At 61.4% G+C, this 54,796-nt stretch carries 58 protein-coding genes and 10 pseudogenes (2 of these 68 running past the window's edge); 51 read left to right on the top strand and 17 right to left on the bottom strand.

The window, feature by feature from the left end; genetic code table 11:
- A protein-coding gene (locus V3W40_RS35005; protein WP_442962879.1) for a Rieske 2Fe-2S domain-containing protein crosses the window boundary here: on the top strand, positions 1-58 show its 3' portion. Its footprint begins 344 nt before the window's first position; only the last 58 of its 402 coding nucleotides appear in the window; its start codon lies off the left edge, out of view; the stop codon is at positions 56-58.
- Positions 1-177, top strand: partial view of a hypothetical protein gene (locus tag V3W40_RS35000; RefSeq protein WP_442962886.1) — the 3' portion only. The gene continues 30 nt to the left of window position 1, outside the view; only the last 177 of its 207 coding nucleotides appear in the window; its start codon lies off the left edge, out of view; its stop codon occupies positions 175-177. The genes V3W40_RS35005 and V3W40_RS35000 overlap by 88 nt, the downstream gene beginning before the upstream one ends.
- Positions 178-743 (top strand): annotated as a pseudogene (locus tag V3W40_RS34995) (hypothetical protein).
- Positions 740-1,690, top strand: a complete 951-nt coding sequence (locus tag V3W40_RS31175; protein WP_330216308.1) for a PDR/VanB family oxidoreductase — start codon at positions 740-742, stop codon at positions 1,688-1,690. Before V3W40_RS34995 ends, V3W40_RS31175 begins: the two are co-directional and overlap by 4 nt.
- Before the next feature lie 10 nt (positions 1,691-1,700).
- Here V3W40_RS31175 and V3W40_RS31170 read toward each other — a convergent pair whose 3' ends face one another.
- The 5 genes and pseudogenes from V3W40_RS31170 to V3W40_RS31150 all read right to left on the bottom strand — a co-directional run bounded on the left by V3W40_RS31170 (position 1,701) and on the right by V3W40_RS31150 (position 5,687).
- A complete protein-coding gene (locus V3W40_RS31170; RefSeq protein ID WP_330216307.1) occupies positions 1,701-2,414 on the bottom strand; it encodes a GntR family transcriptional regulator in 714 nt (237 codons plus the stop codon).
- A gap of 94 nt (positions 2,415-2,508) precedes the next feature.
- A pseudogene (locus tag V3W40_RS31165) lies at positions 2,509-3,380 on the bottom strand (thiolase family protein); the annotation flags it as partial.
- Positions 3,372-3,775 (bottom strand): annotated as a pseudogene (locus tag V3W40_RS31160) (transporter); the annotation flags it as partial. The pseudogenes V3W40_RS31160 and V3W40_RS31165, both read right to left, overlap by 9 nt.
- A 73-nt stretch (positions 3,776-3,848) precedes the next feature.
- Positions 3,849-4,804: pseudogene (locus V3W40_RS31155) on the bottom strand (helix-turn-helix domain-containing protein).
- A 442-nt stretch (positions 4,805-5,246) separates the two neighbouring features.
- Entirely contained in the window at positions 5,247-5,687 is a 441-nt protein-coding gene (locus V3W40_RS31150; RefSeq protein ID WP_330216306.1) for a hypothetical protein, read from the bottom strand.
- A 1,003-nt stretch (positions 5,688-6,690) separates the two neighbouring features.
- Here V3W40_RS31150 and V3W40_RS31145 point away from each other — a divergent pair.
- The 10 genes from V3W40_RS31145 (at position 6,691) to V3W40_RS31100 (ending at position 16,092) form a co-directional block, all read left to right on the top strand.
- On the top strand, positions 6,691-6,903 hold the full coding sequence (locus V3W40_RS31145) for an AlpA family transcriptional regulator (RefSeq protein ID WP_330208494.1): 213 nt from the start codon (positions 6,691-6,693) through the stop codon (positions 6,901-6,903).
- A gap of 46 nt (positions 6,904-6,949) precedes the next feature.
- Entirely contained in the window at positions 6,950-7,825 is an 876-nt protein-coding gene (locus V3W40_RS31140) for a ParA family protein (protein WP_330208493.1), read from the top strand.
- Positions 7,809-8,069, top strand: coding sequence for a hypothetical protein (locus V3W40_RS31135; RefSeq protein ID WP_330208492.1), 261 nt, complete (start codon positions 7,809-7,811; stop codon positions 8,067-8,069). Before V3W40_RS31140 ends, V3W40_RS31135 begins: the two co-directional genes overlap by 17 nt.
- Positions 8,062-9,711, top strand: a complete 1,650-nt coding sequence (locus V3W40_RS31130; protein ID WP_330216305.1) for a ParB family protein — start codon at positions 8,062-8,064, stop codon at positions 9,709-9,711. Before V3W40_RS31135 ends, V3W40_RS31130 begins: the two co-directional genes overlap by 8 nt.
- A gap of 15 nt (positions 9,712-9,726) precedes the next feature.
- Positions 9,727-10,287, top strand: coding sequence for a DUF2857 domain-containing protein (locus V3W40_RS31125; RefSeq protein ID WP_159933946.1), 561 nt, complete (start codon positions 9,727-9,729; stop codon positions 10,285-10,287).
- 3 nt (positions 10,288-10,290) lie between these two features.
- Positions 10,291-11,526: an STY4528 family pathogenicity island replication protein gene (locus tag V3W40_RS31120; RefSeq protein WP_330216304.1), complete on the top strand. Its 1,236-nt coding sequence runs from the start codon at positions 10,291-10,293 to the stop codon at positions 11,524-11,526.
- 456 nt (positions 11,527-11,982) lie between these two features.
- Entirely contained in the window at positions 11,983-12,762 is a 780-nt protein-coding gene (locus V3W40_RS31115) for a PFL_4669 family integrating conjugative element protein (RefSeq protein WP_330208489.1), read from the top strand.
- Positions 12,759-13,286, top strand: coding sequence for a DUF3158 family protein (locus V3W40_RS31110; protein ID WP_330208488.1), 528 nt, complete (start codon positions 12,759-12,761; stop codon positions 13,284-13,286). Before V3W40_RS31115 ends, V3W40_RS31110 begins: the two co-directional genes overlap by 4 nt.
- A gap of 73 nt (positions 13,287-13,359) precedes the next feature.
- Positions 13,360-13,800 (top strand): single-stranded DNA-binding protein, encoded by a 441-nt coding sequence (locus V3W40_RS31105; RefSeq protein WP_058396080.1) that lies wholly within the window; start codon positions 13,360-13,362, stop codon positions 13,798-13,800.
- 279 nt (positions 13,801-14,079) lie between these two features.
- Complete coding sequence (locus V3W40_RS31100) at positions 14,080-16,092, top strand: DNA topoisomerase III (RefSeq protein WP_330208487.1); 2,013 nt, start codon at positions 14,080-14,082, stop codon at positions 16,090-16,092.
- A 785-nt stretch (positions 16,093-16,877) separates the two neighbouring features.
- Here the strand turns inward: V3W40_RS31100 and V3W40_RS31095 are convergent.
- Positions 16,878-17,789: a hypothetical protein gene (locus tag V3W40_RS31095; protein ID WP_330216303.1), complete on the bottom strand. Its 912-nt coding sequence runs from the start codon at positions 17,787-17,789 to the stop codon at positions 16,878-16,880.
- Between the two features lie 49 nt (positions 17,790-17,838).
- Positions 17,839-18,300, bottom strand: coding sequence for a hypothetical protein (locus tag V3W40_RS31090; RefSeq protein ID WP_330208485.1), 462 nt, complete (start codon positions 18,298-18,300; stop codon positions 17,839-17,841).
- A gap of 461 nt (positions 18,301-18,761) precedes the next feature.
- Between V3W40_RS31090 and V3W40_RS31085 the strand changes: the two genes are divergently transcribed.
- The 6 genes from V3W40_RS31085 (at position 18,762) to V3W40_RS31060 (ending at position 22,315) form a co-directional block, all read left to right on the top strand.
- On the top strand, positions 18,762-18,974 hold the full coding sequence (locus V3W40_RS31085) for a hypothetical protein (RefSeq protein WP_330208484.1): 213 nt from the start codon (positions 18,762-18,764) through the stop codon (positions 18,972-18,974).
- 21 nt (positions 18,975-18,995) lie between these two features.
- Entirely contained in the window at positions 18,996-19,388 is a 393-nt protein-coding gene (locus V3W40_RS31080) for a hypothetical protein (protein WP_330208483.1), read from the top strand.
- Between the two features lie 211 nt (positions 19,389-19,599).
- Positions 19,600-20,337 (top strand): DUF5983 family protein, encoded by a 738-nt coding sequence (locus V3W40_RS31075; protein ID WP_330208482.1) that lies wholly within the window; start codon positions 19,600-19,602, stop codon positions 20,335-20,337.
- 96 nt (positions 20,338-20,433) lie between these two features.
- On the top strand, positions 20,434-20,715 hold the full coding sequence (locus V3W40_RS31070; RefSeq protein ID WP_330208481.1) for a uridylate kinase: 282 nt from the start codon (positions 20,434-20,436) through the stop codon (positions 20,713-20,715).
- 290 nt (positions 20,716-21,005) lie between these two features.
- Entirely contained in the window at positions 21,006-21,818 is an 813-nt protein-coding gene (locus V3W40_RS31065) for a GTPase (RefSeq protein ID WP_330216302.1), read from the top strand.
- Between the two features lie 143 nt (positions 21,819-21,961).
- The gene (locus V3W40_RS31060) at positions 21,962-22,315 is read left to right on the top strand and encodes a DUF3085 domain-containing protein (RefSeq protein ID WP_330216301.1); all 354 of its coding nucleotides are present in this window, start codon (positions 21,962-21,964) and stop codon (positions 22,313-22,315) included.
- A 154-nt stretch (positions 22,316-22,469) separates the two neighbouring features.
- Here V3W40_RS31060 and V3W40_RS31055 read toward each other — a convergent pair whose 3' ends face one another.
- Entirely contained in the window at positions 22,470-23,096 is a 627-nt protein-coding gene (locus V3W40_RS31055) for a hypothetical protein (protein ID WP_330208478.1), read from the bottom strand.
- Positions 23,097-23,240: 144 nt separating this feature from the next.
- Here V3W40_RS31055 and V3W40_RS31050 point away from each other — a divergent pair.
- Positions 23,241-23,451: pseudogene (locus V3W40_RS31050) on the top strand (DUF3577 domain-containing protein); the annotation flags it as partial.
- The gene (locus tag V3W40_RS31045) at positions 23,434-23,607 is read left to right on the top strand and encodes a uridylate kinase (protein WP_442962884.1); all 174 of its coding nucleotides are present in this window, start codon (positions 23,434-23,436) and stop codon (positions 23,605-23,607) included. The pseudogene V3W40_RS31050 and the gene V3W40_RS31045, both read left to right, overlap by 18 nt.
- Before the next feature lie 163 nt (positions 23,608-23,770).
- Here the strand turns inward: V3W40_RS31045 and V3W40_RS31040 are convergent, their stop codons facing one another.
- Positions 23,771-24,100, bottom strand: coding sequence for a hypothetical protein (locus V3W40_RS31040; protein WP_330208476.1), 330 nt, complete (start codon positions 24,098-24,100; stop codon positions 23,771-23,773).
- A gap of 739 nt (positions 24,101-24,839) precedes the next feature.
- Here V3W40_RS31040 and V3W40_RS31035 point away from each other — a divergent pair.
- The 19 genes and pseudogenes from V3W40_RS31035 (at position 24,840) to V3W40_RS30945 (ending at position 37,835) form a co-directional block, all read left to right on the top strand.
- Entirely contained in the window at positions 24,840-25,775 is a 936-nt protein-coding gene (locus tag V3W40_RS31035) for a DUF3577 domain-containing protein (protein ID WP_330208475.1), read from the top strand.
- Positions 25,776-25,829: 54 nt separating this feature from the next.
- Complete coding sequence (locus tag V3W40_RS31030; protein ID WP_330208474.1) at positions 25,830-26,510, top strand: DUF3275 family protein; 681 nt, start codon at positions 25,830-25,832, stop codon at positions 26,508-26,510.
- 84 nt (positions 26,511-26,594) lie between these two features.
- Positions 26,595-26,939: a hypothetical protein gene (locus tag V3W40_RS31025; RefSeq protein WP_330208473.1), complete on the top strand. Its 345-nt coding sequence runs from the start codon at positions 26,595-26,597 to the stop codon at positions 26,937-26,939.
- 82 nt (positions 26,940-27,021) lie between these two features.
- A pseudogene (locus V3W40_RS31020) lies at positions 27,022-27,426 on the top strand (hypothetical protein); the annotation flags it as partial.
- A gap of 19 nt (positions 27,427-27,445) precedes the next feature.
- Positions 27,446-27,706, top strand: a complete 261-nt coding sequence (locus tag V3W40_RS31015) for a hypothetical protein (RefSeq protein WP_142742253.1) — start codon at positions 27,446-27,448, stop codon at positions 27,704-27,706.
- A 75-nt stretch (positions 27,707-27,781) separates the two neighbouring features.
- Complete coding sequence (locus V3W40_RS31010) at positions 27,782-28,432, top strand: hypothetical protein (RefSeq protein WP_330208472.1); 651 nt, start codon at positions 27,782-27,784, stop codon at positions 28,430-28,432.
- Positions 28,433-28,472: 40 nt separating this feature from the next.
- Positions 28,473-29,606 (top strand): DUF6094 domain-containing protein, encoded by a 1,134-nt coding sequence (locus tag V3W40_RS31005; RefSeq protein ID WP_442962883.1) that lies wholly within the window; start codon positions 28,473-28,475, stop codon positions 29,604-29,606.
- Between the two features lie 48 nt (positions 29,607-29,654).
- Positions 29,655-29,783, top strand: coding sequence for a hypothetical protein (locus V3W40_RS34990; protein ID WP_442962878.1), 129 nt, complete (start codon positions 29,655-29,657; stop codon positions 29,781-29,783).
- A gap of 93 nt (positions 29,784-29,876) precedes the next feature.
- Positions 29,877-30,182 (top strand): hypothetical protein, encoded by a 306-nt coding sequence (locus V3W40_RS30995; protein ID WP_330208471.1) that lies wholly within the window; start codon positions 29,877-29,879, stop codon positions 30,180-30,182.
- Positions 30,183-30,318: 136 nt separating this feature from the next.
- Positions 30,319-30,636: pseudogene (locus tag V3W40_RS30990) on the top strand (DEAD/DEAH box helicase); the annotation flags it as partial.
- Positions 30,637-30,731: 95 nt separating this feature from the next.
- Entirely contained in the window at positions 30,732-31,337 is a 606-nt protein-coding gene (locus V3W40_RS30985) for a group II intron maturase-specific domain-containing protein (protein ID WP_330208470.1), read from the top strand.
- A gap of 82 nt (positions 31,338-31,419) precedes the next feature.
- A pseudogene (locus V3W40_RS30980) lies at positions 31,420-31,653 on the top strand (DEAD/DEAH box helicase); the annotation flags it as partial.
- 140 nt (positions 31,654-31,793) lie between these two features.
- Positions 31,794-32,378 carry a PFGI-1 class ICE element type IV pilus protein PilL2 gene (gene pilL2 / locus V3W40_RS30975; RefSeq protein ID WP_330208469.1) on the top strand — a complete coding sequence of 195 codons (585 nt, stop codon included), beginning with the start codon at positions 31,794-31,796 and terminating at the stop codon, positions 32,376-32,378.
- Complete coding sequence (locus tag V3W40_RS30970; protein WP_330208468.1) at positions 32,375-33,022, top strand: hypothetical protein; 648 nt, start codon at positions 32,375-32,377, stop codon at positions 33,020-33,022. Before pilL2 ends, V3W40_RS30970 begins: the two co-directional genes overlap by 4 nt.
- A 15-nt stretch (positions 33,023-33,037) precedes the next feature.
- Entirely contained in the window at positions 33,038-33,763 is a 726-nt protein-coding gene (locus V3W40_RS30965) for a TIGR03759 family integrating conjugative element protein (RefSeq protein WP_330216300.1), read from the top strand.
- Positions 33,745-34,350: a transglycosylase SLT domain-containing protein gene (locus tag V3W40_RS30960; protein WP_442962877.1), complete on the top strand. Its 606-nt coding sequence runs from the start codon at positions 33,745-33,747 to the stop codon at positions 34,348-34,350. Before V3W40_RS30965 ends, V3W40_RS30960 begins: the two co-directional genes overlap by 19 nt.
- Entirely contained in the window at positions 34,347-34,895 is a 549-nt protein-coding gene (locus V3W40_RS30955) for an integrating conjugative element protein (protein ID WP_330216299.1), read from the top strand. Before V3W40_RS30960 ends, V3W40_RS30955 begins: the two co-directional genes overlap by 4 nt.
- Before the next feature lie 4 nt (positions 34,896-34,899).
- Positions 34,900-37,089 (top strand): type IV conjugative transfer system coupling protein TraD, encoded by a 2,190-nt coding sequence (gene traD / locus V3W40_RS30950; RefSeq protein WP_330208465.1) that lies wholly within the window; start codon positions 34,900-34,902, stop codon positions 37,087-37,089.
- Complete coding sequence (locus V3W40_RS30945; protein WP_330208464.1) at positions 37,086-37,835, top strand: TIGR03747 family integrating conjugative element membrane protein; 750 nt, start codon at positions 37,086-37,088, stop codon at positions 37,833-37,835. The genes traD and V3W40_RS30945 overlap by 4 nt, the downstream gene beginning before the upstream one ends.
- Positions 37,836-37,885: 50 nt before the next feature.
- Here V3W40_RS30945 and V3W40_RS30940 read toward each other — a convergent pair whose 3' ends face one another.
- From V3W40_RS30940 to V3W40_RS30925, 4 genes are all read right to left on the bottom strand, one after another.
- Positions 37,886-40,510: an AAA family ATPase gene (locus tag V3W40_RS30940; RefSeq protein ID WP_330216298.1), complete on the bottom strand. Its 2,625-nt coding sequence runs from the start codon at positions 40,508-40,510 to the stop codon at positions 37,886-37,888.
- A 102-nt stretch (positions 40,511-40,612) separates the two neighbouring features.
- Positions 40,613-41,665: a DUF3800 domain-containing protein gene (locus tag V3W40_RS30935; RefSeq protein WP_330208462.1), complete on the bottom strand. Its 1,053-nt coding sequence runs from the start codon at positions 41,663-41,665 to the stop codon at positions 40,613-40,615.
- The gene (locus tag V3W40_RS30930; RefSeq protein ID WP_330208461.1) at positions 41,666-42,367 is read right to left on the bottom strand and encodes an RES family NAD+ phosphorylase; all 702 of its coding nucleotides are present in this window, start codon (positions 42,365-42,367) and stop codon (positions 41,666-41,668) included.
- Positions 42,360-43,034 (bottom strand): hypothetical protein, encoded by a 675-nt coding sequence (locus V3W40_RS30925; RefSeq protein ID WP_330208460.1) that lies wholly within the window; start codon positions 43,032-43,034, stop codon positions 42,360-42,362. The genes V3W40_RS30930 and V3W40_RS30925 overlap by 8 nt, the downstream gene beginning before the upstream one ends.
- A 190-nt stretch (positions 43,035-43,224) precedes the next feature.
- On the opposite strand from V3W40_RS30925, the gene V3W40_RS30920 reads away from it, so the two are divergent.
- Genes V3W40_RS30920 through V3W40_RS30875 form a run of 10 tightly spaced genes read left to right on the top strand, consistent with a single transcriptional unit; the run spans position 43,225 to position 51,745 of the window.
- Positions 43,225-43,605 carry an integrative conjugative element protein, RAQPRD family gene (locus V3W40_RS30920; protein WP_330208459.1) on the top strand — a complete coding sequence of 127 codons (381 nt, stop codon included), beginning with the start codon at positions 43,225-43,227 and terminating at the stop codon, positions 43,603-43,605.
- Positions 43,602-43,835: a TIGR03758 family integrating conjugative element protein gene (locus tag V3W40_RS30915; protein WP_003050225.1), complete on the top strand. Its 234-nt coding sequence runs from the start codon at positions 43,602-43,604 to the stop codon at positions 43,833-43,835. Before V3W40_RS30920 ends, V3W40_RS30915 begins: the two co-directional genes overlap by 4 nt.
- Before the next feature lie 16 nt (positions 43,836-43,851).
- Entirely contained in the window at positions 43,852-44,211 is a 360-nt protein-coding gene (locus V3W40_RS30910; protein WP_003474267.1) for a TIGR03745 family integrating conjugative element membrane protein, read from the top strand.
- An 11-nt stretch (positions 44,212-44,222) separates the two neighbouring features.
- Positions 44,223-44,633, top strand: coding sequence for a TIGR03750 family conjugal transfer protein (locus V3W40_RS30905; RefSeq protein ID WP_330208458.1), 411 nt, complete (start codon positions 44,223-44,225; stop codon positions 44,631-44,633).
- A complete protein-coding gene (locus V3W40_RS30900; RefSeq protein ID WP_330208457.1) occupies positions 44,630-45,319 on the top strand; it encodes a PFL_4703 family integrating conjugative element protein in 690 nt (229 codons plus the stop codon). The genes V3W40_RS30905 and V3W40_RS30900 overlap by 4 nt, the downstream gene beginning before the upstream one ends.
- Positions 45,316-46,242: a TIGR03749 family integrating conjugative element protein gene (locus tag V3W40_RS30895; RefSeq protein WP_330216297.1), complete on the top strand. Its 927-nt coding sequence runs from the start codon at positions 45,316-45,318 to the stop codon at positions 46,240-46,242. The genes V3W40_RS30900 and V3W40_RS30895 overlap by 4 nt, the downstream gene beginning before the upstream one ends.
- Complete coding sequence (locus V3W40_RS30890; protein ID WP_330208455.1) at positions 46,232-47,662, top strand: TIGR03752 family integrating conjugative element protein; 1,431 nt, start codon at positions 46,232-46,234, stop codon at positions 47,660-47,662. Before V3W40_RS30895 ends, V3W40_RS30890 begins: the two co-directional genes overlap by 11 nt.
- Positions 47,643-48,086 carry a TIGR03751 family conjugal transfer lipoprotein gene (locus tag V3W40_RS30885; RefSeq protein WP_330208454.1) on the top strand — a complete coding sequence of 148 codons (444 nt, stop codon included), beginning with the start codon at positions 47,643-47,645 and terminating at the stop codon, positions 48,084-48,086. Before V3W40_RS30890 ends, V3W40_RS30885 begins: the two co-directional genes overlap by 20 nt.
- Complete coding sequence (locus V3W40_RS30880) at positions 48,086-50,950, top strand: conjugative transfer ATPase (protein WP_330208453.1); 2,865 nt, start codon at positions 48,086-48,088, stop codon at positions 50,948-50,950. Before V3W40_RS30885 ends, V3W40_RS30880 begins: the two co-directional genes overlap by 1 nt.
- Positions 50,951-50,965: 15 nt before the next feature.
- On the top strand, positions 50,966-51,745 hold the full coding sequence (locus tag V3W40_RS30875) for a DsbA family protein (protein ID WP_330208452.1): 780 nt from the start codon (positions 50,966-50,968) through the stop codon (positions 51,743-51,745).
- A 152-nt stretch (positions 51,746-51,897) separates the two neighbouring features.
- Here V3W40_RS30875 and V3W40_RS30870 read toward each other — a convergent pair whose 3' ends face one another.
- From V3W40_RS30870 to V3W40_RS30855, 4 genes and pseudogenes are all read right to left on the bottom strand, one after another.
- Positions 51,898-52,254 carry a hypothetical protein gene (locus V3W40_RS30870; RefSeq protein ID WP_330216296.1) on the bottom strand — a complete coding sequence of 119 codons (357 nt, stop codon included), beginning with the start codon at positions 52,252-52,254 and terminating at the stop codon, positions 51,898-51,900.
- Positions 52,255-52,281: 27 nt separating this feature from the next.
- Positions 52,282-53,373, bottom strand: a pseudogene (locus V3W40_RS30865) (IS630 family transposase).
- Positions 53,374-53,570: 197 nt separating this feature from the next.
- Entirely contained in the window at positions 53,571-54,038 is a 468-nt protein-coding gene (locus tag V3W40_RS30860) for a hypothetical protein (RefSeq protein WP_330208450.1), read from the bottom strand.
- Between the two features lie 457 nt (positions 54,039-54,495).
- Positions 54,496-54,796 (bottom strand): annotated as a pseudogene (locus V3W40_RS30855) (hypothetical protein); the annotation flags it as partial.

The following is a 54,796-nucleotide window of genomic DNA, read 5'->3' as shown; positions in this document are numbered from 1 at the left end:
GTATGGATTTGTGTCTGGGTCTGGCCGGGTGATCAGGCACAGGCGGATCCGACCCTGATCCCCCACCTGGATTGGGCTGTCAGCGACAACTGGGCCTACGGCGGTGGTCTGTTTAATATCCAGTGCGACTACCGATTGATGATCGACAACCTCATGGACCTGACCCACGAAACCTAGGTGCACGCTTCGAGCATCGGCCAGAAGGAAATCGACGAAGCACCGCCGATTACCACTGTCGAAAATGACGAGGTGATTACCGCCAGACACATGCAAAACGTCATGGCTCCGCCTTTCTGGCGCATGGCCCTGCGCGGCAACAACCTGGCCGACGATGTGCCGGTGGACCGCTGGCAAATCTGCCGCTTTACGCCACCGAGCCATGTATTGATCGAAGTGGGTGTGGCGCACGCCGGCCACGGCGGTTATCACGCCGATCCGTGCGTCAAGGCTTCAAGCATCGTTGTGGATTTCATTACGCCGCAAACCGAGACTTCAATCTGGTATTTCTGGGGCATGGCGCGCAACTTCAACCCGCAGGAGCCCTCACCGCAAATATCCGCGAAGGCCAGGGCAAGATATTCAGGGAAGATCTGGAAATGCTTGAGCGTCAGCAACAGAATCTGCTCGCGCACCCAACGCGTCATTTGCTCAAACTCAATATCGATGCAGGCGGTGTTCAGTCACGCAAGATCATCGAGCGCCTGATTGCCCAAGAGCGCGCTACACAGGAGTTCGTGGCATGATCGAAGTCACGGTGGTCTCGCGGCGCCTTGAAGCTCAGGACATCTGCATCTATGAACTGGCCAGTGCCGACGGCGCTCCCCTGCCCCCGTTCAGCGCAGGCGCGCATATCGACGTGCACCTGCCCGACGGAGTGGTTCGGCAATACTCCTTGTGCAATCACCCGGAGGAACGCTACCGCTACCAGATTGGAGTGCTCAAAGACCCGGCATCCCGTGGAGGCTCAAAAGCCATGCACGAGCTCATCGGGACCGGCACGCAACTGGTAATCAGCGAGCCGCGCAACCTGTTCCCCCTGGCCCACGCAGCTAAACGCAGCCTGCTCTTCGCTGGCGGTATCGGTATTACGCCAATTCTGTGCATGGCTGAACGCCTGGCTCACAGCGGCGCACCATTCGAACTGCACTATTGCGCGCGGGCTCTGGAGCGTGCGGCGTTTGTCGAACGCCTGCAACAGTCACCGTTTGCCGATCGAGTATTTCTGCATCTGGATCAGCAGCCCGAAACGGCAATGGATATCGACACGGTCCTGGGCGCACCCGATGACGGCGTGCATCTCTATGTGTGTGGTCCCACTGGATTTATGCAGCATGTACTGGACAGCGCCCGCAGGCACGGCTGGCAAGACGACCATGTGCATCGCGAATATTTCGCGGCTGCGCCCGTGGACACGGTAGGTGATGGCGAATTCTCGGTCAAGGTTGGCAGCACCGGCGAGGTCTTTGACATACCGGCCGACAGGAGTGTGCTGCAGGTCCTGGAAAGCCACGGTATCGAGATTCCCATGTCCTGCGAACAGGGGATCTGCGGCACCTGCCTGACCCGTGTGCTGGAAGGCGTGCCGGAGCACCGTGACCTGTTCCTCACTGAGGAGGAGCATGCGCTCAACGACCAATTCACCCCTTGCTGCTCGCGCTCGAAGACGCCGCTGCTGGTGCTGGATATCTAGCACGTCACGCCTATTCCGAGCGGAGAATGACCTTTATCCGCTCATCTGCCGCCGCCGAGCCGAAGATCTCGGCGTAGCGCAACGTGGCGTTGGCGTGCTCGCGCATGATGGCTTCGGCACGCGCGCCCTGGCGATTGACCAGAGCATCGAAGACCGAATGGTGTTGCATGTGGGCGTAGTTGAAGCGTCGATATTCCCGCACCATATCGTTGCGGTCCACGGCCAGGGCGGTCACCGAAGCAAAGGGCAAGTGATCGTTGCGCGCCAGTGCGTCGGCAATTGCCGGGTTATGGCTGCCTTCGACGATCACCTCATGAAACCGCATGTTGAGGTCGTGATAGACCTCAAGATCCTTGATGGTCACAAAACCCTTGTCGAACAGCTGATCACCCTGCGCCAGGCACAACTCGAGGGTCGCCCGGGCTTCGTCCGACAACCCTCGCTCGGCGGTCTGGCGCGCCGCGAGGCCTTCGAGCACTCCCCGCACTTCAACCGCGCCGGCAATGTCATTGGGACTGACCGAACGCACCTGACATCCGCGACCGCCAAAACGCTCCAGCAAGCCTTCCTGCTCCAGCGTGCGGAACGCCATGCGCACCGGCATCCGCGAAACCCCGAACAACTCCGCAGTGGGAATTTCCATCAACCGCTCGCCAGCCGCCAGTTCGCCCGAGGCGATCATCTTGCGCAACGCGACCAGCACCGTTTGACCGGGCTTACTCATCCAGGCAACTTCCAGAAAGGTGGGCCTGCATAGTAACGCAAGACAGTGACGCTAGGATTGGGCTGACGGCGGCAAAACCCTCGGTTTTTTTGCGTCAGCCTTGATACGCAGGGTTCTCGATCAGCAGTGCCATGCCTGCCCCCGACACACGCGGCGGCGATGCCATAACGCAGATTACCCTCACGAAGTTGCCTGGCCAGGGTCAGCACCAGGCGCAAACCCGTGGCCGCCAAAGGATGTCCCAGGGCGATGGAGCCGCCCCGCCGGTTTAGCCGGTCGCCGTCCAGTTCCAGCACCTGCGCCACGGCCAGCACTTGAGCCGCCTGGACCCTCGTTGATTTCCAGCAGACCGATGTCGCCAAGGGCCAGCCCGCTGCGTTGCAGTAACAGCTGAATGGCCGGCGCCGGCCCTATACCCATGAATTCCGGTGCCACGCCCACCACGGCACTGACCAGCAAATGAGCCAACACCGGACAGCGGGCCGCAGAAGCTCGCCCGACCAGCGCGGCGGCTGCACCATCGACCACCGCGCAAGTGTTTCCGGCCGTTTGCACCCCACCGGCATGCACCGCCCGCAACCGGCGCAAGCTGTCCAGATCGGTGGGCCGCGGGTGGCTATCACATGTCACGCTGTCCACACCACGTTGTAACTGAATATTCCGTGGCTGATAACCGGCCAGTTCAAAGCGCTCATTGCCGAGCGCCACGAGTTCCGGTTCAAACCAGCCGTCAATCTGGGCCTGCAGCGCCCGTTGATGGCTGTCGAGGGCGAAGCGATCCACCGCTTCGCGACTCAGACCATGCCGCCGGGCCAGGTTGTCGGCGGTGGTGATCATGTCTACACCCGGGGCCGGGTCGTAGAGGGCTTCCCAGAGAAAGTCCTTGAACGCCACTTCTGCACCGAGCCGGAATCCGCCGCGGTGGGTGTAGGCGGCAATCGGATTGCGCGACATAGACGGATCGGCCGACAGCTTCAAAGGACCGCCCGGCGTCGGCACCTGAAGGGAGGCGTCCATCTGGAAGAACGGCACAACAGCACCGAAGCCGTATTTGGCGCCCAGCACAGTCTGGTCGGTCATGCGCAGGTAAGCGACACCGATCGACAGCACATCCAGGGAAAAATGATTATCCAGGGAGCGCCTTGTCGGTCCTTCTGCACATTGCTCGAAAAATAAAATGTACGCAGGCCTAGAGTGCCGAAAGGTGTGGCGGGCGGCATCATTCCGGCGCCGAAGTCATAAACCCCAACCGCAGTGGTAGGCGCCCCGTTTTCAGTGGCCTGCACAGCAGCACACACACCGAACAAACCCAACGTTAAAGCAGTCACGCGACTGATATTCGAATAGTTATTGTGAATCATCGGATGCCCCTCCCAATCAAGTGGGTCATCCTAGTAACCGTATCGGTCGGCGGGTTAGCCGATTTCAGCACAGTTAACGACGATGCAAGGTCTGCGAAGGCGACTCACCGAAAAGATTGCGATAATCACTGGAAAATCGACTCAAATGCCAGAAACCCCAGCGTGCCGCTTCCTGTACACCGTGCAAATCAACACTATCGCGCAGCTCTAGGCGCAACGCCCTCAAATAAGCAACCGAATTGATACCCAGGGTTTCCTGAAAACAGTATTGAAGTTTACGCCGGCTGGCGCCGATGTGGTTGCACAGATCGAGAATCGACAACGGCTCGTCCAGATGACCCAGCGCGTATTCCCGGGCGCGATCAACCATGCGTTTGCGCGCGGTCGGATTGAGCGGCGGCGCCTGATCCGGTGCAACCAGCTCCAACAGTTGCACCATCACGGCATCACGGATGCCATGTCGGATCGCCTCGTACTCCAACAGGCTGTCATCGCTGGCGGCCAGCTCATCGAACAGGGCTGCAAGCTCAGCCTGCACCGAAGACATACCCAAACGGTAACACTTGGGAAGATCGGTAATTCGAAACTGGGCACCCTAGCACTCAAGCACATGCTCAAGTGCTTTGGTTTCAAACGCCACAGTGAGCAAATCCAAAGCTGTGGGGTCCGCAGATCGGGCAGGTGTTCACCATGAGCGACCAGCAGGCTCTGCTCCTGAATCGGATGCCCGGCACAGAACACCGACCCTCGAGAAGTGAGCGGTACGCTGAAGGTTATCGCACCACTCCAGGCCGAACCGCTCTTGAGCATGGACTGATTAGAGCGGTCGCGCACAAGTTGCATCCAGCCAGCGCGAAACTCGATCAACTCCCCGTCGAAGCGACCCGACGTCAACTGATCATATCTTAGCTGCCAACCACCCAAATTCTGTGCGTGCTGATCGATGTCGTGGGTGTAATAGCGGCGAATCGAGGAAGTCAGGTCCGATGCCAGCATGGCATTGTCCACGCTTGAATTATTGTTGTTCATCCGCTTGTCCTGTTTCCTGTTGTGCACATGGCTCTGTCAAAATGGAACGCACGCAATATCTATTCCGCTATCGAGACCATCTGGCATTTGTGCCGAAAACGGATAATTGCGCTCAGGCATTTTTCAGCGCTGCGCTCGTTCAATCTTTGCTGAAGAAGCCGGAACAGGCATTTACTTGCGGTGGAGCCGTTACGGCACGACGATTGGCAGTTCGATCAAATCGCCGGATGGGAAAAAAGGAGCCTAAGCTCCTCTTTTCAACGACCTACAGATGCCAGTGGAAGTCTGTAGATCAATATTTGGAGCGGGAAGCCACCTCCACGACTTGGTCTGGCGACAAACCGACAGGCTCCAGCAGGCCGCGTAGCCTTGGGGGAAGTACGTGAGCCGGGATGGGAAATGCTGCTAGATAATCAAACCGCATAATTCTTCTTGGGAGGCCTCAATAGTGGTCAAGTACTAGACGCTTTGCTGTCGTGGTTCCTCGCCCGCCGGGAACGTCGGCATCGTCGCGCAACATACAGGAGTTCATACTTCTACTTTTTTTCAGCATCAGCTGAATCATGGCGAACAGGCGGTGAAACAGGTAGTCAACCTGGTCCTCATCGATCACCGGCACCTGGCCGATCTCCGAATGCCGAATGAGGTGACTGTTTCCAATGGAGTTCAGTTCTGTCGCTTCTGTCTCCAGTCTATTGCGTAACAACGGAACAGAAGTGACGGCATCGAGGATGATCTTGACCGAGCGCTTTTTGTCGCTCGGGTCAGCGAGTGATTTAAGGCGTTCCCACGCGTCCCACAGCCTCTCCAGAGCTTCGCGACGCACCAATGGATTGCGGTCGGAAAATTTAGCCCGGCACTCCCCAAGCATGTTGTCAAGCATGCGATCCCCCGTATTGAAGAGTGTTCGCTTCAACTCCTCACCAAGCACAGGCGGGAGCACTCGTTCAATTAGACCATCTGGCAACATCTCGAATGCAACCCCGTTGCGCGCGAATATGCGTCGACCTGCCCCCTGAAATTAGCGCCGATGACGCGCCCATTTTCTCTCCATACATCTGCCTGGAAAGGGATTTCATCCTCAGGCATGGGGCGTCCTGGCCCATTCGGATTTTTGGCATTGGGGGAAGCGCCTAGGTCAGTTCTATTGCGATCATTATTCGAAGAAGACATAACAGCCTCCATATTTTTACATGAATAAAAAGTGTAGTACGCAGTCGGTCGAGCGCAAGCAAGGCGGCTAAGCAGTCGCCAGGAGCACTCAATTCGCAGAGCAGGTAGAAGATGATATCTGGGCCGCTCGTCCGCATCGCCCGGTCGGATGGCGTCTGATTGGGTGCAACACGCAGTTGCCTGAAGCAGGCCATAGCGCATTCCCGCTGGATGCTATGTTGATATATCAAGATGCCGAATCAAGCATGACATGCTTGAATTTCTCTATGGTTAACAGAGCCGTGAGCAAGCCAGCGCGCCCTGTAAAACCGTGGCGATATCAGACCATATCGAATCGGTCTTGATGGACTTGCCGCCCCTCATGACGCTGGCACCGTGAGCACCGATATCGAGCGGGCTTTTTACTCGTAGGTCGACGGGCCGGCAACTGTTCAAGTCTCGCACACCGAGCAGGAAAGGACTACCTGTTGCAGTTGCCAGGGCTTGTCCGTCCACGTTTTAGGCACATGCATAACGACACAACGGCCCTTGGTGGGGCAACCAAGGCGACGAGTTCGCCAATGTCCAGAAGGATGTCCGTAGCGCAGTCGCGTGGCGATTTCCAACATGTATGCGCAATCGCGGAGATTGCATTTGCGATGTCTTTCCGCAGCCACGTCTATTGAATAGGGCTCACGCCAACAAACGCCACTTAGCGTTCAGGAGTGACCACCATGTTGCAAACACCGCTACTGCAACCGAACGAGCGCCGCATCCTGCGGCTCAGTGAAGTCGAAGCGAAGTCTGGTTTCAAGCGCGCTCACATCTACAACCTGATGAAGAAGCATCAGTTCCCGCAGGCGCTGCGCCTCGGCGTACGGGCGGTGGGCTGGGACTCGGTCGAGATCGACCAGTGGATCGCCGAACGCCTCAATAACCGGACCTGATCCGCTCCCCTCTTCGGATTTTCCTATCCGTTAGACGGAGAGCGCCATGCAGGTTGTATCCATCATCTCGACCAAGGGCGGCGTTGGCAAAACGACCACAGCCGCCAACCTCGGCGGGCTCGCCGCGGATGCGGGGCTGCGCGTCCTGCTGCTCGACCTGGACGTGCAGCCAACGCTGTCCTCTTACTACGAATTGGTCCACCGCGCCCCCAGCGGCATCTACGAGTTGTTGGCATTCAACGAGCGCGACCTGGGCCGGCTCATTTCGCGCACGATCATCGCGGGCCTCGACCTGGTGCTCTCTAACGACCCTCGGGGCGAACTGAACACCTTGCTTTTACATGCACCAGATGGGCGCCTGCGGCTGCGGCACCTGCTGCCGATGCTGGCGCCGTTCTACGACCTGGCGTTGATCGACACCCAGGGCGCACGCTCCGTGCTGCTGGAGATGGCGGTGCTGGCCTCCAATTTGGCGCTGTCTCCGGTCACGCCCGAAATACTTGCAGCCCGCGAGCTACGGCGCGGCACCATGCAGTTGCTGGAGGACATCGCGCCGTACCGACACCTCGGCATCGAACCACCGCCGCTGAACCTGCTGATCAACCGCGTCCACCCCGTGTCCGCTAACGCGCGGCTAATCCAGCAGGCCTTGCGTGATCTGTTCCAAGACCATGCGGACATCCGCGTGCTTGGCACCGACGTGCCGGCCATTGAAGCCTATCCGCGCGCCGCGACCCGTGGTCTGCCGGTGCATCGTGTCGAGCATCGCCAGCCACCGGGCAGAGTTGCGCCCGCTGCGCTCGACACCATGCGCGCGCTCGCCGGCGAACTGTTTCCTGAGTGGCAAGACAGATTTGTCCACGTATCCGGTCGTCCATCATATCCTCTTAAAGCTGGGAGGCCTCATGGCGAACGCACATGAACTGGCTCGCGGCCACAAGCGACTGCGCACCCTGATCGAATTTGCGATCGGCGAAGGCTGGCACGTCAAGCGCACACCGGGCGGACACCTCAAGTTCACCAAGGCCGGCTGCTCCGCTATCTACACCAGCTCAACCGCAAGCGATTACCGGGCGACTCTCAACGCCCGGGCGCAGATCCGCCGTGCCGAGCGCGAGGCCCGCATGGCCCGGGCCGCCAACGCCGAGGGATGCGACCATGGCTGAGATGACCTCCCAGGACATGGCCGGCAAGCTGCTTGCAGCCGGGTTCGAGCGCAGCGGTCCATCGGTCACGACCTTGAGCGACCCGATCACCGACACACCGATGGTTGTGACGTTGGACCAGTTGCGGCCTTACGATCACGACCCCCGCAAAAAGCGCAACTCGGCCTACGATGAAATCAAGGCGTCCATCCGCGAACGCGGCCTGGATGCGGCACCGGCCATCACGCGCCGTCCGGGCGACGGGCACTACATCATTCGTAACGGTGGCAACACGCGCCTCGCGATCCTGCGTGAACTCTGGACAGAGACGAAGGACGAGCGCTTCTTCCGCATATCGTGCCTGTTCCGGCCCTGGCCTGCACGCGGAGAAATCGTCGCACTGACCGGCCACCTCGCCGAGAACGAGCTGCGCGGTGGCCTCACGTTCATCGAGCGCGCCTTGGGCGTCGAAAAAGCCCGCGAGTTCTATGAAGAGGAAAGCGGTGCCACGCTGAGCCAGTCCGAACTGGCCCGCCGCCTGGTCGCCGACGGCTACCCCGTACAGCAGTCGCACATCAGCCGCATGGCCGATGCGGTGCGCTACCTGCTGCCCGCGATTCCGACCGTGCTCTATGGCGGCCTGGGCCGCCATCAGGTCGAGCGGCTGTCGGTCATGCGCAAAGCCTGCGAGCGCACCTGGGAGTACTACGCCAAAGGCCGCTCCCTTCCATTGGATTTCGACGACTTCTTTCAAGAGGTGCTGTCGCAATTCGATACCCAGGCCGACGAATTCGCCCCGCAGCGGGTACAGGACGAGCTGATCGGTCAGATGTCAGAACTGCTGGGCGTCAATTACGACGTGCTGGCACTGGACCTGAACGAATCCGAGAGCCGCTACCGTGCGCTGGTCAGCGACCCAACTCTGCCGTCGGCACCGCCCGCATTGCCTGAGCATGGAGCCATCGCGCGGCCGCCCGTCGGACCAGCGCCGACCACCGATAGGCCTTCGCCACCTACAGCGCGGTCAGCTGGCGACCGCATCACACACGAGAATGATACGGCCGGTGGCGAAGCATCTGCGGCCCCACCTGCGACAGAGGATGCGGAGCGACTGCAAGACCATATCGTCTCGCCGGCACCGACTACAGAGCGGCTCCAGTCCATCCAGCGGATGATCGCGGACGAGTTAGGCGATGCGCTACCGCCCGACTTCTCAGCCAGCGTATTGCAGTCCATCCCGGTGCAAGCCGGTGGCCTCTATCCCATCTCCGACGTCTGGTACATCGACCCCGGCCTGGAAGCACCCGACCGGCTGCGCATCCATATCGCACAGTTCGCGCGCGAAATCGCTGGCGAGGCGAATTTGGTCGAGTTCATCGAAGACCGCCCCGACGGCATCGGGTTCGCATGCCGCGCCCGCGGCCAGGCTGCTTTGCCGCTTGGATACGCCGTGCTGGCACTGCTGGGGTCTCTGGCCGGTCAGCAGCCGGTCGATGCTGATCTCAACGGGCAACTCGTCACCGATCTGCCGGCACTGCTACATGGTCAAGGCGATGTCACCAGGCGATTGAGCGATACCGCGCTGGTCAAGCTATTCCGGTTGCTGCGGCTGGCCCGGCGCCTGCTGGATCTGGAAGCCGGTGCCACGGCTCCCGATTCTTGAACGAGGAAAGCCAGCATGTCTGCACCACACCCCCTCAACCAAGCCGTCATCGCCCAAGCACTCTATGACCTGCGCAATGGGCAATTGCGTCGTTGCAAATCCATGGGGTTCGGGGAGGAAGAGTTGGATGCGCTCAAGCACCCGGTGCTGATCAGCGTACTGGCAAACGCCAGCGTCTCGTGGTGTTCCGTGACAGTCAACCGCGAAGTGCTCCTTCGGCTGCTAAAGCAGGCACAGGAAGTGGAGAAGGAAATCGCCACGGTTGATCGCATGCTCAGGCTAGCAGCAAGTACAGAAATGGTAAGCCGCTTCTACGGCCTGACCCATCAGGAGGTCGCCCTTCGCCGCGAAGTCCTTGGCCTGCCCAAGCGCAAAGGGCGCCATGCCGTTTTAGATGAAGCACAGGACACGGAGCTGTGGCGGCAGTGGAAGGCCCTGACCAGCAGCAGAAACGTCAATCTGGAGGACGATACCTCGATTCTCGATGCGGCCATGGATTTGGCAGAAGCCATGTCACTGCCGCTGTCGGTGGTGTGGGCCGCGATCAAGAACTGGATCGACCAAGGATTGGGATGACCCATGGCCGTGGATGACGCAGCTCCGCGAGCACCACGCCAAGGCCCCGTAGCCCTCGCCGATCTGTTCGACAGCGCGCTGAAAGACCTTACGCCCAAACCCAGCGAGCCTGCGCCTAAGCCTAAGTCCGGGGACGGTTTCCTGTTCAGCGGCAATCGGCACGAAAGCGTACCGCGGCGGCTGTTCCTCGATCGACGCCTGACGCCACTGGAGCGTAATGCGTGGCAAGTGTTCCGGATGATGCTCAACGAGGATGGCGTCACCGCGTTTCCGACGTACGAGCAACTTCGGCCATGGCTCGCGTCGACACCCTGTGCCGGACAAGCCTCCCACGAGACCGTGGCACGCGCCTTGACGCTGTTGCGCCTGACACGCTGGTTGAGCCTCGTGCGCAGGCGCCGCGACCCCAAGACCGGACGCATCCTCGGCAACCTCTATGTGCTGCACGATGAGCCCTTGACCCCGTTCGAGGCTATGCAGCTTGACGCCGACTATCTGGAGCTGGTCAGCCAGTCACTGGGCCATTCCGCGAAGGCCGTGCAGATGGTGGGACTCAACACCCTTAAGGAAATCGCGGAAGACCCGCTGCTGTCTGGCCGCACGTTGCCGTCGCGGCTGCAGGTGCTTGCCGAACGCCTGGCCCAACAGGGCATCGCTGCATCCGAGAGTTATCCACAAGAAGACGCTACCCACAATTCCGAAGAAGGGGTTTCGAGCCTTCTTCGGAATGGCGAACAGCACTCTTCGGAATCCGAAGCAGGGCTGAAACCTGCGCCGGACGGCTCTCTTCGGAATCCGAATCAGGACCGTACTGTACGTAGTAAAAGTATTAATGAAGTACGTACTACCGTGCGTGAGCGTGAGCGTGAGCGTGGGCACGTGCGCGCGATGCCGGGTGTTCGCATGCCCGATCGATTCCTGAGTCTGAAGGAAGAGCAGCAGGCCGGCGCGCTGGTGGCGTTACAGCAAGTCGATGCGCCACTGAGGCAAGCCGTGCTGGACGAATGGGCAGACCGCTGTCGAGGCTCGGCCATTCGCAACCCAGCAGGGTATTTGTTCGGCATCATCCAGCGCGCCATCCGGGGCGAGTTCAACGCATCGGCCAAGCAAGCGGGATCGGCACCAACGACGCCTGCCGCTGCGTACGATGGACCACCAGATTCGCCACGCAACGTGGTTCCGACCGAAGTGGCTCGGCAGCACATCGAACGGCTACGCGGCCTTCTGGGCAAGGCCTGACTTTTCGAGCCGCAGGTCATGAAGCAGATGCCCATGGCGGTCAGTAGCGCTATCCCCTGGGGATAGCCGCACGGACGTACAGGACGCCGAGCAGATATGGGGCAGGCATCGGGGTGCCATGCACAGGATCATATGTGTGCGACCTGTCCTTAGCGAACAGCGCTCCTTGGCGCGCCATGGAGCTATCCCCTGGGGATAATTGGCCATTCCGAAGGGCAGCACAACAGGCAGGCACAGCGCCGCCATCGGAGGTCATGCACGGATCGCGCGTATCCGAGCAGCCTCAGCGAGCAGCATCCAGTGGCGCTCGATGGAGCTATCCCCTGGGGATAGCTCGCGCCGCTCGTAGCGGCCACGCCCTAAACCGGGGCTTGGCCGATTTCGGTTTGTTGACTGACGGCCTTCCGCCGCATGCCAATGCTGGCTGCTCCTTTTCCCAAAGCGAGCGGACACACCATGGCAACCAATGAACCTTTGCAATTGAATCTCGGCTCGTTGCGCAGCGCGATGTCGCTGACGCTGCATACCCATCACGCATCCCGCATTTGGCATGGCCGCGCTGCCGCCGAGGGGCGACCGGGCATCGTCGGCCTGAACGGCTACATCGCCGTGATGAACAAGATGAAGCGCGGCTCGGAGCAGGACGACCCATACAGCGATTGGTGGATGCTGCGCATCGAGGAAAAACTCGACCAGACCAAGACCACGCTGCAATCGCTGCGCGAACAGGTGGATCAGGCATTGGCAGGCGTCCCCGCCGCATTGAGCCTAGGCGAGAACCTCAACGTGCAGCCGGTTAAATTGCCCCTCTTCGTCAACGCCCAGCTCGGCTTTGCCGCGGTCTATCTCCTGGCCGATTACGACGACATCGCCCGCAAGCTGATCCTTGCCCATCACACCGCACTCATCGACCGCAGCACGCTGGAGCGCTGGCTCAACGAGGGTGCGCATGCGCTGCGCAGCCTGTTCAGCCTGGCACAGCAATACCGCTACTCGGGCTGCACTCGGGATGATCTCGCGGCCAAGAATGCGGCGGCGCGGGTCGCGCTGGAAAAATTCGGCGAGCTGCCGCAAGACGTACTCGAAGGCACACGACGCTCGAAGTTTTCGCCGCCCATCGTGCGCCGCGGGCTCCAACAGCGCGGTGATAGCGCTGCCGCAGCCGCACCTCCCACCGACGAAAGCACTGCCGCCGATCCGGCCGAGGCCAGCACCGTCGAGGACGAACAGGCATGAGCGACCCGAACCGCGAACCGCGCTACTTCCGTGGTCTGGAACAGCCAGCCTTCATGCGGCTGGAACACGCGGCCTCTCTAAAAGGCCTTTTAAAGCCTTTTAAAGGTAAAGGGGACTTCGAGGCCTGGGCCAACCAGTGCTTCGCCATGCGCGACGAGTTAATTGCCCTGGCGCAGCGGCAGGTGCTGCCACAGGCATGTGGGCATCCATTCCACCTGCTTTCCATCGAACTGGCCCAGCAGACCACTGGTGCAGGCACCACCTTTCTTCGCTGGCGCAGGCACGACAGGTCGGCGATGGGCGTGGCGCTGTGGCAGGAGCTGATAGCCAGCACCAGCACGCCGGTCAACCTATTGGCCGATCTGCACGCGATCGAGCTTCAGCGCATCACGTTGAACATGCAGATCAGCCTGCTGCACACGCTGGGCAGGCAAGCGCAGGAATGCGCCAGCAAGGCCGACGAAGCGGATGCCGCCTATCTGCGCCGGCTCACGTCCCTCCCTGCCGCGATGCGCGATCGATGACTGCGCCCGGCATTCCTGCACGCGCCTGGGGCCGAAGAGGCACGGGCATTTCAACCACCACGGAGATTGCATCATGAGCACGCATTTTTCTGGCGAAGGCAACATCGGCTCGCCACCGGAGTATCGCGAATTCCCCAATGGCAACGACGAGCCCAGCCGCCTCCTGCGCCTGAACGTCTATTTCGACAACCCCGTTCCCAAGAAGGACGGTTCTTTCGAGGATCGCGGAGGCTTTTGGGCACCCGTGGAACTCTGGCACCGCGATGCCGAGCACTGGAAGGATCTTTACCAGAAAGGCATGCGCGTGCTGGTCGTCGGCCGCATGGAGCGTGAATCTTGGACGGACAACGAGGATCAGCCACGCGAAACCTGGCAGATCAACGCGCGCAGCGTCGGCATCCTGCCGTACCGCATTGAGTCCGTGGCCCTTAGCCCGAAGCCCCAGGAGGCAGAGCCGAAGCCCCAAGCCGCCCAGGAAACGACTGCGCCGAAAGAGGCGAAGCGTAGGAAATGACCCAGCATGGAGGGCGAACGCCGCAGTGCTCCGCCCTCCTCCGCTCGCCACAAATTATCCCCAGGGGATAGCTCCACCTACGTCCACCGAAGTCCACGCCCTCCCGTATACCTCGGCTCCCTACCCGCGCACTTCCGGCTACGCGTCTTTCTCCAAAGCGATTTCATCCTCCGTGAAAGCGATCGCCGCAGCATGCGGCTTGTTTGCTGCTGCTCTTGGCAGCGCTCGGCATCCTCGATTCCAACAACTCAATGAACCACGGAAATCGAGCGGACGGGCATGCGGCTGTTCTTGTGCGAGAAGCCCTCCCAGGGCAAAGACATTGGCCGGATTCTCGGCGCCACACAACGCGGTGAAGGTTGCCTTTATGGGGCCGACGTCACCGTCACCTGGTGCATCGGCCATCTCGTCGAAGCGGCACCGCCCGAGGCCTATGACGAGCAGCTCAAGCGCTGGTCCATCGAACAGTTGCCCATCATTCCCGAGCAATGGAGGGTCGAGGTCAAACCGAAGACCGCCACGCAATTCAAAGTCGTCAAAGCCCTCCTGGCTAAGACAACCCATCTCGTTATCGCCACCGATGCCGATCGCGAGGGCGAACTCATCGCTCGCGAAATTATCGACCTGTGCGGCTATCGCGGACCTATAGAACGGCTCTGGCTGTCAGCCCTCAACGATACGTCCATTCGCACCGCGCTCGGCAAGCTTCGGCCATCGGCCGAGACGCTGCCGATGTACTACTCGGCGCTGGCGCGCTCTCGGGCGGATTGGCTCGTCGGCATGAACCTCAGCCGGTTGTTCACGGTGCTGGGACGGCAGGCAGGTTACGACGGAGTGTTGTCGGTCGGCCGCGTCCAGACTCCGACCCTTAAGCTCGTGGTGGACCGCGACCGGGAGATCGCTGCCTTCGTTTCCATACCCTTCTGGGCCATCGACGTGTCCCTGTCTGCAAGCAGCCAGACTTTCACCGCACAATGGGTTGCTCCCGAGGCCTGCTCCGACGACGCGGGCCGCTGCCTGCAGCAGCCGGTGGCACAGCAGGCCGCGCAGCAGATCCGCGTAGTCGGCAGCGCCCAGATCATCTCAGTCGAAACCGAGCGCGTGCGGGAAGGTCCGCCGCTGCCGTTCGACCTGGGCACTTTGCAGGAGGTGTGCTCCAAGCAGCTTGGGCTGGACGTGCAGGACACCTTGGACATCGCCCAGGCTCTGTACGAGACGCACAAAGCCACCACGTACCCCCGTTCGGATTCCGGCTACCTACCCGAAAGCATGTTCGCCGAGGTGCCCACGGTCCTCGACAGCCTGCTCAAGACCGATCCCTCGCTGCGACCGATCATGGACCAGCTCGACCGCTCCGTGCGCTCGCGTGCCTGGAACGACGCGAAGGTGTCAGCGCACCACGGCATCATCCCGACGCTCGAACCGGCAAACCTTTCGGATATGAGTGAGAAGGAGCTGGCGGTGTACAGGCTCATCCGGGCGCATTACCTGGCACAGTTCCTTCCGCATCACGAGTTCGACCGCACCGTGGCGAACTTCTCCTGCGGCCAGCAGAAACTGGCAGCGACCGGCAAGCAGGTCATGGTCAAGGGCTGGCGCCTGGTTCTGGCTGAGCCTCAGCCAGATGAGGAAGGCGATGCCGCTGCGCGCAGCCAAGTGCTGCCCGCGCTGCGCAAGGGCCTGGCGTGCCAAGTGGCCGGTGTCGATCTGAAGGCGCTCAAGACGTTGCCACCTCGTCCCTACACGCAGGGCGAGTTGGTCAAGTCCATGAAAGGCGTTGCCAAGCTGGTCTCGGATCCGCGCTTGAAACAGAAGCTCAAGGATACGGTCGGCATCGGTACCGAAGCGACACGGGCCAACATCATCGGCGGCCTGATCGCACGTGGCTACCTCGTGAAAAAGGGGCGCGCCATCCGCGCTTCGGAGGCAGCCTTCACCCTGATCGGCGCGGTGCCGGCGGCAATTGCCGATCCGGGCACCACCGCTGTCTGGGAACAGGCACTCGACATGATCGAAGCCGGCCAGCTCACGCTGGACGTGTTCATCGGCAAGCAGGCCGCATGGATTTCACAGTTGATCGCGCAGTACGGTAGCGCGTCCCTGTCCATTAAGGTTCCCCAAGGGCCGGCATGCCCGCAGTGTGGCGCACCTACCCGCCAGCGCAGCGGCAAAAGCGGCCCGTTCTGGTCGTGCAGTCGCTACCCCGACTGCAAAGGCACGCTGCCAATCGAATCCGGCACGTCCAAGCGTGCAGCCTCACGCCCGCGCCGTGGTGGCCGCAAAGGCTCCTGACCGACCCCGTTCCCCCGTGAGCCGTGCTCGCCGTCGGCGGCGTGGCTCGTGTCCCGCACGCCCTGCGGGACGCCCAGCGCGCAACGCCTTCTTGATCCGTGTGCGCGTCCCGCCCAGCCGTCCCCGGCCGCGGGACCTGAAGGTTATTTCTCCACGAATCGCGCCACGCGCGCTCTGCTGATCTGCGTTTCTTCCGCCCATCGCGAAGGGTCCCCCGATGGCTTGCCCACTCACGCAAGCCATCGGGAGACCCCTTGCGGTCAGCGGTATTCGGTGCCGGTGCCCGCCGGCGCAAAAACGGGCTCCCTTTGTGCGCGGATGTGCGCCAGACAATGCCGGCCCCAGCCACGACATGGGCCGGGTGTGATTGCTGACAGCAGACGGTTCTTGCGACGGCCGGGCCTGCCAATCAGCCCACGGGTGGCTTCTTCTTTCCTCCCGAGCCGAAGGCCTGCGGCCTTCGGCGCCTTTCTCCTGCCCATCAACGTCCCGGCCCACTGAAGTGCACTGGGCCATACGAACAGGAGAACCGACATGAATCCCCAACGCTGCGATACGCCGCGTAACACGCCGCTGCTCTACGGCAGTGTGTACAGCGGCATCGAGGCCGTGAGCCTAGCCTGGCAACCTCTCGACCTTGAAGCCGCGTGATTCGCCGAAATACAGCAAGGTCACGATGACGTCCAGGTTCGATGGCGGCAGCACTGTAGGGCCGATCAACGTTGCGACCGGAACAGAAGAAGCGGCTAGAGCACAACGCGGCGCCAAGCACAGCGCATTCATCCTCAGCGCTCCTGGTCCCTTGCTTCTTCGCCCGGCTCGTTTGAGGGAAGCAGCCCTTCGCCAAGGCTGAAAGACTTGACCTGCATACGGCAGCCGCTTCCCCCCTCAAGTGGCTGGGCTTCCAGCGGGATGGCGTCCAGGTAGGTACCTGCGCCGTCCACGGTACAGCCAACCGCATCGCCAGGCGATTCCGTAAAGCCCCACTTCATCCCGCCGGACCACGTGCAGACGCTTTGACGGTCGTTCTGCCAGCGCGTACAGGGCTGACCCTTGATCTGCTCTTCGCCCATCAGTCTCCAGCCTATGGACTGTAGGTTCTGACGTTCTTGAATGCGTGAGTCGCTGTCGATCGCTTCATACATACCGGTATCGTCTTCAATCTCACCATGGTCCGTGTGCTTCTCAAGCCTGATGAGGCATGCACTTTGCACTCCATCGCCATCAGCGCCGAGCGTCCAAATAGTCTGCTGTGCGAACTGACGCCGTGCATCGATCAAAATCTCCACTTCACCGGTCCCCAGTCTGGCTTCCTCATCCGAAGATAGCGCGCGGGTGGGCCAACCCGATTCCCGGCAAGCGTCCAGTCTCGCTCGATAGTTTTTGCGCTCCCAATTCTCTCCATTCAGTAGCGACTCCCAAGCAAGCACAACGTGCAGAGCTGGGAGTGACTTGGCACCGCTATTGGAAGCTGACGTATGTTCCATTACGCCTTCGGCTGCACTCAACTGGCTGCTGTCCTGATTGCTGGACACCTTAAGCTCCGGACTGGCGATCTGGCTGCGAACGGCTCCGCCGAAAAAGGTGAATCCGACGATTGTGATGATCGTGATCAGGGCCATGATGATGCATGTGCCCATGCCGCGCCCCAGTAGCTTGCGGCCGAAGCGAATGTACTTGGGAGAGTTTTGTTTCATCAGTTTCTCCATCAAAGGGTTAACAATGATCCGCAAGTAATGAGGCGCACTATTGACCGAATAGAACCTGTGACATTGGGACAATAGAGCTACAGCCTGATGCGTCAGAGCTTTGGATTACCCCTTGACGATCAACTTTCAAGGTTACAGTGCATGCCGCAGGAATACGCTTGGGCTGATAAGTATTTACGAGAATCGGGCGCCCTTGAGAGGTATCCATGTAACTTCCTGTGCTGGTCGATTCATAGAAGCTGCGATCTGTCTGCCAGTTAAATTTTGCATATCCATCAGGGTCTGGCGAACTATAGCTTGCAAGGTACTCTGTAATAGTTTCGTGATTAGTGGACATGATGAGTGGATATTTAAATCCCGATCGCATCATTCCAGACACCAATGGGATGGCTTCCTCTATATTTCTTCCTTTGAGGCTATCGACTGTATCTCCTACGGGATTAGTAATTGCGCACCCCGCCATTGCCAGAAGACATATAACTATAACTACTTTAAGCATTCGTTCGCTCTCCAACCATTAATAAGAATGGCATTAGACCAACCCATCGTCTTATGGAGCAGCTCCGGACTTTGGAGGTTGGCATTACTCATAAACATTAATTTACCATTCTATATTTTTATATAGAGCATGCGTGCTATTGACTAAGCGCTAGCGTACCGCTCTTAAATTGACTTTATCTAATTTCAGCCCACGTCAATCGGGCTGTGCCGGTTGTCCATTTCTGGCTGACGTGGCGCCCCTCGCACATGAAGCTGCCCGCATGTGTCGCTGATCCGTCAGCACCATGCCAGCAGCCAGGGTTTCCAGGCTGCCGCGGAGCCTCTCCGCGTCACCCGCCAGTCCGCCATCGCATCGAGTCTGCGGACGCGCGTCCTCGTGATGCCGGTGCTTTTTTTAACCACCAGCGGGAGCTGCCATCCCGTGAGGGACAAGGCCCCGCTTCTCAAAGGAGCCAGTCCATGTCCCAGCAAGCCTCTTTCGGCCAGTTGGCCTTGATCCATTGCGGCAAGTTCCTGCCGCTCGAAGTTCTGCAAAGCGCCGCCGGCCACTACATAGGCACACGCGATATCGAGGGTCCCGTTTCTCGGGAATCCCGCGAGTACTTCCGCAGTTACGCCGCGGCCCAACGTGCCCTCGAAAGAGGCGGCTGGTCTCAGGACGCCATTCCCTAATCCAACAGGAGGAACCACGTGATGAACCAGCTTTTGCCACCGGAAATCGTCGATCAGATCACGCGAGAACAACAGCATTTCGCCGCCGCGCCCCAAGCCTTCTTCGAGGCCTGGAAGCGCGGTGTCGAGATCGCCGGCCCGCAATGGTTTGGCGACGGCACGCGCGAAGGCCTGAACCAGGCCAAGAGCAAGTGGGATCTGCGTCCCGACATGCTGCGTGCCAGCGATGCTCTCGGCGTCCTGAGCAGCGGAGAACGCATGTTCCTGTCCGCCATGTTCAGCTTCTACAACGCGCACGAGGGTGGAGCCATGCTCAAGCGCTGCCACTTCCACGGACTGTCGGACTTCGACGGTCTCGATCTGCAACGCCGCAAGGTCATCGCCAACCTACTGGTGAACTACTGCGGTTGGTGAGCCGGTCTCCGGCATATCACCGCCTTTTCGTTCGCTACCCCATGAGGGACATGTGCCACCAAGCCATGCCCCTCAATTTCTCCTCTGTCAGCCAGCGCCGATTGGCCCAAAGCCATCGATCAGTGCCGCCTGACGGCTTTTCCACTTCAATCCACCGGGTCCAATTCCCGGTGACGGGTATTGGCTCCATTATCCGATCTGGAGAAATCCCATGACCCAGAATCCCAATCCCTTTGTGCGCGGCTACTGGAATCTGAAAATCGTCCGCACGCTGTCCATCAGCTACGAGGACGGAAGCCCGCACGTCTGGCGAACCATCCACGCGAGCCAAGCGCATCTTGCCGACAACGACCTGATTTCATCGCCTTGCATCGTCACCAGCGACTTCGCGTTGATCAGGAACGGCTCTGAAGCCATCAGCGAGGAACTGGATGCCGAATGTGATGCTGCTGAAGACGTCAGCGGCGACGGCGTGGTTGGTGCCGTGGTGTATGGCATCCATGGCGACGGCTTCGACGGGCGCCCGGTTCACATCGGTGATACCTACTCGGCTGAGGCCGCGCGGGAAGTGGTACAGCGGCTGAGCTTCGAGACCGGCTTCTACAGCCGGTGTTGGGAAATCAGCACTGACCATATCACCGAGGAAGCCTGGCACTACCTGGCGAATCTGGCGGATCTCGCCACGCCGGAGAGATTTCTGTTCATCGCCTTCCGTATTCCGTACAGCCCGGCGATCGGCGTCAAGCTGATCTCCACGCCGTGGACGGACGAGCACCTGGACGACGCCGAGGGTATTACTGCCGCGCAACTTTGGCAGGAGCACCGGAGCAAGGGCATGCCGGAAGACTTGGCACAGATCCTTGAACTCGCAGGCCAGGCCGACGTGCGCATTCTCATCCTGGACGCCGACGCGCCGGTGTTGCCGGGGCTCCCGCTGAACGAGTCCTAGCGGCCGCGCACTGCGTCAACCCTCCTTTTCGTCATCCATGCCAGCCCGTCTCCCCATCAGGGCGCCGGGCTGCTTCACTTTCACAGGAGCAACCTCATGTTCCCGGACCTCATGACTCCCTGCGCCCAGGACTTCGAGCAGCACCTCGAGGCCTGCGTCAGTGCCATGTGCCAGGGTGATGCCATCGGCCAGGCCCTGGTGTTCGAGCGCGACAAGGGCAAGCTGCACATGCGCCACATCGCTACGCTGGACCTTGTGAACACCGACATCGACCGCTACGAGATGGTGGTGTTCGACGGCGGCAACACCAGCGGCGATTGTTGGAAGCACGTTTTCTTTCCACGGCAGCGCACGCACTATTTCGTGTACGACGCCTGACCCCCAGCCCCTCAACCGAGGGGCTTTTTTCTTGCCCGCAGCGCTGGAAAGCGGGTTCGAGACAGTACCGTTTCCTACGGGCGGAACTCTCACTCCGAGGCCATTCTTGTCCCATGTTCGTCGGCGTTGCCGACACATGCCCAGGCGGCCGAGACCTTCAAGGCTGCAAGTGCGGGAAACCGCACTGGTCGTTTCTTTCCACGGACGCCTCCGCGTCCATCCACGCCACCCACAAGGGACCTCTCCCTTGCGGGCGGGGAATCCCTTGGTTCTTCCTCAAGGAGATTCCCATGGACCGTTCCCTCATCAAATCCATGATGCCTTCGCTTGTCGCAGGCCATGTACCTCGTAACGTGCGGTCGTTCAAGTACCGCGTGTTCGACGATCAGCCGCAGTCTTCGACATTGGGCTTCGCCATCGATCCCATGCCCTTCGATGGGCGCGTGGTCGTGGCGACGGATGACGCCATCGTCGTCAAGCCCAAGCCCAGCGAGTTCGCTGTGCTTGATCCCAAACTGGTGACCGTCGTTCCAACCGAAGGCGCCAAGGTGCATGTCCAACCCTACGCGCGGCGCCGTTTCGACGGACTGCGCGCGGACACCCCGGAAATACGCACCGAGATGACGTCCGACGGCGTTCCCTACACCGTCAAGACGCACATCCTTGGCTCCGCGCCGGCCAAGCTGCCCATCCCCACGCCGCAGTGCATGGAACTGGGCCAGCTCATCGAGCAACTGGAGGAAATGCCGGCGCCCGATGGCTTCCGACGCATTACCCACATGCTGGTCGATGCGGGCGCTCGGGATTTCTCCTGGGTCGATCCGAAGCCGTCCAAGATCATCGAGACGCCCCCCGCGATCAGCTTCGCGGTCTCGACCGCGAAGTTCGAGGGCCGGGTGACGGTGCTGTACGACCGCGCGGGGGATACCTACGTGGTGGAGCTGCACCGAGACGGCGAATTGGTCGATCGGCATGACGAGATGTATTTCGACATGCTCGGCGAAGTGCTGGAGCGACTCATCGACGACGGCCGTTGGCGCCTGATCGACGTGAGTGTCATCGACGCGAAGGCGGCTCGACCACGCCAGGCACTGCCGGCATGACGCACCGCACCGAAGCCAGACGGCTCTTCGGCTGATCCAATCCTCCGTCACGGCGTTTCAGTCCCTCTGGCCTTGTGCCCCACAGGCTCTCCATCCACTCGGGTGGAGGGCCTTTTCTCTATTCCACATAGGAGATTTCAACCATGTCACTGCGATTTAAAAGCTCCGACCTGCGCCCCGTGTTGACCGAGGCGATCGCCAACCAATGCCGCGTCATCCTAGTCAAGGACCAAGGCGTGTACTTCCTTGCCGAGCACGGGGAGCGCCGCCCCGATGGACGCGTGAAGCTGTTGGCCTATGCCGTCGGCTGCAACCCGGATACCGATCCGTTCGACAACTGGTGGGAACTGGCGCGCGACGAACTAGGCGGCGACGACTTCGCGGAGTACTTCGATCCGAAGGACGGCGTATTCAGTCGCATGCTGCACTCCGCAGACGATCTGATGCTGTCCGCCACCACCACGCATCTGTCGCTAGAGGCAGTGCCTTCCGCATAGCGCGGCTTGCTGAGTCAGACTTGCGATCCAGCGGTCGGCAATGCCCCGAGTGAAGCAGCATCCGGACCAGTCCGGGCATTGATGCAGTAGTCCAAAAGAAAAGCCCTTCACTCATTGATGAAGGGCTTTTTTTAGACAACTGATTCAGAGCTATTTATCCACGCTTGAATAGGCGATCGTGCATCCACCCATCGTTGGTCAGAATGACTGCCGCCTTGGCCTGTACGTCTCCCTGAGTCTGTTCCGCAAAATTCTTGTAATTGGCACGCATGACTTCCGATTTGGCCCAGTCATCTGCACCGTCCACCTTGTAGCGATAGTTCACCTGCGACAGCCTTACGCCCATCATGTCGCTGGGTTCAGTGAAGTTGTCCACTTCCACGACGGTGTACTTGCCGGTGCAGAAGGCATCTTGTCCAGCCAGCGTGTTCGCACCATTGGCGACGAGGAATTTCTTGCCGATATCAGTGATTTGGTACTCGGTGGCCGGCTCCATCTTGTTGCCGAACATGGCTTTGACTTCGGTGTCTCGCTTCGTCAGCAGCCCGGCATCGACCAGCGCATCGGCGCGCTTCTTGTTCTGAGCGCCCAACATATCTTGATTCGCCAGGGTGAACGGCAAGCCCTTTGCAGGAATCGCAGCGCATAGACCCTTCTGAGTGTCCAGGTACGCCTGGATGGCCTTGCTGAAGTTGCTCTTGTTGGCGTCTTTGGCGCCGCCGCATGCGGCAAGCGTAAAGGCAAGGCTGCTGATGGCGACGATCTTGATGGCGGTATGCAAAACGAACTTCCTCTGTAGGTTAAGACAAGTGCGCGAAGGTGGGGGTCGCGCTTGAGCATTTTGCATAGTTAGCCATGACTGTTCCAGAGTGAGGCCCGCGCTGCATCACTTTACCGAAACTATGCTTGACCACAACTTTAGGATGCGCAACCGCTCCTGGCATGCACCGTCACCGCGCTGGTCGGCTCCGCCTGGGACCCCAGCTACCGCTACTTCGACGTCAAGGTCTTGAGTGCCGTGGCCCAAAAGCTCGTTCAGCGCTATATCGGCGTTGACGGTCCCAAGCTGCGCCCGCTGGTGCGCTTCCGCCTCGACGACCTCTGGGGCGATGCCGTACATCCGCAACAAGGGCAAACTGCACATAAGCCATGTCGCTACGCAGGACCTTGTGTACACCAACATCGACCGCTACGAGATGGTGGTGTTCGACGGCGGCAACACCAGCGGCAAGTGCTGGAAGCACGTCTTCTTTCCACGGCGGCGCACGCCCTGTTTCGTGTGCGACTCCTGATCCCCAGCCCCTCAACCGAGGGGCTTTTGCTTGCCCGAAGCGCTGGAAAGCGGGTGCGAGACGGTGCCGTTGCTCAGCAACCGATTCAACTGCTTCAGCGGCGCACGGATATCCCCGTAAAGTCTCAGAAGCAAGCGCTTTCTGGGTCAGCGGGCGATACCGGTCAAGGTGTGTAGCCCCACTGCGCGATGATGGCTTCCAGAATGGCTTGATTCGGTGCGGTCGCGCCTGGACATGTCATCAGAAATGTCCGACGTGCCGCCGCCGTGGCCGGCGGGTTGAACGCCGGACTCCATACCTGGATGGTGTGGAAGACTGCGATTGGCGCTGCACATTGGGGACTCGGAGTGCCGAAGCCGGACACGCTGGCCATGCAAAGAAAGACCGAGCAAGGATCCGGCGCCTGGGCGCGAGCTGGTGCGCTCAGGCCAAGGCCTAAAGCCGCAGCCAGTGCGAAAGTGGCGGAAATGGCGGAAATGGCGCGTAGTTTCATGATGAACCTCCCTGGTATTGGTTGAAATAACGTGCTTGTTTCTGGACGACTTGCGATAAGCGTGGCTCAACGAGACAGCGCCGGCGCCGCTTGCTGTGGCGTCGGCAGGATTAGGCGATGCGTGGTTCTCGGCATGGCGGGTGGCTTTTAGTCGGTTCGTAGAAGCGGACGGCGCGGTCCGAGGAATGCGGTGAAGTTCTGTACTAGGTCTTCCGCGCGAAGGTGGGGGTAGCCCTTGAGCATCTGCATAGTTAGCCATGAGTGCTCCAGAGTGAGGCTCGCGCCGCATCACTTTACCGAAACTATGCCTGACCACAACTTTAGGAAATCCCCCGGTGCGGGGGTTGGACTACGTCATGCGCCAACTATTTGAATTTTCAGAATATTTTCTGATGAAGTCATCGCCTCCGTAGCAACTGCTGCGGCAGACGCTGGTCGCCGTGGACAAAGGGAGGCGCTCGATTGCCGATTCATTGCTGCCCCTAGAGTGAGGCCCGGCCATGCTGCCTCCATGCCTGCTGACGTTGTCAGCGACATGCCAGGCAACCATCGGTCTTCGAGGTTGCGGCGCAGCTCCCGCTGCGTGATCGAGCCAGCTCGCACAGCATCCATCTGCGAGCGACCACCGGCCTGTCCGGTGGCGGATGCTTTCGCCTTATCAACCCATCGCGGGGTTACGCACCCTTCCCCGCTTGCGTGGGCTTGGTGTGTCTCCGCTTCTTCCCCATGGAGATTCACTATGAACACCACGTCCAACGAGAAATCGTACTTCGATCTGCACACCTCGGGCATCGGCTATCTGCAACGTGCCCGTGAAGTGCCCGTCAGGGGCGGCCGCCGTGCGCAGCCTTTTCTGGCCTGCACCATCGCCGCGCTGGTCGGCTCCACCAGGGACCCCAGCATCCGCTACTTCGACGTCAAGGTCTCGGGTGCCGAGGCCAAGAAGCTCGTTCAGCGCTACATCGGCGTTGACGATCCCAAGCAACGCCCGCTGGTGCGCTTCCGCCTCGGCGATCTCTGGGGCGATGCGTACATCCGCGACAAGGGCGAGAACCAGGGCAAGGCCGCCGCGTCCCTCAAGGCGCGACTGCTCAAGGCCGAGCTGATCGAGCGGGCCGAACTGGCTTCGATCGAGCAGCACGAGCTGATCACCCGTGGCATCGGCTACCTCAACCGTCCGAAGGACGTCACCCCCAAGGCGGGCGATCCATTCCTGTCGTGCTCCATCGCCGCACTGGCCGGACCTGTCGACGAACCGGAATATCGGTACTTCGACACGATCGTCGCTACTCCTGAAGCCGAGCATCTGGTTCGCCGATGCGTTCAGGCCATCGAAGGGGATCGCAAGGTGCTGATCGCCTTCCGTCTCAACGACATGAAGATCGATCCGTATATCCGCACCAAGGGCGAGCACGCTGGGGAGCCGGCCGCGAGCCTGGAATCGACGCTGGTCCACATCGGTCTGATCAAGATCGACGGCACCCAGGTCTATCCGACGAGCCAGGCGCAAGCCGAGGCAGCACCGGTGAAGGACGCACCCGCGCCCGAAGCCGCCAACGCCATCGACACCGCCGCCGACGCCGACGCCGTTTCCGACCAATCTGCCGAGCCCGCCGAGCGCGAGCCCGAAGGTGAAGTCGAGGAGCAGGAGCCGGCATTGGCTGCTTCGTTCTGATCCGGCATGGCCCCCACGGGGCCTTGCCTTTTCTATTCGTCAAGGAGAACCATCATGGCAGTCCAATCGGCGCCCGAGCAATCGGTATCGCCCATCATTGTTCCGGGCCAGCTCACGCTGCGCACCATCCGCGGCAAGAACGGCCCGTTTACCGTCGGACGCCTCGCCACGCACCTCGGTGTGTTTGAGGTCAAAGACCCCGAGCTGGAGCAATACGCGGAGGGTAAGTACGACGGGGAATTCGTCATCCGGTACATCTTCCCGAAGTCCTACCCAGTCGGCGGTGGCATGCGGTTCGAAATCCGTGCCAGCCTCGACGGAATGACGCTCAACGGCATCGACAAACTGAGCCGTGACGAAGCCCGCAGCTTCGCCTCCCAGGACGTCGATCCACTCGAGGAAGAGCTGGGCACGCAGCCGGCGGCGAAGCCGGCCAGAGCATCCCGCCCCGCCAAACCTGCCTCCGTGCACGCATCGGCGGACCCGCTGGTAGATACCACACCGTTCGGTGTGGATGCGCCGCCGCCCGCTGCGTCTGCCGCCCCCGGCAGCGAAGAAGATCCAGACGCCGCGCTGTTCGGCCCACTGTGGGAGCTGGGCGAATCCGTAAAGCTGGATTCGACCATCGACCGCCGCGTCCTGCGCGCGCAAATCGCCCGCCTGGGCGAGCTGGGCTTCGTGCTGGACTTCAAGACGCAAGAGTGGAGCCGACAGGCTGAACTGCAACCTGCGTAATCACAGGCACCGCATCCGCGGCGTCCTTTACCCGTCGGGGGTTACTTCCCCATGCGGGGAGGCCCCCGATTTTTTGGAGGTCTCATGTTCACTATCACTTGCGACACACCCCGTTCCGCGTTGGATGAATCCGCGTGGCGGGCTCTCTGCGAGACAGCAGCCGCACAAGCCGCGAAGGGTTGCGGCCTGTCTCACGACTACTACGTTGAACGTTTCAGTTCGGTGATCGAAGCGCAAGTTGGCCGATTGCCCGAAGTCCAACGCGCACAGGCCTTGCATATTGCGCAGGAATGGGACTACGCAACACCTGCCGCTCGGCGGGAAGCCCAGGACTGGAATGCCGAAAACGGCTACTGCTCGCATGGCATCGAACTGGGTTGCTGTCCGGCCGGTTGCGACTCGTACGACGACTTGGACTGGGCTTCATAGCCGCATACGCGGCATTCCGTCACCCGCTGGGGGATCTCCCCTGCGGGGAGACCTCCGGCTTCACTTTTCTAGGAGGCCTCTCATGGGCTGGTATTTCTCACCGCAATCGCGGTCTGAACTGATCGCGGAACTCATCGCACCGCAAGAGACCGAGCATGTAAGTGTGAAAGTCATCGCTCACGTCCTGCGTGGCAACGTGCTGTGGTCCGTGGTCGAAATGACTGCCAAGGTCGAAGGGGTGCATCGTGATCTGGCGCCGGGCCAGTCCCTGCGCTACATCCGCTGCGATCTGCTTGAACGCAGCGGCAACCAGTGGGGCTACAAGCCGCTGGAAGAATCCATGCACCCGTACTACTACTCGTGCCCACTGTCTTATCTGGACCTCGCACCGGAGCAGTCCGCCGACTGGCGTGCAGGCGTTCGCGCCTACCACGCACGGCGGCGCACACCCACGGCATCCACGGCACCCGCCGCGGCACTGATGGCCAGAGCCAGGAGAAACCGACATGGGCCTGATCCTGGCAATGCTCCCGCGGTCGCTGTTGGCATTCGTTGAAGAGCAGTTGTCCAACGACGAAGTTTCCTCGGACGAGGAAATGCTGGAGTACTTCATCAACAACGGTCTCACCGAGGAACAGGCGCGGCAGGCACTGACCTACCGCGACCAGTACCTCAACAACATCTACCTGGACGGCTTCACGCCGATCACAGCATCAGACGAGGTGCTTCATTTCAATCCGCACACCCGGCAGTTCGAGCCGGACTGAGCGTTTTCCTTCCAACCCCAGGGGCAGCACCAGCCCCCAGGGCGGTGCTGTCCCCGCTCATTAGAGGACATCGCCATGCCTGCAAACACTTCTTCCACCACGCTGTATCGCATCGACGAATGCCCGGACGTGATGGCCGACGCCTGCGTCGGCGACGATCAAGGCAACCTGATCTTCCTTTCTATCTGGGCGCGCGACACCGCCGTCCAGCAGTTCCTCGCTCGCCTGACCCTCGGGCGCGACGAGCAGGGACTGGACCAGTTCCACGTCATCACCGACCAAGGTGGCAGCGTCCCGGTGTTCATCGGCAACGTCGATCGACTGGAAAAGCGCGTCACACGCGCCTACCGGCGCACGCTGTTCGGCTCTCTCTCCAACGTGTGGCTGTTCGACCGGCGCTGCGTCAAGCCCGACAAAGCCAACGCCAGCGCGCTGGCATTGCTGCCACGCGACACCGCCCACCGGCTCGACCGCCTGTGGATGCTGGTGCGAGACACCTGCCCGTTGCCCTTGCTCGATCACTGGCGCGAGACCGTGCTGGAACTACTGCAAACCCACCAGATGTTGGCCCGCCTTCCGTTCGCCCTCGGGCCGTTGGAAGGCCATCGGCTCGCCATCGACGTGCCAGCGCTGACTCTGGCGCTGGGCTCCTTGATCCGCAGTGACGTCCTCACCGCCGATGCCTATCCGACCAAGATTTCTACGCCGGAAGCGGTAGCGATTTAACCCATCCGTGGAGGCACGCCTTGGCGTGCTTCCACCATTCATCCCCGCCAACCAGGAGATTTTCATGGCCCTCATGTTCCCGCGGCTCGCCCGTAATTTCATTCGCAATGGGTACTTCCCCACGGATGAACCCACGCTCGAAAGAGTCCTCAACGCACTGATGCCCAGCGACGGGCCGATGTGCATCCTCGATCCCTGCGCCGGCGAAGGCGTGGCGATCGCTGAAGCCGCCCATGTCCTTGGGCGCGAACACGCCAAGGCGTTCGCTGTCGAGTTCGATGCGGAGCGCGCGCGCCATGCCCGCGGCCTGGTCGATCACTGCCTGCACGCGGACCTGATGGACACGATGATTTCCAAGCAGTCCTTCGGGCTGCTCTGGCTCAACCCTCCGTATGGCGACCTGTCCAAGGACGTCAACGGCAACATCGGCTATCAAGGCCAGGGCCGCGCCCGTCTCGAGAAGCTGTTCTATCAGCGAACCTTGTCGCTGCTGCAGTACGGCGGCGTGCTGGTCTTCATCGTTCCCGGCTACGTGCTCGACGCGGAGCTGGTCGGCTGGCTGACGCGCCACTACACGGACCTGCGGATCTACCGAGCGGTGGAGACGCAGTTCAAGCAGGTGGTGATCTTCGGGCGCCGGATGCGCCAGCGCGAGCAGGCGCCGGATGGCGTCAAGGCCATGCGCAATCTGCTGCTGCAGGTTGGGCTCGGCGAAGTCGAAGCTGAGGAGCTGCCGAGCGAATGGCCGTTCCTGCCTTACATCGTCCCCGCCAGTCCGGCCGAGCCGGAGCATTTTTTCCGCGTGACGATGGAGCCGGAGCAGTTCACCGATGAGGTTGGTCGGCTCCAAGGCCTCTGGCCGTCTTTGGACACGCACCTGGGTGCCTCGCAGCAGTCGCTGCGTCCACCGGCACGTGCTCTTTCCCACTGGCATCTCGCTCTGGCTCTGGCCGCAGGCGCGATCTCCGGCGTGGTGCGCTCCAAGACAGGGCGCCTGCTCGTCGTCAAAGGTGACACCCACAAGGACAAGACGCTCCAGCGGGAATTCACAGAACGCGACGATGGCTCCATTGCGGAGACCCGCATCCTCACCGACAAGTTCGTCCCTGTCATCCGCGCATGGGACATGACGCCTGGCTCCCCGACACGGGGCGAGGTGTTGACCATCCGCTAATCCCCGGACACCTGACATCCCGCTGCATTTCATCAAAGGAGAAACACCATGCTCTCACGTCTGTTCCAGCGGCCTGCGCCGCAGAAGCAACCTTTGTTCGCACCGACTTCGTTGCAGTTGAGCGAAGCGAAGGCCACCAGAACACGGTGGACCAGCTTCCCGAAGATCGCGACATGATCTGACGACAGCACACCGTAATCCCATCCACCTGACGGAGCCACTTCACTCCGCCAGGGGTGTCGTGGCTCAATTTCCTTCAAGGAGGAGCCCATGGCATCACATCGTATCGAGACCTACTGCCGGAAGCTGCTGTTTTTCCCCGGCGCACTCATCCTCAGCGTAGACATCGACCGCCTGGTTCGCGCGGGCTGTCTGGATCCGCTTCCGTACTTTCGTCGCCATGTGCGTGGCGACTGGGGCGATGTCAGTGAGGAGCAATGGCAAGCCAACGGCATCGCACTGCAATCGGGTGCATCGCTGGAATCGCGCTACGTGGTCCGCCCTGAGCTGAGCATTCGCATCGTCACCGATGCGGAACGCCGTTTCACCCTCATCGTGCTGCCGTCCGAAGTCTGAGCACGTTTCACCCGTAGGCCGCCAGCGCCTGCGTTTTCCAACCACCGTCGGCCGCGTGCCGATTGTTCTTCCCATCTCGGGGCATGCCACTGCCCCGACGGGGGTGGTGCATGCCCCATTTTTTTGGAGCATCACCATGTCCCTCGATCTTGAATCTACCGCCGCAGAAGCCACGCCCGCGCAGGGCGAACTGCTCGATGCGGAGTCTTCCCCTCTGACCCTGAGCCCTCAGGATTTCGTCACCGACTTCGGCGACGAACTGCTCGATTCGCTGAACCGCGCCAACCCGCCGGTCTATACCGGCCAGCCGCGAGCGCATCGGCAACTCATCGTCGCCAGCCTCAAGCGCAAACTGTTTGAGGCCCAGGCCGAAGTCGTCCATGCCGCCGCCGAGTTGCTGATCGACCGTGGCGAGCGCGCTGCGATCATCAACGGCGAAATGGGCTGCGGCAAAGTGCGCCGTATCGGCGCTTAGAAGAAGCGTAGCGCAAGCTACCAGGGCTGCTGGTATGCCCTGTACTCACCGGACTTATCCCCGCCCGAAAGAGCTTGAATTCCGAAAGGAATCCGGTCATTCAAGGCTGGGCGAACTTCCATCGGCATGTGGTCGCCGCACGTCAATTCCAGTATCTGGACCGCGACATTTGGCGCGCGCTGTGGCGGTGGGCCAAGCGCCGGCATCCGAACAAGAACCACACGTGGATTCGCGAACGCTACTTCCACGTAATCGGAAGTCGGACCTGGGTGTTTGCTTGCGAACACGAAGAGCGGACCAGCAGCGAAAGACGCTGGGTCGAGCTTCGCCGAGCGGGCGATACCAAGATCAAACGGCACACCGTCATTCGCGCAGACGCAAACCCGTTTGACCCGGAATGGGAAACTTACTTCGAGGACCGGATCGGTGCCAAGATGAAGAACAACATCGCCGGGCGCAAGCGTCTGCTGTACCTGTGGTTGGAACAAGAGGGGAAATGTCCCGTTTGCGGTGAGCCTCACGCCAAGGACCGCGGATGGCATGTCCACTACCTCATTCGTCGCGTAGATGGCGGCTCCAACCAACATGGAAATCTGGTGATGGTTCATCCGAACTGTCACAACCAGATCCATAGCCTTGGTCTTGAAGTTGTGAAACCGGCTCATGCAAATGGGCTTTGAAAGGCTTGAGCCGTATGAGGGGAAACTCTCACGTACGGTTCTTAGGGGAGGATGTGGCGGCAACGCCATGTCTTTACCCGACTCGCTCCAGCAGGCGGCACGCCGCTCCTGGCGCATCGGCCAGAAAGAGGACGTGCGCGTGATCTATCTTGGCTACGCCCGCTCCTCGCAGATGACCTGCCTGGAACTGATGGCCAAGAAGATCATGGTCTCGCAGTCCACCTCGGGCGACGTGCCCGAATCGGGCCTTGATGCCCTGAACCAGGACGGTGATTCCGTTGAGGTCGCATTGGCCCGACAGCTTGTCGCCGCCTGACTATCTCCACTTACGGCCCTTCGGGGCCGTTTTTTTTGAACCGCTACCAGCAAATCGGAAGCAGCATGATTCGCATTGTTTGCTGTTGCACACGTCCTTAGCGGTGATGGTGAGGGCTCGATGTTTCAGGACGCCGAGCTATGTGCCCCTCTCTAACCTGGTTTCACCATCCCGAACGCCGCCTGCTGGCGGGAGTCCTCGGCCTGCTCTGTTCGGTGCTGGTTGGCGGCTGCGCGACGACCGCGGCGCCGCAAGCGCCCGATCCCATAGTGGAGGCCTCGCCCGCACCGGAACCCGAGGCGCCGCAGTTCATTCCTGTCGTGCGCTATGGGCGCTACACGCTGGTGGAACTCGCTCCGATGGCGGCGCAGCGCGACCTGCTGTTGCAGACCGTCGATATCTCCATTCCCGGAGATGCCCGCGCCACGGTCGGCGACGGACTCCGACACATGCTCAAGCGTAGCGGCTACCAGCTCTGCGAGACGGGGCATGCCGTGATCGAGCTATACGCGCTACCACTGCCGGCGGCGCATCTGAATCTGGGTCCGATGACTCTGCGCGATGCACTGCTCACGCTGGCCGGCCCATCCTGGGAGATGCATGTGAATGACCGCACGCGCCAAGTCTGCTTCGAGAGGGTCAGCGGCGACACTACCGCGCCAGCGCCCGAAGCACCTGCCGCCGACGCCGTGCAGACGTTTCCCGTCGCGGGAGGCCATTCATGAACAACTCCTCACGGCCTTCCCGGCGTGCGACTGCCGCCGTCGTCGTGCAAAGCCTGCTCTGGCTTTGGCTGATTGGTCTGAGCATCTTAGCTGCCCTCAACTATCAAGCTATGAACGACCTGGCCGACCGGAAGTGGGTCGATTCCCGCCTGCAGCACCTCGAAGCCCAGGTCGCTAGGCTCACCGAGACCACTCAAGCCTTGCAGCAGCGGCCGGCAGCCGCAACCGCCTCAGGCCTGCAAGATATCCGGCAGGCCCTGGATGCTCGCATCGCACATATCGAGCAGACGCTGTTCGGCCTTGCCTCCATAGAGGACCTTCAGGCGCTACGCGCCGAGGTCGAGCAGATTAAGACACGCCAAGCGACGACACGTGCGGCTACGCCTGCGAAGCCGCGCACGCAGAGCAAGCCCACTGCCGCCCAGCCTGAGCCGACCCCGCTGCCGTTCCGTATCGTGGGTGCCGAGCTACGCGCTGGCCAGCGCAGCGTATCCGTCGTCCCGGCCGCGGGGGATTTCACCGCCGACCAGGTGCAGGTGCTGCTGCCCGGCGACGCGACAGGTCCATGGCGCTTGCAGGCCATCGACGGTAACACCGCCGTGTTTCAGGCCGGTGAGCAGACCCGCCGTGTGGCGATTCCCTGACGCAGAGGCCATGCGATGAAACACCATCCCGTCCTCATCTTCTCGCTGCTGGCGGCGCTGCATCTGTCGGCCTCGGCCCAGGAGCCAGCCACAGCCCAGTCCCGTAATGCGCCCAGCCAGGAGCGTCCCCTGGCGGGCCGCTCACTCGACGACCGCACGGCGCGCGACTGGGGACTGCAACCGCAGGAATGGGCACGCTACCAGGAGCTGATGAAGGGCCCGCTGGGCATCCAATCGCCCAACCTGGATCCGCTGTCGGCCCTGGGCATCGAGGCCCGCACCGACGAAGAGCGGCGGCGCTACGCGGATTTGCAGGTACAAGTCGAAGCGCGTCGCGTGGAGAAGCTGCTGGCGTATCAGCGCGCCTACGACGAGGCTTGGCAACGCCTGAACCCCGGCATGCAGCGTGTGAACCTGCCCGATGACAAACCAAGCGCCGCCGCCGTGCGCAGCAGCGGCCGCACGGCGGTATTCGTCAAGGACGGCTGCGCCGCATGCGGGCAGACCGTGCAGCGCCTGCAATCGTCGGGGGGCGAGTTCGACCTGTACATGGTCGGCAGCCGCCAGGACGACGCGCGTATCCGCGACTGGGCCAAGCGCGCCCAGATCGACCCGGCACGGGTGCGCAGTGGCAGCATCACGCTCAACCACGATGGTGGCCGCTGGCTGTCGCTGGGCCTGCCCGGCAACCTGCCGGCCGTGGTCCGCGAGGTGAACGGCCAGTGGCAGCGCCAACCTTGACCGCCATGCCTGCCTCGCCCACGTGGCTCGCGCGGCTGCTCACCGCGGCTCTGGTCGCCAGCCCGGCCCACGCCCAGGAGACTCCTCCACCGGCCTATCAGCTTGCCGCGCAACGCGCGGGCATTCCCTCGACCGTGCTCTACGCCGTCGCGTTGCAAGAGAGCGGCATCCGGCGCAACGGTCGCATCGTTCCGTGGCCGTGGTCGCTCAACGTCGCCGGTCAGTCACGCCGCTTTGCCACCCGCGTCGACGCCTGCTCAGGCTTGCAGCAGGCGATGCGCTCCACTCCGCACACGCGCATCGACGCGGGCTTGGGTCAAATCAACCTTGGCTACCACAAGCACCGGTTCACCAGCCCGTGCGACCTGTTCGACCCGTACCGCAACCTCGACATTGCAGCCCAGATCCTGAAGGAGCAGCACATCCCCGGCGAGGACTGGCTGCTGGCGATCGGTCGCTACCACCGCCCTGCGGGGGGTCAGCCGGCCGCGCGCTACCGCCGCAGCGTGTCCCGCCACCTCGCTCGCGTGCAGGGCACGCGCCCAATCGCCGCGGTGCTCGCCACGCATCAGGAGACCTCCCCATGACGAAATCTCATCTGGCCCATCTCGCCCTGAATGGCGTGCTCCTGCTGCCGACGGGGCTGCCGCTGGCCTCGCATGCCGGCGATCCGCTGATCGTGGTCGAGGACCGTGGCGGCATGTCGGCGATGCCGTACTACGAAGCCCTCAATCTCCAGCCGCGCGCCAAAGGCACGGCACGGCCGCTGATCCCGGCGCCCCAGGTTCCCGCGACACCCACGGACGAGGCCGCGATGCTGCCGGTACGTAGCGCCAAACTCACACCCGGCACCGTCGCACGGCGGGTGATCGAGGTACCGGGCTTGCGGCCTTTCGTGGTCGTCGGCGACGACAAGGCTTCCCAGGACTGGCTGCGGCGCCACGCGGCCGCGCTGCGTGAGCGCGGCGCGGTCGGCTTGGTGGTCAACGTCGAGACCGTGCAGGCCTTGGCTCGGCTGCGCGCACTGGCGCCCGACGTGCCAATGGCACCCGTGTCCGGCGACGATCTGGCCGAACGCTTGGGCCTGCGGCACTACCCGGCGCTGATCACTGCCACCGGCATCGAGCAATGACGCCATGTCGGGGAAACAGCCTGTCGAGGTTCTGCTTCGCCCCGCCGTGGAGCTATACACCGTCGCGGCGTGTGCGGGTGCCGCGTTTCTGTCCCTGGTGGCCCCGTGGTCGCTCGCGCTGAGCCCGACAATGGGCGTTGGCAGCGCGCTCGCGTTCGGCGCCTACGGCGCCATCCGCTACCGCGATGCCCGCACCATCCTGCGCTACCGGGGCAACATCCGCCGGCTGCCGCGCTACGTGATGACCAGCAGCGATGTGCCTGTCAGCCAGCAGCGGCTTTTCATCGGCAGGGGCTTTCTTTGGGAGCAGAAACACACCCATCGGCTGATGCAGACGTACCGGCCGGAGTTCCGCCGCTACGTTGAACCCACACCCGCCTATCGGCTGGCAAGGCGCCTGGAAGAACGACTGGAGTTCGCACCGTTTCCGCTGTCCCGGCTGCCCTCGCTCACGGGCTGGGATGTGCCTTTCAATCCGGTGCGGCCGCTGCCGCCCGTGGGCGGCCTCCCACGGCTGCATGGCATCGAACCGGAGGAAGTGGACGTCAGCCTGCCGCTGGGCGAGCGCGTCGGACACTCCCTGGTGCTGGGCACGACGCGCGTGGGAAAGACCAGGCTGGCCGAGTTGTTCGTCACCCAGGACATCCGCCGCAAGAACGCCGCAGGCGAGCATGAGGTCGTTATCGTCATCGACCCCAAGGGCGATGCCGACCTCCTGAAACGCATGTACGTCGAGGCCAAACGCGCGGGCCGCGAAGGCGAGTTCTACATCTTTCACTTGGGTTGGCCGGAGGTTTCCGCGCGCTACAACGCCGTGGGGCGCTTCGGGCGCATCTCGGAAGTCGCCACCCGCATTGCCGGCCAGCTCTCCGGCGAAGGCAACAGCGCGGCCTTCCGCGAGTTCGCCTGGCGCTTTGTGAACATCATCGCGCGCGCCTTGGTGGAACTGGGACAGCGCCCGGACTACATGCTGATCCAGCGCCACGTCATCAACATCGACGCGCTGTTCATTGAGTACGCCCAGCACTACTTCGCGAAGACGGAGCCGAAGGCGTGGGAGGTGATCGTCCAGATCGAGGCCAAGCTCAACGAGAAGAACATCCCCAGAAACATGATCGGGCGCGAGAAGCGCGTGGTGGCGCTGGAACAGTACCTTTCCCAAGCGCGCAACTACGACCCAGTGCTGGATGGGCTGCGCTCGGCGGTGCGGTACGACAAGACGTACTTCGACAAGATCGTCGCCAGCCTCTTGCCGTTGCTGGAGAAGCTCACCAGCGGCAAGATTGCGCAGCTCCTGGCGCCGAACTACTCCGATCTGGCAGACCCGCGACCGATCTTCGATTGGATGCAGGTGATCAGGAAGCGTGCCGTGGTCTATGTGGGCCTGGATGCATTGTCCGACGCAGAGGTCGCCGCGGCGGTCGGAAACTCCATGTTCAGCGACTTGGTATCGGTCGCAGGCCACATCTACAAGCACGGAATCGACGACGGCCTGCCAGGGACATCGGCCAGCGCGCGGGTGCCAATCAACATCCACGCCGACGAGTTCAACGAATTGATGGGCGACGAGTTCATTCCGCTCATCAACAAGGGCGGCGGTGCCGGGCTGCAGGTCACCGCATACACGCAGACGCTCTCGGACATCGAGGCCCGCATTGGCAGTCGGGCCAAAGCCGGTCAAGTGATCGGCAACTTCAACAACCTGTTTATGTTGCGGGTCCGGGAGACGGCCACGGCCGAACTCCTGACTCGGCAACTGCCCAAAGTCGAGGTCTATAGCACCACCATCGTCTCGGGCGCGACCGACAGTTCAGACATCCGTGGTGCGACCGACTTTACGTCGAACACGCAGGACCGTATCAGTATGTCCAGCGTGCCGATGATCGAGCCATCGTACGTGGTGGGTCTACCCAAAGGACAGTGCTTCGCGCTGCTGCAGGGCGGTCAGCTCTGGAAGATCAGAATGCCGCTGCCGGCCCCTGCCCCCGATGAGGTCATGCCGCAGGATCTGCAACAGCTCGCTGGCTATATGCGCCAGAGCTACACCGACGCCACGCAGTGGTGGCAGTTCACCAGTTCTCCGGTTATGCAGGACACAGCCTTGCCCAGCGACCTGCTTGATGAGGCACCCACCGCTGTGCCCAACGCCGATGCCCGGGCGATAGATGACGCCGGCAACAAGGTCTCGCCATGAAAGACGTCGCCTCAACCGCGCAGCGAGAGCAGAACCAGAGCCAAGGCCTGATCGTCAGCACCCTTACGCTGCCGTTTCGGCTGCTCGGAGTGCTGATCGGCTCGCTGCTATTTTCGATCGTCGTGGAGTGTGTCGGCATGCACCTATTCTGGAAGGACCAGGGCTGGCGCCACTCCCAACAGATGTTGCAGTACGAACTAGGGCACCTCTCCAACCACTTCACGCGCAGCCTGGTCGTGCAGGAGCCGGGGCGCACGGCGCATGAGCTGGTGGATACCGGCTACGAATGGGTATTCGTGCGCTCGGGCCTGCTGGAGCGCATGAGCCTGACTGCTGAGCGGGCCCGTGCACCCAGCCACGGGCGAGCACGCAACTTTCGCTACTACATCAGCCAGGTCTATGTCTGGACTGAGAGCTACCTGATTGCCTCGGCTTTCACGACCCTGACCTTTCTCGTGCGAGTGCTAGTCCTGTTGCTCACACTGCCGCTGATCTTCACGGCAGCGTTCGTCGGGCTGATCGACGGCCTGGTGCGGCGCGATGTGCGCCGGTTCGGCGCGGGCCGGGAATCCGGCTTCATCTATCACCGCGCCAAGGCCAGCTTGATGCCTTTAGCCCTTCTGCCCTGGGTCACGTACCTCGCTCTACCCATATCGGTACATCCACTCATCATCTTGCTACCCAGCGCGGCGATACTGGGGCTCGCCGTTAGCCTGACCGCAGGCAGTTTCAAGAAATACTTGTGACGAGCACTGCACAGTTCACTAGCATCTCTTGTCGCCTATGCCGGTGTTGCTTACCGGTTTTGCATAACATCGAGGGCAGCGTCCAATGCCGAAACCGACTCAACGACGGTTCTTACCGTCGCGCGATCGAACTCATGATCTCGCTGGGCATCGTGTACGCCACTATTAAGATAGCTCCATTCAATGCTTGCACCGTTGACATTTAGCAGTCTCACCAAAGCCGCAACAGCATCTGGTGCACCGGCGTGCTGAGCCGCGATGCGATCAACGGCCGATCGCAGCTTGGTGCATTTATTGTTCAACTCCCAGGGCGAGCGTGGACCGCCGAGCTTGATGTCGATGCGTCCATCGCCGCGCCGCCCCATCCACGTCCAGAGGCGATCGGTCAAACTTTCCAGCGCAGGACGCGCCTGACGTAGGGCCTCGCGCTTCTCATCGGCGGCCAGGGCCTGCTGAGCCAGAAGCACGTAGTTCTTTGTTGGCGGGTCGCTGTCCACCCTAAGCTCTTGCTCTCCCTCGTGTGGCAAGAACCTGTAGCGCTTGATGGCTGCGGCGCGCCTGGCACCCAGTTCCTGCTGGATGCGAAGCAGAAACTCTTCGGCATGAGAGGTCAGGATGATCTGCTTGCCTTCCAGCAGGCCATCCTCGAAGAAGGTGCGCCAGATTCCATCGCGATGCTCATCGTCGATCGCGTTGACGACGTCATCGAAAATGACCACGGGACAGCCCTGCGCGATGTTCTTTGCCAGCAGTATCGCCAGGCCCAGGCACTTAATGTGCCCTTCACTGAAGACGATCAGCGCGTCATAGCGCACGCCCGGTTCGCCGACAAACTCCACCTCGATTTTTCCGTTCTCTGCCACGGGCAGCCACAGTGCGTTCAGCAGGTCGCCGGGAAGATCAACGCGATTGAATGCGTTGTACAGATTGCGCGCCTGTTCCCCCAGGCCTTGGAGCAGCACACCCGGCAATGCGGCCAGGTAGGCCTGGATCTCAGGCAGAAAACCATCGTAGGCGGCCTTGATCCGCTCATGGTGTGCGACCAGTGGCACCTCTGCCGCGACAGCCTGAATCAGTTCGCGATTCGCCTCGTCGAACTGGGCCACGGTCTGGTGCGCTGCGGCCAGCTCCTGGTCTGCCGTCGTGCGCATGGTTCGCAATCGTTCGATCTCCAATTGATGCTGGTTCAATCGGTCCCGCTCCTGGGCCAGCGCGCCGCGCTGGGCGTGCACTTCGCGAGCTTGCGCGTCTAACCCCTCGATGCGTTCGGCGATCTGCAGGAGCGCGTTCCAAGCGCGACGCTCACCATCGACCCACGCTCCCAGCCAATTCCCAGCATCCGCGGGAAGCAGCGCAGGCAGGTTCGCTGCCTGCAACTCCGCGGGACATGCATTTGCAGCAACGGTGATCACGCGACGCATCTCGTCCCACAGCACTCGCACCGCATCGCTCAGTTGGGTCCGAAAACCAGCCTCCTGCTGCTGGAGTACGGCAAGTTGCGCGAGCTGCTCTAGCCCCAGGCGAGCTCTGGCAAAAGGATCCTGCGCCACAGCCGCCAATCCTGTACCGCAGGCGGGACAGGCGTTTGCTCCGTCAGCAAGGGCCAGCACTGCCTCGTAGAGCTTGGCGTACGACACCTCACCAGCGCGGGCCGCAAGTTGCCCCGACGACCCCTGCCAAAGGCCATGAACGCGATAGGCCTCTGCCAGAAACGCTTGAAGCTTCGCCTGGGTGACCTCGTGGATGGCTGGTGGCACGGCATCCAGCTGTGCCTGAACATGTGGAAGGCGCCCTTGCTGCTGCGGAGTACCGAGCAGCCAGTCCACACAAACCAGATACATCGCACCAGGGGACATGCGCTGTGCCAATCCGTTTTCCAGACCCTCAATCGCAGCAATCTTCTGCGGGTAAGAGGCGATCGTCTGCTCGGAGTTCGCGAGTTGCAGGCGACGCTGTGCCAGTTGAGACGCTTGAGCCCCAACGAGCATCAGGTCCTGATCGAGTGAAGGATTGAAGCCGCGAACAAACTCACTGAACTGTTCCACGCCGAACAAGGTTGCAATGAGCTGCCTTTGATCGCTCGAAGTCCGCGCAGCAATGCGAGCGAAGTCGTCGAGGCGGTTCTTTTCGATGAAACAGAAGCGGTACTCTGTTTCGTTGGGCTGCACAGCCTGGGCTTCGTCTGCCCCTCCGGCGGAAAGCACAGGCACGTCATGGCGACGCAGTCGAGCGTTGTTGCAATAAATGCGCTGGTCAACCCGCTTGACCTGCGCTTCGCTGATGGAGCCAAGCATCGCTACTTCCAATGCCTCGCAGAAGCTGCTCTTGCCAGTGCCATTAGCACCGTAGATCAGGGTAATGTCATGGCTGAGGTCGAACGTCTCCTGCCGCATGAACCCTCGAAACGGTCCTACATATAGCTGGTGCAGGCGCTCGAGTGCCGGCCCCGCTTCCGGTCCGTTAACCTGCTCGTCGTACAGAGCAGGCATCTGCGCCAGATGCGCAATGGCCAGCGGTGTCAGGCGAGTAGAACGCCCGCGGCGTGCAGCTCCGACCTCGGCCAGTGGCTGCAGGTGGTTGAACACCAGATTCGCGAGTCGGCGCACGTCGTCATGCACTTCTCGCTGCGCCAAATGCGCAAGAAAGCGGTGAAACTCCGAATGAATGCTTGCCATGCAGCCCCCTCTACACACAAAGACGCTTTTGGCCGCGTCCGTGGCAGTGTTAATTAGCTGTCCACGCTCTCGTGCGCAGTCAGGTAGTGCTTCCATCCACCCTTAAGGCTTACGGAAATTCTCGGCAAAATAATCAATTACCCGCGCCGCCTGGGTTCCTTTGCGAAAGCGCTTCTGTTCTTCGAAATCGATGGAGGGCAGCATGTGGATCAATTGATGATCTGCATACAGAGCCATGACCTCCCTGGCATTCAGTGCCCCAGCGCGCTGCCCGGTCAACGTGTTCGCCGCCTCGATGGCCGCGCCAATCATCACATCCGCCAATTGCACCGCGGGACTGCTCTTCGAGTCGACCTGAGTCACCGACTGAAGCTTGAGCGGAAAGGTGATGCTCGCGATCTCGGACTGCCGGAATGTGATCGCATCCTCGTGCCGGATATAGCGTTCCAGCAAATCATGATAGGTGAGCAGGTTCTTGGACTGATCGTGCTCAACCCGATAGGGACCGTCGGCTATGGCTTCCATCCTGCTCACCAAGGACTGCAGCACCACGAAAGCGGCATCCGTGGTAACGCCCGGAGTCGCGATCGCCTGAAGGCATTCTGGCGCCGCGAACTGCGCAAGAGGGCCCAGCGCTTCCGGCAGTTCTTGCCAGCGTGAGGCTCGCGCTGCCGCGACTAGATCGGCAAGCGCCTCAGAACTCTTCTCCTTCACTGCGCGCTGGAAACTCGCCAGCAATCGATCGAGCGCGCCGGCCCCGAGGAGCGTCGGCCCGGTCACGTGGAGCAGCGACGCAAGCGAATAGTTCTGCCCATCCTCATAGAAGTCCATGCCTCGCTCGTAGTAGAACGGTTCAACCGCGTAGTCCATGAACATCAGCAGCAGGAGGTAGCGTTTATCACAGACGTACGTCACGCACCTGTGGTGGGTTAACACGTCGCGCTGCAACGCCATCAGGCGAGGATGGTTAGCTGGGCGGCGCGCCAGGGCCCGGTATTTGAGCTCCTCTGCCTGCAATTTGGGAAAGTGTTCCCGGATGAGGCGCTTAGCCTCGTCATCGTCAATGGCGATGGCCGTCGCACCCTGAAAGCGCTGCTCAGGGTTCAGCAGATCATGACCGGTGTAGCCGCTTTCATCGATCCGGAAACATTCCATTCAACTCTTCCCTGGGATGATGGCTACCCCGATCCGATCCGCCAGATCAAGGACGGCATCGTAGGTGCCAGCGTCGTCAGTTAGGCTGCGCGAACTGCCCAGTGTCTGGAGCGCGGCCTTGGAGATTCGATCACCGAACAGCATCACCGCGCGTGCCGAATCGTCTTGCCTTGACACCCAAGACAGGCCTTGGGATTGTGGGAATTGACCATGGATCGCCATGGCCCATTTGCGGGTACCGGGGTACTGGTCCTTTTCTGTGTCGATGAGCTGTTTGCGCGTCACACCCAGCTTGCGCAGCGGCACACTGGACAAGTCGATCACCTGCAGAGCCTCCTCCACCTGGACAGTGGGATGGACCTGCTCTGCGAGCTTGACCTTGTCAAAGCTTTTGAACCCCGGCGTATGCGGCACATCGTGGAAGACGGTCTCCATCAGTGCACACGGCAGCGTGGTGCCGGCGTACAGCGTAGGAATCGCTTGCCCCTTCGTGTCCTGGATTGGACTGAAACGAGCATTACCGCGCACGCCGGGATTGAACTCGTCCGCCTGGTACTGGCTCTGGTGTACGCGATGAAGCATCGTGCCCACGACCAACTCGGTGAAGGTCACCTGCAAATCAGCGGAGGGCTCCGGCGTGACCGATGACGACCCGCCGGCCGGCTCGTCATCGGCGATTGGCTTGGCGCGCCGCTTAGCCATGGGCAATTTCCTGAGTCTCGTCCCCGGCAGCGGCGATGACACGGTCAGGCGCCGAAGCCAGCAGATCCTGGGGACGCTTGCCTCCAAGGAAGCTGTTTTCGGAGCGGAACCAGTAGGCCATGCCCCAGCTGTCCTTATGTCCTGCGAATGCCCCAATGACCTTGGCCAGCGATTTCAGCGGACGAAAACCAGCGTCACGGTCCAGACCGTAGCCGGGGAAGTAGTCAATGCCGCCGTGGCTGATGGCGAATATCTGGCCCTGCTTCTTCCACTTGTTGGGCTGAGCACTCGGGTTCCGAGTACTCAGCCCCGCCAACTGGGCGATATGCGCTGCAGTCAGCCAATCGCCGCTATCCAACACCGCCCTACGTGCCTGAACAAGCATGCTCGCCTCCTTGAGTAGCCGGGGCGACGGCGGAGTACGCGGCATCAGCACCTCGGCCAGCCGTTCGAGCGATTGCCGGTCCTGGCGCTCGAGCAGCACTTCGAACATGGAGGACGCAACATTCGTGAAATTTTCCGCCAACGCGGAGAAGACGTTGGGCTTGATGTGATTGAAGGTCAAAACCAGCACACGGTCGGCATGTGACCCGCTGAGCCGGGCCTGAATTTCCTTAGGCGTACCTACCAAGGTCGATACGCCAGGATGATCTGCAATGACGCTCATAATGGATCCTTGAAAGGTTATTTACACTATTTGATAGTAGCATATCCCTCATAACCTTCAATGCCGAGTTTGTCCTCTTCGTAAGTCGTCGCGCATCTAATCTGGTCATCCATAGGTTCCTATTGTTTGCGGCCTGAAACAGCTCTGATCTTCACGATCAGGCCATTGCTGATCACACAGGAATGGCGCGATGGTGGCTTCGATCTGGCTGCGCGCCGCGCATTGCGGCGTGCCCACGTTTCTCGTGACGGCCCTCTTGATGGGGCAGTCCCCGATGGTGTTGGCCGAGTCTCCGGCACAGCGCCAAGAGCTGGTCGCCGCCCTGCGCCAGCTCGATGCGCTCGAGCGCACCGTCGCGAACGGCGCTACGCATGCTCCCGTCGAACCGGGCGAGCGCTACCACTTCGACTACCAGCGTCTCCTAGCTGATCTGGCGCGCGTGCGCACCGGCATCCAGGACCATCTCACGCCCTCACGTGCCCAGCCGCGCGATCCCTCCGAACTGGCCGGCGACTACAGCACCGAGCGGGCCGTCGAGTCGCCGACGACGACCGCCGAGGGCAAGCCATGAACGGCGCCCAGGTCTCGGCATTTCAAGCCAACAGCGGCATCGCGCCTTCCGCGATGGCGACCGTCCTGGTAGGCGTCGTGTTCGCGGTCCTGCTCGTCTGGGGCGTCTGGGCCATCCGAACGGCCTACGTGGGATGGTCCGAGAGCCGCCTCAACCAACGCCAGTTCCTCGGCGTGTGCATCCGCTTCGTCGCGATGTACCTCGTCCTGAGTTTCTTCCTCCTCTCCTGACCTGAAAGGACTGACCATGCAAAGCCGCATCCTCACTTCCCGTCTTGCTCAGCGCGCCACTGTGGCCCTGGGCGCAGCCGCGCTGCCCGCGCTGTCGTTCGCACAGGGACTGCCGCAACTGGAGAATCCCACGCGCGGCACCGGCAACGGCATCATGGAGACCATCCGCAATTACGGCTACGACATCATCATGCTCGTGGCCCTCCTGGTCGTGGCGTCGATGTTCATTGGCGTGTGCTACCACGCATACGGCACCTACGCGGAAATCCACACCGGTCGCAAGACCTGGGGCCAGTTCGGGCTCACGGTCGCCATCGGTGCCGTGCTGCTCGTGATCGGTATCTGGCTCCTAACCGAAGCCACCGGCATCCTGTAAGGGGACTGGCCATGTCCGAGCACCAACACGTCCGCGCTGACGGGACGGTGACGTTCCTCCCGCACCGGCTCAACCGCCATCCCGTTGTTGTGCGCGGCCTCACCGCCGACGAGCTGTGGATTTGCTGCGGTCTGTCCGGCGGCGCCGGCCTGCTGGTCGGCGCACCACTGTCCTGGATGTTCCGCACGATCGCGCTCGCGCCTACGTTCGTCGTCCTGGGCGTGGCCCTCGGCGTGTTCATCGGCGGAGGCATCCTGCGCCGCCTCAAGCGCGGGCGGCCCGATACCTGGCTGTACCGGCAGTTGCAGTGGCGGATCGCCACGCGCCATCCGCTCGCAGCTGGCTGGGTGGGCGGCCATGTGCTGATCTCGCGCTCGGGCTTCTGGTCCACCCGCAGGTCCATGCCTAGGGGCGCACGATGAGCCGTTTCAAGAATGAGATCACCCATCTGCAGGCGCACATCAAAACGCTTCGTCTGGGTGTTGGTGCACTGGTCATGGTCGCCCTGGTCATGGGTGGCGGCTGGTGGAATGCACCGCGCGACCTGACGATTCATGTCCCACCGGACTTGCGTTCGGGCAGCACCCGCAAGTGGTGGGAAGTGCCCCCCGAATCGGTCTATGCCTTCACGTTCTACGTGTTCCAGCAGTTGAATCGTTGGCCGACCAATGGCGAAGAAGATTACCCGCGCAACCTGCATGCGCTCTCACCGTACCTCACGCCTTCCTGCCACGCCTTTCTGCGTGCCGACTTCAATTACCGGCGCAGCACGGGCGAACTGCGGCAACGCGTGCGCGGCATCTATGAAATCCCTGGCCGCGGCTATGGCGATGATCCCACCGCCCGCGTGCGCGTGGTCTCCGACCGCGACTGGGTGGTGACGCTGGACATCAGCGCCGACGAGTACTACGGCTCCGAACAGGTCAAGCGTGCCCTGGTGCGCTACCCCATCAAAGTCACGCGGGTGGATGTCGATCCCTCGCGCAACCCATTCGGCCTGGCGCTCGATTGCTATGACGGCACGCCCCAGCGCATCAGCGCACCGGAGCCGGCCCGTCCAGCGGCTGGCGGCCTGCCTGCGCAAGCGCCTCAAGGAGAAACACCATGAAGCACTCTGTACTCTCGCTGCTGGGGCTGCTGGCCGTGGCCTCGGCGCCTGTGGCCCAGGCCGTGGAGATTCTGCGCTGGGAACGCATGCCGCTGGCGGTGCCGCTGAAGGTTGGCCAGGAGCGCATTGTGTTTGTCGACCGGAACGTACGCGTAGGCGTGCCTGCGGGCGTGGGCGAGCGCCTGCGCGTGCAGAGCGCGGGCGGCGCGGTGTACCTGCGCGCGAACGAGCCGATCGAACCCACGCGACTGCAACTACAAGACGCCGACACCGGGGCATTGATCCTGCTGGACATCGCGGCCGAGCCGGCCAAGGAAGGCGAGCCGGCATTGGAGCCGGTGCGTATTGTCGAGGGCGCTGCGCCCTCCGCGCGCTACGGCGATCAGCCGGCCGATGCCGACGAGGCGCCAGCATCCGACAATCGCCAGGCGGCCGCGCGGCCAGCCCGGCGCGAAACGCCTATCCCGGTGGTGCTTACGCGTTTTGCCGCGCAGAACCTGTACGCGCCGCTGCGCACCGTGGAGCCGCTGCAGGGCGTCATGCGGGTCAACCTGCGCCGTGACCTGGACCTCGGCACCTTGATGCCGACGCTGCCGGTGCGCGCCACCGCACTCGCCTCGTGGCGGCTGGAAGATCAGTGCGTGACGGCCGTGCGCCTCACCAGTACCAGCACCGGCTGGATCACGCTCGACCCACGCGTGCTGCAAGGCGAATTCCTCACCGCCACCTTCCAGCATGAGGCACTCGGCCCGCGCGGCACGCCCGAGGACACCACCGTTCTGTACCTGGTGACGCGCGGGCACGGCCTCGCGCAGTCGCTCTTGCCCGCCATCCAGAGCTTCGACTCGGCCACACATTTGCCGCAGCCGGAAGCCAACACCGAGGACCCGAAGGACGACAAGGAGGCCAGCCATGCGCAGTAACGGACTCCTGAAGTGGCTGATGATTCCTGTGGCCCTGCTGGTACTGTTCGTCGGCATCCGGCTGTTCTCGAGCGGCGGGTCGTCTGCGCCGTCCCAGGCCGACACGGGTAGCCGACTCACGCCCGAAGAGATGAAAGCATTGGGCATTGCGGGCGATACCCCGCGCGACACCGTGGCGACGCTCGTTGCCCAGGTGAAGCAACTGCGCACCGAGCTTCAGACCGCGCTGTCCGACAACAAGTCCCAGCGCGAGGAAAACCAGCGCCTGCGCCAGCGCGAGAACTCGATCGACCAGCGCATCAACTCGGCGCTGGAGGCCGAGCGCTCCAACCTGCGTCGCGACCAGCAGCAGGCGACCAGCGAACGCCAGCAGACCGAGGGTCTGCTCGCCGACCTGCAGCGGCGTCTGGATAGCATCGGCGGACGCGGGGGCGGTCAGACCGATCTGCCCGTGGGCCTGGGGCTGCGCGACGGCGACGAGGCCGGGATGGAAGGCGGCATGCGCTGGGTGGATCCGGACGACAAGAAGCCCGTCGATGGGCGCAATGGCAGCCGTGGCACGGGTGGCGGCACGAGCTTCCCGACGAGCTTCGGACCGGCGCAGAGCACGCTGGACACCACGGCGGAAACCGTGCCGAAGGCGGGCGAAGGCGCCGCCCACGTCAAAAGCACCAAGCCCGTCTATACCGTGCCGACGAACTCGACGCTCATGGGGTCGGTGGTGATGACGGCGCTGATTGGCCGCGTCCCGATCGACGGAACTGTGAACGATCCGTACCCCTTCAAAGTCCTCGTCGGCCCTGACAACCTCACCGCCAACGGCATCGAAATCCCTGACGTGGCCGGTGCGGTGCTCAGCGGCACGGCGTCGGGGGACTGGACACTTTCATGCGTACGCGGCCAGGTGCGCAGCATCACCTTCGTCTTTCATGATGGAACGATCCGCACGATTCCCGAAGATCGCGACGGCAACCAGCAAAACAACCAGCAGCAAAACTCACAAAGTGGGGGCCTGGGCTGGATCAGCGATCCCTACGGCATTCCCTGCGTCAGCGGCGAACGGCGCAGCAATGCACAGCAATACCTCGGCTCGCAAGCCCTCATCACGGCGGCCGGTGCCGGCATGGCCTCGCTCATCAAGAGCGACAGCGGCCAGATGTCCTACGTGGGCTCGGACGGCTCTATTGGCACCATAGGCATCACCGGTCAGGAAGCGGTCGGTCGGATTCTCGCGGGCGGTGTCCAGGAAATGTCGAACTGGGTCAACAAGCTGTACGGCCAGGCGTTCGCCGCCGTCTATGTCCAGCCCGGCGCCAAGGTCGCCGTCCACCTCGAAAAGCCGCTCGCCATCGACTTCGATCCCGAAGGTCGCAAAGTTGATCACCGCGCAGGAGAAAACCATGCTCTCGAACTTGACTAAGGGCGTTGCGCTGGCCCTCCTCCTCGCGCTGCTGGGCGGCTGCGCCACCAGCAAGGAGGATCTGCTGACCCACGGCGACCGCTCGATGATGGACATCTGGCAGCAGAAGACGGGCGACGGCGCAGTGGGTGAGACCGGCCAGGTGGCGCGTCGCCAACTGGTCGATGCGCGCCAGAGCCTGCGCCGGCCGCTGACCGATGCCGACGTGCAGGCCGCACCCGCCGAGCAGATCCGCTACACGCGCACGGCGCGCAACGAGATCTATCGCCAGTTCCATCGCCTGCCCAATCCCGACATGGTGATGTACGTGTATCCGCACCTCGTCGGGACCGATCCCGTACCCGTGCCCGGCTACACCACGGTTTTCCCCTTGTATCAGCGCATCCAGTACGCCATGCCGGGCGAGCGCGTGGAGGACTACTGATGCGCTGGAAACTTCCCTGGCCGAAGCTGGCCGCTTCCGGCGCTGGCGATGAAGAGCAACCGGACGGCTGGCTGCGCCATGCCGAGGCATTGCGCAAGGCCGGCATTCCCGAACCCGGTGCCGCAGTACAGGGCCCCAGGCCGGCAACCTTGGCCGACGAGCAGGCGCTGTACGACGTTGCGCCGTCCTTTGTGGAACTGCTGCCCTGGGTGGAGTTCCTGCCCGAGTCGAAGTCAATGCTGCTGGAGGACGGGCAATCGGTGGCGGCCTTCTATGAGCTGGTGCCGCTGGGCACCGAGGGCCGGGAACCCGGCTGGCTCGCGCATGCCCGCGACGCTTTGGAGAATGCGCTCCAGGACAGCTTTGATGAACTGGATGAGAACCCCTGGGTGCTTCAGCTCTACGCCCAGGACGAACCCAGTTTCGACCAGTACATGCAGACCCTGCATGACTACGCGCAGCCACGCGCGCGCGGCACCGCGTTCACCGAGTTCTACCTGCGCTTCTTTGGTCATCATCTGCGCGCAGTGGCCAAGCCCGGAGGTCTCTTCGAGGACACGGTGGTCACGCGGCTGCGCTGGCGCGGCCAGACCCGGCGCGTGCGCATGGTCGTCTATCGCCGTTCCACCGGCCAGGCGAGCCGCCGTGGCCAGACGCCGGAGCAGATGCTCAACATCGTCTGCGACCGCCTGTGCGGAGGACTGGCGAACGCTGGCATCCAGGCCCAGCGCATGGTCGCAGCAGACGTTCACGACTGGCTACTGCGGTGGTTCAACCCGAATCCCGAGTTGCTTGGGCCAGGTGCCGAGGACCGCGAGCGCTTCTACGCGCTGGCGCGGTACCCCGACGAAGCTGAGAACGGCGAGATCGAACTGGCGAGCGGGCGGGATTTCAGCCAGCGGCTGTTCTTTGGGCAACCACGTTCGGACGTTGCGCAAGGCGCTTGGTATTTCGACGAGATGCCGCACCGCGTGCTAGTCACTGACCGGCTTCGCATGCCACCGGGCACGGGGCACCTGACCGGCGAGACCCGCAAGGGCGATGCGATCAACACGCTGTTCGACCAGATGCCCGAAGACACGCTGATGTGCCTGACGATGGTCGCCACGCCGCAGGACGTCCTCGAATCAGAACTGAACCACCTGGCGAGAAAGGCTGTGGGCGAGACGCTTGCGTCCGAGCAGACGCTCAAGGATGTGCATGAGGCGCGCTCGATGATCGGAAGCGCGCACAAGCTCTACAGAGGCGCCCTGGCGTTCTATCTGCGCGGGCGCGACGAAGCCGAACTGGACCGGCGCGGCCTCGATCTTGCGAACGTGATGCTCAACGCCGGCTTGCAGCCGGTGCGCGAGGACGACGAGGTGGCGCCGCTCAACAGCTATCTGCGCTGGCTGCCGTGTTGCTACAACCCTGGCCTGGATCGGAAGAAGTGGTACACGCAACTGATGTTCGTGCAGCATGCCGCGAACCTATCGCCGGTGTGGGGGCGCAGCCAGGGCACAGGGCATCCCGGCATCACGATGTTCAATCGCGGCGGCGGGCCGATCACCTTCGACCCCCTCAACAGGTTGGACAGGCAGATGAATGCCCACCTCTTCCTGTTCGGACCGACGGGCTCGGGCAAGTCGGCCACGCTCAACAATCTGCTGAACCAGGTCACGGCGATCTACCGCCCGCGCCTGTTCATCGTGGAGGCTGGCAACAGCTTCGGGCTGTTCGCCGAGTTCGCGCGCAAGCTCGGCCTGACTGTCCACCGCGTCAGGCTCGCGCCCGGGGTGGGCGTGAGCCTGGCTCCCTTTGCGGACGCACGCCGACTGATCGAGACGCCGAGCGACATGCAAACGCTCGATGCAGATGCGCTGGACGAGGAACAGCCACAGGACGCCATAGAGGCAGACGAGCAGCGCGACGTGCTCGGCGAGCTGGAAATCACCGCACGCCTCATGATCACCGGCGGCGAGGACAAAGAGGAGGCACGAATGACGCGGGCGGACCGCTCGCTGATCCGCCAGTGCATCCTCGATGCGGCTGAAAGCTGCGTTGGCGAGAAGCGTACGGTACTTACACGCGACGTACAGGGCGCGCTGCGCGCACGCGGCAGCGACGCCACGCTCCCGGAAATGCGGCGCGTGCGCCTACTGGAAATGGCCGATGCCATGGATATGTTCTGCCAGGGTGCCGACGGCGAGATGTTCGATCGGCCCGGCACGCCGTGGCCCGAAGCCGACATCACGTTGGTCGATCTCGCAACCTATGCCCGCGAAGGCTACAACGCCCAGTTGTCGATCGCGTACATCAGCCTCATCAGCACCGTCAACAACATCGCCGAGCGCGATCAGTACTTGGGCCGCCCGATCATCAACGTGACCGACGAAGGCCACATCATCACGAAGAACCCGCTGCTCGCGCCCTATGTCGTGAAAATTACCAAGATGTGGCGCAAGTTGGGCGCATGGTTCTGGTTGGCGACGCAGAACATCGACGACCTGCCGCGTGCGGCCGAACCCATGTTGAACATGATCGAGTGGTGGATCTGTCTGTCGATGCCGCCCGATGAGGTCGAGAAGATCGCACGCTTCCGCGAACTCTCGCCCGCGCAGAAAGCGCTGATGCTTTCCGCACGCAAAGAGGCGGGGAAATTCACCGAGGGCGTGATCCTGTCGAAGTCGATGGAGGTGCTGTTCCGGGCCGTTCCGCCAAGCCTGTACCTCGCGCTGGCGCAAACCGAACCCGAGGAAAAGGCCGAACGCTACCAGCTCATGCAGCAGTTCGGCATCAGCGAGTTGGACGCCGCCTTCAAGGTGGCAGAGAAGATCGACCAGGCGCGCGGCATCGATTCGCCGGCCCTGGACCTGCCGCAATAGCCGCCGGAGAAAGCCATGACGCCCAAACGTCCTTCCATTCCGATACAGGTGCAGGCGTTCCGCCGCAGGCGCTGGTGGCCTCGCTGGCTCTGGTGTTTGGCCGCTGCGCTGCTCGCCCTACTGCTGATCTGGCTATGGTCCAGGTCGCCCGGCGAATCCATGCCGCAGTCTCCCGTGCCGGTCAATACTGCACAGGTAGCTGGACCTCCCTGGCAGTTGGGCAACCCCGAGGGTCGTTTCACGTTGACGCTCTATGCGGACCTCGAATGCCCATTCTGCCGGTCCTACTTCCCGCTGCTCAAGCGTTGGGTGAGCGACAACGCGGACGTGGCCTTGCAATGGCACCACATGCCACTGGCCGCGCACGAACCAGCTGCCTCAACCGAAGCACGTCTGGCGGAATGCGCCGCTGAGTCGGGTGGGCATGCTGCCTTCTGGCAGGCCATCGAATGGGTCTATGGCCATACGCGCAGCGACGGACAAGGCCTGCCCGACGGCCTGCGATATCCCGACCTCACGCCAGCCATGGAGCAATGCCTGGCGAGCGAGCGGCCCGAGGCAGCGATACGCGCTCAGGCCGCCGAAGCCACAAAGAGCGGCGTGACTGCCACGCCATCGGTCCGGCTGCATGATCGTCAAACCGATCAGGCAATCCTGCTTCAGGGGCCGATCGAGGGCGATTCTCTGCTGTCGGCCATGGACATGCTGTCAGCCAATACGGCTGTGCATGCACCCGCTGCTCCAGCGAACCCCAAAACGGAAATGCCTGCCGACATCGGCGACATGCCTAGATAGCCGGCGTTCAAATCAATCGGTACCCTGAGACATCGGCCTTGATAAATTTCAGCATGGATGAATTTGTGGTTCTAGTGTTCTGTCTCACAAATAAAGTTCCTCATACCTGTAAGGCCATTGCCTGACGGGCTCGTTGTATCTTGTTCAAGCATTCATCCTTCATACTGAAGCCGGCTCACGCCGGGCTTCTTGCATCTGTCCGGTTGAACCATCGAACCTCCCAGTCCTGATGAAGGCCTTTTATCCGTCACCACCATCACCGCCGTTCCCTCCATTTCCTCCGTCGCCTCCTGCTCCACCATCGCCGCCATTACCACCTGCCGCACCGCCACTTCCAGCACCACCGTTTCCACCATCTCCGCCAGATGCGCCTGCCCCACCAGCTCCGCCGGCGCCTCCATTTCCACCAGGCCCGCCATTGACTCCGGCACCTCCGTCGCCTCCACGTTCTCCATTTTGACCAGGACCGCCTGCGGCACCCGCGCCGCCATTTTGACCAGGCCCTCCATTCGCACCGGAGCTAGTGGCCTGAGCGGTTAATCCATTAATTTATTTTTTATCACGCTCAGCTTCGCTTTATGTCCCGAACTAATGATGGCCTCAGCCGTTTTATTCCACTTGAACGGCTTGGCTGAATGCTCATTGTGAGCCTCGATAAATTGGCGGATAGCGACTTTTAGGTCGGCGACGCTGGTGAAGGCACCCCGGTATAGCGCTCGTCTTTCCAGTTGTGCAAACCAGCCTTCCACGGCGTTCAGCCAAGACGCGCTGGTTGGTGTGAAGTGCAATTTGAAACGCGGATGCTTTTCCAGCCACTGCTTGATTGCAGCAGTTTTGTGGGTCGAACTGTTATCTAGAATCACATGCAGATCCAGTCCGGCTGGCGTGCTGCGTTCAATCTGTTGCAGAAAAGCCAGAAACTCCTTGGCTCGATGGCGCTGGGTAATCCGTCCGATTAATTGGCCGGTCAGGATGTCGAAAGCCGCGGATAGACTCGCCGTACCATGGCGCTTGTAATCATGGGTCCGACGCTCAACTTGACCTGGGCGTAGCGGCAGCATCGGTTGGGTGCGATCCAACGCCTGGATCTGGGTTTTCTCGTCAACCGACAACACCAGGGCGTTATCCGGTGGGTTCAGATAGAGCCCGACCACGTCGACTACCTTGTCGGCGAAATGAGGATCGTTGCTGATTTTAAAGGTCTTCAGACGATGGGGTTTGAGGTCGGAAGCGGCCCAGACCTGCCGCACCTGCCACGTGGTAACCCGCGCATACTTGGCCATCAAACGGACGCTCCAGTGAGTGGCTTCCTGGGGTACACGCCGGGTGGTCAGTGTCAGGATTTCGTTGATTTTATCGGGCCCAAGTTTGAGTGGCTGACCGCTGCGCGGCAGATCGCTCAACCCTTCGATTCCCGCCTCCAGATAACGTTTTCGCCACTTGAATACCGTCGGCGGCGTGACCTGCAACTGCTCGCTGACGGCCTTGGGCGTCAATCCGTCAGCCAGTAGAAGCAGGATGCGCGCTCTCTGGGCGAGGCTCTATTCCAGCGTAATCATACGCAACCAACCTTGCAGGGCGATGAGACCGGAAGGCATTAAAGCGAAGGGGGAAGTCGGTCGGGCCATGCGTATAACCAATCCATGACATTGGACGCACAGTATATCGTTACCATTAGATAAATGAATTAACCGCTCAGCCCACTAGCGCCTGAACTGCCCCCGTGAGCCCAAGAAATAAAGATTGTCACAATACCCCTTGTATGTAGAGGCCTCCATGGAGAAATCGAGCGTTTGCAAATTAAAAAAGGATGTCACAAATATTGTCAGTTCATAATATCAAGGTGTTTTTTCAGAAGAATAAAGGTTGTCACAGCGGAAGAGCACCAGAAGATAAGTCCGAGTGGGGAGCAAAATGTAGTGGTCAACCAATCCCGAATCAGAGTATCGCTAGCACGAATAAGCGAATCCTCTCCACCAGCTAAGGACAGCGCCGATACAGCGCGAGCTTGGCTAAACAGCTGAAGGCCTTCTACATTTAAGCTTTGCCCTTCGTCCAGGCTGTCTTGCAAGTCAAAATACTTCTCATCTAACTGTGCAGCTAAAGCATCTAGCCCAGAAACCTGATCAGTCGTCAGTTTATTGACAGATTGTAGATACCTAAGAGACTCGGCAACAATAGAAACTTTTACTGGGCAGGCCTGCAAAGCAAGTTCGCAAGCCACTTTTACAGCACGTCTTCGTTGCTCCTCACTGACTACCTTAAGTTTTTCTACAAGGCTTTTCTCAACCATTTCTAAACGCATAATTATTGTTGAGTCTCTGGCAGTGGTTTTAATGGCGCGGACACATCCTGTGCGCTCTTTAAACTACGATTGCCAGAATGTCAGACAGACGCCATATTCATCGAGAAGATCGTCAGCAATTTCAAACTGAAATACCTTCTCTGGAAAGGCATCGGATAACGCGCGCTTTCAATATCTAGTTATCTGTTCAGAAAATAAATGACAAAGACGATAATCTTCTTCCGACAGGCCCACTTTAAATACGGGTCGGCCCGGTGCATCCTCCCACTTTGAAAAGAACTGATTTATTGAAAAAATATTTCTGTATCGTTCAACGTCTCTACGCGATGTACTTTGTTCCAACACACTAGATTCGGTCTCAACCAGCCCGTTCAAATGAAATTTTTGCGGATCGTATTGCTGAGCGTTAGGCAGCCAGAAAATGTGACCATTGACCTCAATAAAATCAGGAGAGAGCAAACCCAGAACAGAAATTGCCTGGCTCTAATGAAACCAAGTGCCCTACATATGAAAAAAACTCCCCGGAGCCAATATCTGAAACAAACAAACTCAACGACTCTTTAACCGACTGAGGAACATTTCCCTCAAAAACCTTTGTATCACTTCCCTTTTTGAGAAAATATGTTCCATTCGGAGCTTGGTTCCATTCGACCACCTTAATCCGAGAGTTAGGGATGGTCTGAAGTAGGCAGCTATTTCTCAACTGCTGAGCCATAGCGGTTTCAAAAAACGGCAGCCGTTCAAAA

The organism is Pseudomonas sp. AM8 (assembly GCF_036346475.1).
Classification (GTDB): domain Bacteria; phylum Pseudomonadota; class Gammaproteobacteria; order Pseudomonadales; family Pseudomonadaceae; genus Aquipseudomonas; species Aquipseudomonas marginalis.
The sequence above is the reverse complement of the archived record's forward strand: the minus strand, read 5'-3'. Positions and strand labels throughout refer to the sequence as shown.

Bases quoted from the DNA above. Each gene is read 5' to 3' on its own strand.
- V3W40_RS31080 (WP_330208483.1), top strand. From the start codon at position 18,996: ATGAACCAGCTTTTGCCACCGGAAATCGTCGATCAGATCACGCGAGAA.
- V3W40_RS31010 (WP_330208472.1), top strand. From the start codon at position 27,782: ATGCCTGCAAACACTTCTTCCACCACGCTGTATCGCATCGACGAATGC.
- V3W40_RS30910 (WP_003474267.1), top strand. From the start codon at position 43,852: ATGCAAAGCCGCATCCTCACTTCCCGTCTTGCTCAGCGCGCCACTGTG.
- V3W40_RS30885 (WP_330208454.1), top strand. From the start codon at position 47,643: ATGCTCTCGAACTTGACTAAGGGCGTTGCGCTGGCCCTCCTCCTCGCG.
- V3W40_RS30895 (WP_330216297.1), top strand. From the start codon at position 45,316: ATGAAGCACTCTGTACTCTCGCTGCTGGGGCTGCTGGCCGTGGCCTCG.
- V3W40_RS30945 (WP_330208464.1), top strand. From the start codon at position 37,086: ATGAAAGACGTCGCCTCAACCGCGCAGCGAGAGCAGAACCAGAGCCAA.
- V3W40_RS30965 (WP_330216300.1), top strand. From the start codon at position 33,038: ATGAAACACCATCCCGTCCTCATCTTCTCGCTGCTGGCGGCGCTGCAT.
- traD (WP_330208465.1), top strand. From the start codon at position 34,900: ATGTCGGGGAAACAGCCTGTCGAGGTTCTGCTTCGCCCCGCCGTGGAG.
- V3W40_RS31140 (WP_330208493.1), top strand. From the start codon at position 6,950: ATGCAGGTTGTATCCATCATCTCGACCAAGGGCGGCGTTGGCAAAACG.
- V3W40_RS31030 (WP_330208474.1), top strand. From the start codon at position 25,830: ATGGCAGTCCAATCGGCGCCCGAGCAATCGGTATCGCCCATCATTGTT.
- V3W40_RS30940 (WP_330216298.1), bottom strand. From the start codon at position 40,510: ATGGCAAGCATTCATTCGGAGTTTCACCGCTTTCTTGCGCATTTGGCG.
- V3W40_RS31130 (WP_330216305.1), top strand. From the start codon at position 8,062: ATGGCTGAGATGACCTCCCAGGACATGGCCGGCAAGCTGCTTGCAGCC.
- V3W40_RS30870 (WP_330216296.1), bottom strand. From the start codon at position 52,254: ATGGAGGGCCTGGTCAAAATGGCGGCGCGGGTGCCGCAGGCGGTCCTG.
- V3W40_RS31145 (WP_330208494.1), top strand. From the start codon at position 6,691: ATGTTGCAAACACCGCTACTGCAACCGAACGAGCGCCGCATCCTGCGG.
- V3W40_RS31175 (WP_330216308.1), top strand. From the start codon at position 740: ATGATCGAAGTCACGGTGGTCTCGCGGCGCCTTGAAGCTCAGGACATC.
- V3W40_RS31115 (WP_330208489.1), top strand. From the start codon at position 11,983: ATGGCAACCAATGAACCTTTGCAATTGAATCTCGGCTCGTTGCGCAGC.
- V3W40_RS31100 (WP_330208487.1), top strand. From the start codon at position 14,080: ATGCGGCTGTTCTTGTGCGAGAAGCCCTCCCAGGGCAAAGACATTGGC.
- V3W40_RS30900 (WP_330208457.1), top strand. From the start codon at position 44,630: ATGAGCCGTTTCAAGAATGAGATCACCCATCTGCAGGCGCACATCAAA.
- V3W40_RS31135 (WP_330208492.1), top strand. From the start codon at position 7,809: ATGGCGAACGCACATGAACTGGCTCGCGGCCACAAGCGACTGCGCACC.
- V3W40_RS30860 (WP_330208450.1), bottom strand. From the start codon at position 54,038: ATGGTTGAGAAAAGCCTTGTAGAAAAACTTAAGGTAGTCAGTGAGGAG.
- V3W40_RS30935 (WP_330208462.1), bottom strand. From the start codon at position 41,665: ATGGAATGTTTCCGGATCGATGAAAGCGGCTACACCGGTCATGATCTG.
- V3W40_RS31015 (WP_142742253.1), top strand. From the start codon at position 27,446: ATGGGCCTGATCCTGGCAATGCTCCCGCGGTCGCTGTTGGCATTCGTT.
- V3W40_RS31110 (WP_330208488.1), top strand. From the start codon at position 12,759: ATGAGCGACCCGAACCGCGAACCGCGCTACTTCCGTGGTCTGGAACAG.
- V3W40_RS30905 (WP_330208458.1), top strand. From the start codon at position 44,223: ATGTCCGAGCACCAACACGTCCGCGCTGACGGGACGGTGACGTTCCTC.
- V3W40_RS31040 (WP_330208476.1), bottom strand. From the start codon at position 24,100: ATGAAACTACGCGCCATTTCCGCCATTTCCGCCACTTTCGCACTGGCT.
- V3W40_RS30920 (WP_330208459.1), top strand. From the start codon at position 43,225: ATGGTGGCTTCGATCTGGCTGCGCGCCGCGCATTGCGGCGTGCCCACG.
- V3W40_RS30925 (WP_330208460.1), bottom strand. From the start codon at position 43,034: ATGAGCGTCATTGCAGATCATCCTGGCGTATCGACCTTGGTAGGTACG.
- V3W40_RS31170 (WP_330216307.1), bottom strand. From the start codon at position 2,414: ATGAGTAAGCCCGGTCAAACGGTGCTGGTCGCGTTGCGCAAGATGATC.
- V3W40_RS30890 (WP_330208455.1), top strand. From the start codon at position 46,232: ATGCGCAGTAACGGACTCCTGAAGTGGCTGATGATTCCTGTGGCCCTG.
- V3W40_RS31150 (WP_330216306.1), bottom strand. From the start codon at position 5,687: ATGCTTGACAACATGCTTGGGGAGTGCCGGGCTAAATTTTCCGACCGC.
- V3W40_RS31085 (WP_330208484.1), top strand. From the start codon at position 18,762: ATGTCCCAGCAAGCCTCTTTCGGCCAGTTGGCCTTGATCCATTGCGGC.
- V3W40_RS31060 (WP_330216301.1), top strand. From the start codon at position 21,962: ATGTCACTGCGATTTAAAAGCTCCGACCTGCGCCCCGTGTTGACCGAG.
- V3W40_RS30875 (WP_330208452.1), top strand. From the start codon at position 50,966: ATGACGCCCAAACGTCCTTCCATTCCGATACAGGTGCAGGCGTTCCGC.
- V3W40_RS30970 (WP_330208468.1), top strand. From the start codon at position 32,375: ATGAACAACTCCTCACGGCCTTCCCGGCGTGCGACTGCCGCCGTCGTC.
- V3W40_RS31065 (WP_330216302.1), top strand. From the start codon at position 21,006: ATGGACCGTTCCCTCATCAAATCCATGATGCCTTCGCTTGTCGCAGGC.
- V3W40_RS31125 (WP_159933946.1), top strand. From the start codon at position 9,727: ATGTCTGCACCACACCCCCTCAACCAAGCCGTCATCGCCCAAGCACTC.
- V3W40_RS30955 (WP_330216299.1), top strand. From the start codon at position 34,347: ATGACGAAATCTCATCTGGCCCATCTCGCCCTGAATGGCGTGCTCCTG.
- V3W40_RS31095 (WP_330216303.1), bottom strand. From the start codon at position 17,789: ATGAAACAAAACTCTCCCAAGTACATTCGCTTCGGCCGCAAGCTACTG.
- V3W40_RS31120 (WP_330216304.1), top strand. From the start codon at position 10,291: ATGGCCGTGGATGACGCAGCTCCGCGAGCACCACGCCAAGGCCCCGTA.
- V3W40_RS30915 (WP_003050225.1), top strand. From the start codon at position 43,602: ATGAACGGCGCCCAGGTCTCGGCATTTCAAGCCAACAGCGGCATCGCG.
- V3W40_RS31075 (WP_330208482.1), top strand. From the start codon at position 19,600: ATGACCCAGAATCCCAATCCCTTTGTGCGCGGCTACTGGAATCTGAAA.
- V3W40_RS31025 (WP_330208473.1), top strand. From the start codon at position 26,595: ATGTTCACTATCACTTGCGACACACCCCGTTCCGCGTTGGATGAATCC.
- V3W40_RS30880 (WP_330208453.1), top strand. From the start codon at position 48,086: ATGCGCTGGAAACTTCCCTGGCCGAAGCTGGCCGCTTCCGGCGCTGGC.
- V3W40_RS31035 (WP_330208475.1), top strand. From the start codon at position 24,840: ATGAACACCACGTCCAACGAGAAATCGTACTTCGATCTGCACACCTCG.
- V3W40_RS34990 (WP_442962878.1), top strand. From the start codon at position 29,655: ATGCTCTCACGTCTGTTCCAGCGGCCTGCGCCGCAGAAGCAACCTTTG.
- V3W40_RS31090 (WP_330208485.1), bottom strand. From the start codon at position 18,300: ATGCTTAAAGTAGTTATAGTTATATGTCTTCTGGCAATGGCGGGGTGC.
- V3W40_RS31105 (WP_058396080.1), top strand. From the start codon at position 13,360: ATGAGCACGCATTTTTCTGGCGAAGGCAACATCGGCTCGCCACCGGAG.
- pilL2 (WP_330208469.1), top strand. From the start codon at position 31,794: ATGTGCCCCTCTCTAACCTGGTTTCACCATCCCGAACGCCGCCTGCTG.
- V3W40_RS31070 (WP_330208481.1), top strand. From the start codon at position 20,434: ATGTTCCCGGACCTCATGACTCCCTGCGCCCAGGACTTCGAGCAGCAC.
- V3W40_RS30995 (WP_330208471.1), top strand. From the start codon at position 29,877: ATGGCATCACATCGTATCGAGACCTACTGCCGGAAGCTGCTGTTTTTC.
- V3W40_RS30930 (WP_330208461.1), bottom strand. From the start codon at position 42,367: ATGGCTAAGCGGCGCGCCAAGCCAATCGCCGATGACGAGCCGGCCGGC.